Origin of the sequence: Pseudomonas putida (assembly GCF_003228315.1) — a bacterium.
Taxonomy (GTDB): Bacteria; Pseudomonadota; Gammaproteobacteria; order Pseudomonadales; family Pseudomonadaceae; genus Aquipseudomonas; species Aquipseudomonas putida_S.
In genome coordinates, this window is the sequence record NZ_CP029693.1 from 4,333,993 (window position 1) to 4,391,663 (window position 57,671).

Below are 57,671 nucleotides of genomic sequence, written 5' to 3' on the forward strand. Positions count from 1 at the left end.
GCTGGCGGCGGTGCCATCCGTGAGGCTGGCCAGCAGTTTGCGGTTCAGATCGAGTTCCGACACCAGCGACGCCTGCCCGTAGGCATTGACGGGCATGTTATCGGTCCAGCCGACGTCGATGCGCCGGTCGAGCCGTTCGATGAAGCTGGGCGGCAACGCTTGCATGGCTTCATCGAGCAGCGCTTGGCTGGCTTGCTGTTGGGCGGGAGTCAGGCCGTCAGTCTTGAGATGCAGCTCAAGGCCGGCGTGGGCGCTGCTGCCGATCAGCAACAGCGTCCCGGCCAGCAGCCAGGCGAGTACAGGCCTCACAGTGCGAGGATGGCTTCGGCGAGATCCTGATCACTGGCGTCGCGGGCTTCCGGTACGCGGGTGCGCAACATATCGAGGGCCGCTTCCAGGTGAGCGCCACGGATATCGCCTTGGGTTGCGACAAAGCTGGCAGCGTCGTCCTGGGCGTCACGGACGATCTTCGAGTCGCGGATCGAGGTGGTGGTATCGGAGGTGAAATCGAGCGTGCGTTGGGTGGCACGAATGAGCATGTTACTGGTGGCAACCAAGGTATGGGCCTGGGCCGTACCGGCCAACAACAGCAGGCCGAGGGTGGCGGCAATCAGCGGGCTACGCATGGAAAAACTCCGGAAAAAACAGGGATAACTATTGGACGAGAATTGCTTGTGCCAGTTCAAGGTCGCTGGCATGAAGTTTCGGCTGGGTCTGACGCAGATAACGCAGGGCAGACTCCAGTTGAGCGCCTCTCAGTTGACCGTCGCTGGCGATGTACGCGGCAGCGTCATCACGGGCGGCGAGCAGCATTTTATGGTCGAAGGGCGCGGCGGTCACCATGCTGGTGGCATATCCGCTGACCACAATGCCTTGAGTCGACAGATTGAAGGCGTCATAGGCAAAGGCCGACCCCGAACAGCTGGCTGCAAGCAAGCATGAAGTGATGAGCAGATTTGAAAGAAAACGCATGAGACTCGACGGTTGAACGTGAGTCCCAAGGCTAGCGCAACGCCCGATCCAGAGCCAGCGCCGATGCGGGACACGTGTAGCGTGCCCCGGTTCGGTTCGGTCGCTTAGATCGTCAGGATGGCTTGTGCCAGTTGTGCATCGGTTGCGTTGAGTTGTGGCGCCTGGTGACGGATGTGGTCCAGTGCGCTTTCCAGTTTCACACCACGAATGGCGCCCTCAGTGGCGACGAAGCTGGCGGCATCGTCACGGGCTGCGAGCACGATCTTGTCATCCTTGAACGATGACGAAACCACGTTGGTAGTTGCATCGGATGTGGCCTTGAGCGCATTGACGACGGCGTCGGTGGTCACGATGAAGCTGGTTGCGCTGGCATTGGCTGCCACGGCAAACAGGGCTGCAGCGCTGAGCAGGCGAAGGCTGGACATGGGGTAACTCCTTTGGATCAATCAGTTGAAAATTGACGTGGTGTCTGGAGAGTTGAGCGTTAGACACTCCGTGTTCGCCAAGTTCTGGATGGATAGTAGGCCTGTGGGTGAGGCTCCGCCAATCTGTTCCTTATAGGTACCCAGACAAGCTAGCGCTATTAGTTAAACTGTACAGGTAGATCATGTTTATTCCTTAACTGTACTTGTTTTACTTTTTAAGCTCTTGAAACGACAAAGCCCGTCGTGGTTTCCCACGACGGGCTTTGTTTTTTCAATTCGTTTGCTGGCGGTGGACCTTGAGGTCAGGGCCAGCGACGCTCACTTAGCGCCAGAACGGCTTGCTCAGCTCTTCGTAGCGTTGTGCTTCGCTGATACCGGCATCAGCCAGCAGACGCGAGTCCAGACGAGCCAGTTGGTGGCGGCTGGAGATGCGGCGTTGCCACAGCATCAGGTTGGCGATAACGCGCAGAGGCATGGAAGCCTGGGTTTTTGCAGCAGTGTCTTGAAAGAACAGATCGGAACTGAGTGTACGTTCCATGGTGGTCATCCTTCCGCTTGTGGCGGGATTAGGTAGTGGTTTAACTGGTGCCCATCTTCCTCTTGTTTGCCTAGCCTCTGTAGATACAGTTCATCTGTATTGTGAGGGCTCAGTTAACTGTTTATAGGGGGTGTACTGGTCTAAATTGAGGCAACTGTACTTGTCTGCCTCATAATGGTGCGTTTTAGCATGAATGGTCGACGCAGGTAGGCGTTTTCTGTAGGAAAAGACCGGTACAGCAGTACAGTTTTTTACGGATTGCGAGGATGTGTGAGCCAGCTGGCGCAACTGTGTTTGCGCCAGCTGTTTTTGAGGTGATTACTTCTTCAGCATTTTCCCGGTTTCTTCCAGGTTGATGTGCCAGCTAAGGGCGTCACGCAGGATGTGTGGGGTGTGTCCGCCGACGGCGCAAGCGGCGGTGAAGTAATCGTTCAGCGCCTGGCGGTAATCCGGGTGCACGCATTTGTCGATAATGACTCGGGCCCGCTCCCGGGGTGCAAGGCCTCGCAAGTCGGCCAGGCCCACTTCGGTCACGAGGATGTCGACATCATGTTCGGTATGGTCAACATGACTGACCATCGGCACCACGCTGGAGATCGCGCCGCCCTTGGCAATCGACTTGGTCACAAATACCGACAGGTGCGCGTTGCGCGCAAAGTCGCCCGAGCCGCCGATGCCGTTCATCATCCGCGTGCCGCAGACGTGGGTGGAGTTGACGTTGCCGTAGATATCAAACTCCAGTGCCGTGTTGATGCCGATGATGCCGAGGCGTCGCACGACTTCCGGGTGGTTGGAGATCTCTTGTGGGCGCAGGACCAGTTTGTCCTTGTAGCGCTCCAGATTGCCGAACACGTCGGCATTGCGCCGGCTCGACAGGGTGATCGAGCTGCCCGAAGCAAAGCTCAGCTTTCCTGCGTCGATCAGGTCGAAGGTCGAATCCTGCAGCACCTCGGAATACATCGTCAGATCTTCGAACGGCGAGTCGATCAGGCCGCACATCACCGAGTTGGCGATGGTGCCGATGCCGGCCTGCAGCGGGCCGAGTTTATTGGTCATGCGACCCGCCGCCACTTCCTGTTTGAAAAAGTCGATCAGGTGGTCGGCAATGGCTTGGGTCTCGGCGTCCGGTGCCAGAACGGTGGATGGTGAGTCAGCCTGGTTGGTAACCACGATGGCGACGATTTTTTCCGCTGGAATCGGGATGGCGGTACTGCCAATGCGGTCGTCGACCTTGACCAGCGGAATCGGCGTGCGGGTCGGGCGGTAGGTCGGGATATAGATGTCGTGCAGACCTTCCAGGTTCGGGTTGTGCGCCATGTTGATCTCGACGATCACGTGCTTGGCGAAAATCGCGAAGCTGGCCGAGTTGCCCACGGAAGTGGTTGGCACGATATGACCTTGCTCGGTGATGGCCACGGCTTCGATGACCGCGATGTCCGGCAGCTTCAATTGCTGGTTGCGCAGTTGCTCGACGGTTTCCGAGAGGTGTTGATCGATGAACATCACTTCGCCGGCGTTGATCGCCTTGCGCAATGTGCTGTCGACCTGGAACGGCATGCGTCGCGACAGCACGCCGGCTTCGGTCAACTGCTTGTCGAGGTCATTGCCCAGGCTTGCGCCTGTCATCAGGCTGATCTTCAGTGGCGTGACCTTGGCGCGCTCGGCCAGCGCCTGAGGGACGGCCTTGGCTTCGCCGGCGCGGGTAAAGCCACTCATGCCGACGGTCATGCCGTCCTCAATCAGAGCGGCAGCGTCGGCAGCACTCATCACTTTGTCCAACAACGAAGGCAGGCGAATACGGTCACGGTACATGGATTGTTATCTCGGGTAACGGGTAGCAGGACGTGCAGTCTAGTGAATTGCGCCGACTTCTGTCCCGCTACCAAGGTCGCAATCGAGGCGTCTATTCCGGGCCTTTGCAGCAAAACACCGTTACCGGATCGGTAATAAAAGAATAGATTGTCCGACGATTTGCGCAAACAAAAACGCCCCGACGAGTCGGGGCGTTCGGTGTGCCATGCGAGGGTTACTCGACGGCTTTAACCATGTCTTCGATGACCTTTTTAGCGTCGCCGAACACCATCATGGTCTTGTCCAGGTAGAACAGTTCGTTGTCCAGGCCGGCATAGCCGCTGGCCATCGAGCGCTTGTTGACGATGATGGTCTTGGCCTTGAACGCTTCGAGAATCGGCATGCCGGCAATCGGCGATTTCGGATCGTTCTTGGCGGCTGGGTTGACCACGTCGTTGGCGCCGAGCACCAGCACCACGTCGGCCTGGCCGAACTCGGAGTTGATGTCGTCCATCTCGAACACCTGGTCGTAAGGCACTTCGGCCTCGGCCAGCAGGACGTTCATGTGGCCAGGCATACGACCGGCAACCGGGTGGATCGCGTACTTCACGGTCACGCCGTGATGGGTCAGCTTCTCGGTCAGTTCCTTCAGCGCATGCTGTGCCCGTGCTACCGCCAGGCCATAGCCCGGAACGATGATCACGGTGTCGGCGTTGGTCAGCAGGAAGGTCGCGTCGTCAGCCGAACCGGATTTCACCGGACGGGCTTCTTTCGCGCCTGCAGGGCCACCCGCGTCGGCCGTATTGCCGAAACCGCCGAGCAGTACATTAAAGAAGGAACGGTTCATCGCCTTGCACATGATGTACGAGAGGATCGCACCGGACGAACCCACCAGCGAACCGGCAATGATCAGCATCGAGTTGTTCAGCGAGAAGCCGATACCCGCTGCTGCCCAGCCGGAATAGCTGTTGAGCATCGATACCACGACCGGCATGTCGGCGCCGCCAATCGGGATGATGATCAGCACGCCGAGCACGAAGGCCAGCGCCAGCATCAGGCCGAAAGCAACGTAGTCGCCGGTGAGCATGAAGGTCACGCCCAGTGCCAGCGTGGCCAGGCCCAGCAGCAGGTTCAGCTTGTGCTGGCCGCCGAACTGTACCGGTGCGCCCTGGAACAGGCGGAACTTGTACTTGCCAGCCAGTTTGCCGAAGGCGATGACCGAGCCGGAGAAGGTGATTGCACCGATGGCGGCGCCGAGGAACAGTTCCAGGCGGTTACCGGCCGGGATGGCGTCACCCAATTGCTGGACGATGCCCAGCGATTGCGGCTCGACCACGGCAGCCACGGCAATGAACACTGCCGCCAGGCCGATCATGCTGTGCATGAAGGCGACCAGTTCGGGCATCTTGGTCATTTCAACGCGCTTGGCCATGATCGAACCGGCGGTACCGCCGATCAGCAGGCCGACGATCACGTAGACGATGCCGTCGTGAGCCAGTTCGGCGCCGAGCTTGTAGATCAGGCCGACCGTGGTGAGGATCGCCAGGCCCATGCCGAGCATGCCGAACAGGTTGCCGCGACGCGATGTGGTGGGGTGCGAGAGGCCCTTGAGCGCCTGGATGAAGCAGACCGAGGCGATCAAATACAGGGAAGTAACAAGGTTCATGCTCATGCTTGCTGCACCTCAGCCTTGACTGCTTCGGCCTTGGCTGCAGGATCCTTTGCTGGAGCTGCTTTCTTCTTGAACATTTCCAGCATGCGCCGGGTAACCAGGAAGCCACCGAACACGTTGACCGCGGCCAGTGCCACGGCCAGGGTGCCCATGGTTTTGCCCAGTGGGGTCACGGTGAGCGCGGCGGCGAGCATGGCGCCGACGATCACGATGGCGGAGATGGCGTTGGTGACCGCCATCAGTGGGGTGTGCAGCGCAGGGGTCACGTTCCAGACCACGTGGTAGCCGACATAGATAGCCAGCACGAAGATGATCAGGTTGTAGATACCGTGAGAGATCAGCATGTCTTCCATTGTTTTTATCCTCAGCCGTTCTTGCGCACGATCTGGCCGTCGCGGCACATCAGGCACGCGGCGACGATATCGTCTTCAAGGTTGATCACCAGTTGTCCATCTTTATCGAACAACAGTTTCATGAAGTCCAGCAGGTTGCGGGCATACAGCGCCGAGGCGTCGGCGCCGACAGAGGCCGCGAGATTGGTCGGGCCGACAATGGTCACGCCATTCTCGACGACCACCTGGTCCGCCACGGTCAGCGGGCAGTTGCCGCCCTGGGCTGCGGCCAGGTCGATGACCACCGAACCCGGTTTCATCTGCGCCACGGTTTCGGCGCTCAATAGCGTCGGCGCCTTGCGGCCCGGAATCAGGGCGGTGGTAATGACGATGTCGGCCTGCTTGGCGCGCTCATGGACGGCCACGGCCTGGCGCTGCATCCAGCTCGCCGGCATCGGTCGTGCGTAACCGCCGACACCGACGGCGCATTCACGCTCTTCGTCGGTTTCGTAAGGCACGTCGACGAACTTGGCGCCGAGGGATTCGATTTGCTCCTTGACCGCAGGACGTACGTCGGACGCCTCGATCACTGCACCCAGGCGTTTCGCCGTAGCAATCGCCTGCAAGCCAGCCACGCCCGCGCCGAGGATCAGCACGCGCGCCGCTTTCACGGTGCCCGCGGCAGTCATCAGCATCGGCATGAAGCGAGGGTAGTAGTGAGCGGCCAGCAACACAGCTTTATAGCCGGCGATGTTGGCTTGGGAAGACAGTACGTCCAGGCTTTGGGCGCGGGAGGTACGTGGCGCCGCTTCCAGGGCAAACGCGGTAATGCCGCATTCGGCCATTTTGGCGATGGTTTCATTGCTGAACGGGTTGAGCATGCCCACTACAACGGTGCCGCTTTTGATCAGCGCCAGTTCGTTGTCGCTGGGTGCGACCACTTTGAGTATCAGCTCGGCGCCAAACGCATCGTTGGCGTTGCCAATTTTTGCACCTGCCGCTTCATAGGCACTGTCGACAACGCTGGCATTGATGCCGGCGCCGCTTTGTACAGTGACCTTATGGCCCTGGCTGATCAGCTTCTTAATGGTTTCCGGGGTAGCAGCAACCCGTGTTTCACCCGTCTGGGTCTCGAGAGGAACACCAATGTGCACGTCAAATCTCCTGCGTGATCTTATTGAGTAAACCCATGCACTACGGATGGTGCGGCTGGGGCGGCCGATCAGCACGATCCCGCCGAATTTGGGCGGGGCGCGGCATTTTGCAGGCGAACTTTGCGCCCTTTCAAGGGATTATGACGTGTGACGCAAAATTAACTACAAGTCATCCCGTGACCGAATGTCGCAGCATTTCGGTTGAAGCCCATGTATATCGGGACCTGTAGCCATTTTTATCGAAAATAAAGAATTTTCGCATCGGCCATATGAATGATGCTGCATTGTTTGGAAATAGCAGCGCAAAGCCATGTATTCAGGCGCTTGTGGGACGTTTGTACTGCTTTGAAGTGCAGTCTTCGAATATGCGACAAATACTTATATCTGTAGGTTTTTTATTTTGCTGACTACGAGGTCAGTTAATCGCTGTAGCCCTTTATTCTTCTGTGCTGTAGCTGTGCGCCTGATGGACCAGCCAATCCCGAAAAGCCCGCAAAGAGGCCGATTCGACCTTTCGCTCGGGAATCATCAGGTAATACGCCTTGATGCTGGACAGTGCCTGGGGGTTGGCGATCACCAGGCGTTTGTCGGCCAATTCACGCTGAATCAGAAACGGTGGAATCAGGGCGATACCCATGTCGTGCATGGCCGCCTGAGCCAGCATGGAGAATAGCTCGTAGCGTGGTCCTGTCATGTCTCGCGGGACATTCAGTCGCTGAGAGTTAAACCAGTGTCGCCAGGCATAGGGGCGAGTGGTCTGTTGCAGGAGGGGCAGTTCAGCGATTTCCTCGGCAGTCAGTTGGTTGTTTTTTCCCAGCAGATTGGGACTGCAAACGGGAAGTGGATGTTCGCCCATCAGGCGATGGGATTCCGTACCTGACCAGTCAGCATCGCCGAAATAAATCGCTGCGTCGAAGTCAGTATCGGCGAACAGGAAGGGGCGTGTGCGGTTGGTCAGGTTGACCGTTACCTCCGGGTGTTTTTGCTGGAAGTCCTTAAGTCGGGGCAATAGCCATTGGGTGCCGAAGGTTGGAACCACAGCCAGTTCGATCACATTGGTGCCTTGTTGGCCCATCACCGACAGGGTGTCTCGTTCGACCGCATCGAGCTGGGTTGCCACCCGGCGGCTGTAGGAGAGGCCGGCCTCCGTCAGTTTCACTCCGCGCCGTGAGCGTCGGAACAACTCAACACTGAGAAATTCCTCAAGGCTGGCGATCTGTCGGCAAATCGCGCCCTGGGTGAGTGAGAGTTCCTGCGCTGCCTTGGTAAAGCTCTCGTGGCGTGCGGCGGCCTCAAAGCTGATCAGGGCGGTTGTGCTGGGAATCTTTCTGCGCATGTACGTCAACCTCACTAATACATCGCACTATTTGCGGTTTGCGACGTTTCGGAGTGAGAAATTAGCACAACAGTATGCGAAATCCTCGTTTGCCCGGATGGCGAACCCGGCCTAGGATCATTCCCACGTTATTTGACCCGTTTCGAGAGGATGTACTCATGGCCGGTAAAGCAAGCTTCAACTGGATCGATCCCCTGCTGCTGGATCAACAGCTCACCGAAGAAGAGCGCATGATCCGCGACACCGCCGCTCAGTTCGCTCAGCAGAGCCTCGCGCCACGCATTCTCGAAGCGTTCCGTCATGAAAAGACCGACCCGGCGATCTTCCGCGAAATGGGCGAAGTGGGTCTGTTGGGCGCGACCATTCCGGAGCAGTACGGCGGCAGCGGCCTGAACTATGTCAGCTACGGCCTGATCGCCCGTGAAGTCGAGCGTATCGACTCCGGCTACCGTTCGATGATGAGCGTACAGTCCTCGCTGGTGATGGTGCCGATCAATGAGTTCGGTACCGAAGCGCAGAAGCAGAAATACCTGCCAAAACTGGCCTCGGGTGAGTGGATTGGCTGCTTCGGTCTGACCGAGCCTAACCACGGTTCCGACCCGGGCGCGATGATTACTCGTGCACGCAAGGTAGAAGGCGGCTACAGCCTGACCGGCAGCAAGATGTGGATTACCAACAGCCCGATCGCCGATGTGTTCGTGGTCTGGGGCAAGGACGATGCAGGCGATATTCGTGGCTTCGTTCTGGAGAAAGGCTGGAAAGGCCTGAGCGCTCCTGCGATTCACGGCAAGGTCGGCCTGCGTGCATCGATCACCGGCGAGATCGTCATGGACAACGTGTTTGTTCCGGAAGAGAACATCTTCCCGGATGTCCGTGGCTTGAAAGGTCCATTCACTTGCCTCAACTCCGCACGCTACGGTATTTCCTGGGGTGCCCTGGGAGCTGCCGAGTTCTGCTGGCACACCGCTCGCCAATACACCCTGGATCGTCAGCAGTTCGGTCGCCCATTGGCTGCGACTCAGCTGATCCAGAAGAAGCTGGCCGATATGCAGACCGAAATCACCATGGCACTGCAAGGCTGCCTGCGTCTGGGTCGTATGAAGGATGAAGGTACCGCGGCGGTCGAAATCACTTCGATGATGAAGCGCAACTCCTGCGGCAAGTCGCTGGATATCGCGCGCATGGCTCGCGACATGCTGGGCGGCAACGGTATTTCGGACGAGTTCGGCGTTGCTCGCCATCTGGTCAACCTGGAAGTTGTGAACACCTATGAAGGTACGCATGACGTCCACGCGCTGATCCTCGGTCGCGCGCAGACTGGCATCCAGGCGTTCTATTAATAGGAGAACGTCCATGGGCGCGCTTTCGCATCTACGGGTACTGGATTTATCGCGGGTGCTGGCCGGGCCTTGGTCTGGGCAGATTCTCGCGGACCTTGGCGCTGAGGTGATCAAGGTCGAGCGTCCGGGCAATGGCGATGACACGCGCGCCTGGGGGCCGCCTTTCCTTAAGGACGCCTATGGCGAGAACACCAGCGAGGCCGCCTATTACCTGTCGGCCAATCGCAACAAGCAATCGGTGACCATCGACTTCACGCGTCCGGAAGGGCAGAAGCTGGTGCGCGACCTGGCGGCCAAGTCGGACATTCTGATCGAGAACTTCAAGGTCGGTGGGCTGGCGGCTTATGGGCTGGATTACGAATCGCTGAAGGCGATCAATCCGGATCTGATCTATTGCTCGATCACCGGGTTTGGTCAAACCGGTCCTTACGCCAAGCGTGCGGGTTATGACTTCATGATCCAGGGGCTGGGCGGCCTCATGAGCCTGACGGGGCGACCTGAAGGGGATGAGGGGGCGGGGCCGGTGAAGGTCGGCGTGGCGCTGACCGACATTTTGACGGGGCTCTACTCGACCGTGGCGATCCTGGCAGCGCTTGCGCATCGTAATCAGGTCGGCGGAGGGCAGCACATTGATATGGCATTGCTGGATGTGCAGGTGGCATGTCTGGCTAACCAGGCGATGAACTACCTGACAACGGGCAACCCTCCCAAGCGTTTGGGCAATGCTCATCCGAATATCGTGCCTTACCAGGATTTTCCTACGGCGGATGGCGACTTCATCCTTACCGTGGGTAATGACGGGCAGTTCCGCAAGTTCGCGGAAGTCGCCGGGCAGCCTCAGTGGGCGGATGATCCACGGTTTGCGACCAACAAGCTGCGGGTGGCGAATCGGGCGGTGCTTATTCCGCTGATCCGTCAGGCGACGGTATTCAAGACCACTGCCGAGTGGGTGGCGCAGCTGGAGCAGGCGGGTGTGCCTTGCGGTCCTATCAATGACCTGGCGCAGATGTTTGCGGATCCTCAGGTCAAGGCGCGTGGTTTGGCAATCGAGTTGCCACATGCCTTGGCGGGGGCGGTACCTCAGGTGGCGAGTCCGATTCGGTTGTCCGAGACGCCGGTGGAGTATCGTCGCGCGCCTCCTTTGCTGGGTGAGCATACGCTGGAGGTTCTGCAGCGAGTGCTGGGGCTAGAGGCTGGTGTCGTGGCTGCGTTTAAAGAGTCCGGCGTTCTCTGACCTCTCCTTCTATATAGAAAGGCGGTGTTTGCTCCTCTCGGTTGCGGGGAGCAGGCCGTTTTCTTGCCGTCTGTAACTTATTGAAAGAAAACTGAAATTAACGGTTGACGGCGAATTTCAGTTCTCTATAATTCGCCCCACTTCCGGCGCAGTCGAAACGGAAAACTCCTTTATAAACAATGAGTTACGCAGTTTCGATGGTCAGGTGCTTCAGTTCATCGAAGCCCGCAGGCAGTTGAAAAAGAGGTGTTGACAGCAGCGAGTAACGCTGTAGAATTCGCCTCCCGCTGACGAGAGATCGGCAGCGCAAGTGGTTGAAGTTGTTAAGGATTCCTTGAAAACTTCTGAAAATAATCACTTGACAGCAAATGAGGCTGCTGTAGAATGCGCGCCTCGGTTGAGCAAAGCGCTTAACCAACCGCTCTTTAACAACTGAATCAAGCAATTCGTGTGGGTGCTTGTGGAGTCAGACTGCTAGTCAACAGATTATCAGCATCACAAGTTACTCCGCGAGAAATCAAAGATGTAACCAACGATTGCTGAGCCAAGTTTAGGGTTTTCTCAAAACCCAAAGATGTTTGAACTGAAGAGTTTGATCATGGCTCAGATTGAACGCTGGCGGCAGGCCTAACACATGCAAGTCGAGCGGATGAAGAGAGCTTGCTCTCTGATTCAGCGGCGGACGGGTGAGTAATGCCTAGGAATCTGCCTGGTAGTGGGGGACAACGTTTCGAAAGGAACGCTAATACCGCATACGTCCTACGGGAGAAAGCAGGGGACCTTCGGGCCTTGCGCTATCAGATGAGCCTAGGTCGGATTAGCTAGTTGGTGAGGTAATGGCTCACCAAGGCGACGATCCGTAACTGGTCTGAGAGGATGATCAGTCACACTGGAACTGAGACACGGTCCAGACTCCTACGGGAGGCAGCAGTGGGGAATATTGGACAATGGGCGAAAGCCTGATCCAGCCATGCCGCGTGTGTGAAGAAGGTCTTCGGATTGTAAAGCACTTTAAGTTGGGAGGAAGGGCATTAACCTAATACGTTAGTGTTTTGACGTTACCGACAGAATAAGCACCGGCTAACTCTGTGCCAGCAGCCGCGGTAATACAGAGGGTGCAAGCGTTAATCGGAATTACTGGGCGTAAAGCGCGCGTAGGTGGTTTGTTAAGTTGGATGTGAAAGCCCCGGGCTCAACCTGGGAACTGCATTCAAAACTGACAAGCTAGAGTATGGTAGAGGGTGGTGGAATTTCCTGTGTAGCGGTGAAATGCGTAGATATAGGAAGGAACACCAGTGGCGAAGGCGACCACCTGGACTGATACTGACACTGAGGTGCGAAAGCGTGGGGAGCAAACAGGATTAGATACCCTGGTAGTCCACGCCGTAAACGATGTCAACTAGCCGTTGGGGACCTTGAGTCTTTAGTGGCGCAGCTAACGCATTAAGTTGACCGCCTGGGGAGTACGGCCGCAAGGTTAAAACTCAAATGAATTGACGGGGGCCCGCACAAGCGGTGGAGCATGTGGTTTAATTCGAAGCAACGCGAAGAACCTTACCAGGCCTTGACATCCAATGAACTTTCCAGAGATGGATTGGTGCCTTCGGGAACATTGAGACAGGTGCTGCATGGCTGTCGTCAGCTCGTGTCGTGAGATGTTGGGTTAAGTCCCGTAACGAGCGCAACCCTTGTCCTTAGTTACCAGCACGTAATGGTGGGCACTCTAAGGAGACTGCCGGTGACAAACCGGAGGAAGGTGGGGATGACGTCAAGTCATCATGGCCCTTACGGCCTGGGCTACACACGTGCTACAATGGTCGGTACAGAGGGTTGCCAAGCCGCGAGGTGGAGCTAATCCCACAAAACCGATCGTAGTCCGGATCGCAGTCTGCAACTCGACTGCGTGAAGTCGGAATCGCTAGTAATCGCGAATCAGAATGTCGCGGTGAATACGTTCCCGGGCCTTGTACACACCGCCCGTCACACCATGGGAGTGGGTTGCACCAGAAGTAGCTAGTCTAACCTTCGGGAGGACGGTTACCACGGTGTGATTCATGACTGGGGTGAAGTCGTAACAAGGTAGCCGTAGGGGAACCTGCGGCTGGATCACCTCCTTAATCGACGACTCAGCTGCTCCATGAGCTCCCACACGAATTGCTTGATTCATTGAAGAAGACGAAAGAAGCAGCCCGAAATTGGGTCTGTAGCTCAGTTGGTTAGAGCGCACCCCTGATAAGGGTGAGGTCGGCAGTTCGAATCTGCCCAGACCCACCAATTTTGTGTGGGAAACGCCTGTAGAAATACGGGGCCATAGCTCAGCTGGGAGAGCGCCTGCCTTGCACGCAGGAGGTCAGCGGTTCGATCCCGCTTGGCTCCACCACTACTGCTTCTGAAGTAAGAGCTTAGAAATGAGCATTCCATCGAGTGATGGTGAATGTTGATTTCTAGTCTTTGACTAGTTCGTTCTTTAAAAATTTGGGTATGTGATAGAAAGATAGACTGAGATCCACTTTCACTGGTGGTGATCAGGCTAAGGTAAAATTTGTGAGTGACTCTTAAGAGTTTTGCGAATTTTCGGCGAATGTCGTCTTCACAGTATAACCAGATTGCTTGGGGTTATATGGTCAAGTGAAGAAGCGCATACGGTGGATGCCTTGGCAGTCAGAGGCGATGAAAGACGTGGTAGCCTGCGAAAAGCTTCGGGGAGTCGGCAAACAGACTTTGATCCGGAGATGTCTGAATGGGGGAACCCAGCCATCATAAGATGGTTATCTTGTACTGAATACATAGGTGCAAGAGGCGAACCAGGGGAACTGAAACATCTAAGTACCCTGAGGAAAAGAAATCAACCGAGATTCCCTTAGTAGTGGCGAGCGAACGGGGACTAGCCCTTAAGTGGCTTTGAGATTAGCGGAACGCTCTGGAAAGTGCGGCCATAGTGGGTGATAGCCCTGTACGCGAAAATCTCTTAGTCATGAAATCGAGTAGGACGGAGCACGAGAAACTTTGTCTGAATATGGGGGGACCATCCTCCAAGGCTAAATACTACTGACTGACCGATAGTGAACTAGTACCGTGAGGGAAAGGCGAAAAGAACCCCGGAGAGGGGAGTGAAATAGATCCTGAAACCGTATGCGTACAAGCAGTGGGAGCAGACTTTGTTCTGTGACTGCGTACCTTTTGTATAATGGGTCAGCGACTTATATTCAGTGGCGAGCTTAACCGAATAGGGGAGGCGTAGCGAAAGCGAGTCTTAATAGGGCGTTTAGTCGCTGGGTATAGACCCGAAACCGGGCGATCTATCCATGGGCAGGTTGAAGGTTAGGTAACACTGACTGGAGGACCGAACCGACTACCGTTGAAAAGTTAGCGGATGACCTGTGGATCGGAGTGAAAGGCTAATCAAGCTCGGAGATAGCTGGTTCTCCTCGAAAGCTATTTAGGTAGCGCCTCATGTATCACTGTAGGGGGTAGAGCACTGTTTCGGCTAGGGGGTCATCCCGACTTACCAAACCGATGCAAACTCCGAATACCTACAAGTGCCGAGCATGGGAGACACACGGCGGGTGCTAACGTCCGTCGTGAAAAGGGAAACAACCCAGACCGTCAGCTAAGGTCCCAAAGTTATGGTTAAGTGGGAAACGATGTGGGAAGGCTTAGACAGCTAGGAGGTTGGCTTAGAAGCAGCCACCCTTTAAAGAAAGCGTAATAGCTCACTAGTCGAGTCGGCCTGCGCGGAAGATGTAACGGGGCTCAAACCATACACCGAAGCTACGGGTATCACTTAGGTGATGCGGTAGAGGAGCGTTCTGTAAGCCTGTGAAGGTGAGTTGAGAAGCTTGCTGGAGGTATCAGAAGTGCGAATGCTGACATGAGTAACGACAATGGGTGTGAAAAACACCCACGCCGAAAGACCAAGGTTTCCTGCGCAACGTTAATCGACGCAGGGTTAGTCGGTCCCTAAGGCGAGGCTGAAAAGCGTAGTCGATGGAAAACAGGTTAATATTCCTGTACTTCTGGTTATTGCGATGGAGGGACGGAGAAGGCTAGGCCAGCTTGGCGTTGGTTGTCCAAGTTTAAGGTGGTAGGCTGGAATCTTAGGTAAATCCGGGATTCTAAGGCCGAGAGCTGATGACGAGTTACCCTTTGGGTGACGAAGTGGTTGATGCCATGCTTCCAAGAAAAGCTTCTAAGCTTCAGATAACCAGGAACCGTACCCCAAACCGACACAGGTGGTTGGGTAGAGAATACCAAGGCGCTTGAGAGAACTCGGGTGAAGGAACTAGGCAAAATGGCACCGTAACTTCGGGAGAAGGTGCGCCGGTGAGGGTGAAGCACTTGCTGCGTAAGCCCACGCCGGTCGAAGATACCAGGCCGCTGCGACTGTTTATTAAAAACACAGCACTCTGCAAACACGAAAGTGGACGTATAGGGTGTGACGCCTGCCCGGTGCCGGAAGGTTAATTGATGGGGTTAGCTAACGCGAAGCTCTTGATCGAAGCCCCGGTAAACGGCGGCCGTAACTATAACGGTCCTAAGGTAGCGAAATTCCTTGTCGGGTAAGTTCCGACCTGCACGAATGGCGTAACGATGGCGGCGCTGTCTCCACCCGAGACTCAGTGAAATTGAAATCGCTGTGAAGATGCAGTGTATCCGCGGCTAGACGGAAAGACCCCGTGAACCTTTACTATAGCTTTGCACTGGACTTTGAATTTGCTTGTGTAGGATAGGTGGGAGGCTTTGAAGCGTGGACGCCAGTTCGCGTGGAGCCATCCTTGAAATACCACCCTGGCAACTTTGAGGTTCTAACTCAGGTCCGTTATCCGGATCGAGGACAGTGTATGGTGGGTAGTTTGACTGGGGCGGTCTCCTCCTAAAGAGTAACGGAGGAGTACGAAGGTGCGCTCAGACCGGTCGGAAATCGGTCGTAGAGTATAAAGGCAAAAGCGCGCTTGACTGCGAGACAGACACGTCGAGCAGGTACGAAAGTAGGTCTTAGTGATCCGGTGGTTCTGTATGGAAGGGCCATCGCTCAACGGATAAAAGGTACTCCGGGGATAACAGGCTGATACCGCCCAAGAGTTCATATCGACGGCGGTGTTTGGCACCTCGATGTCGGCTCATCACATCCTGGGGCTGAAGCCGGTCCCAAGGGTATGGCTGTTCGCCATTTAAAGTGGTACGCGAGCTGGGTTTAGAACGTCGTGAGACAGTTCGGTCCCTATCTGCCGTGGACGTTTGAGATTTGAGAGGGGCTGCTCCTAGTACGAGAGGACCGGAGTGGACGAACCTCTGGTGTTCCGGTTGTCACGCCAGTGGCATTGCCGGGTAGCTATGTTCGGAAAAGATAACCGCTGAAAGCATCTAAGCGGGAAACTTGCCTCAAGATGAGATCTCACTGGAACCTTGAGTTCCCTGAAGGGCCGTCGAAGACTACGACGTTGATAGGTTGGGTGTGTAAGCGCTGTGAGGCGTTGAGCTAACCAATACTAATTGCCCGTGAGGCTTGACCATATAACACCCAAGCAATTTGCGTCGAAAGGCCAGATTGCGGTGTGTGAAGACGCAATGAACCGAAAGTTCGCGCAACTCGCAAACACCGAAAGCTGTCACATACCCGATTCGCTGGAACGTTGAAAGACGCGTCAGCTCAAGAATTTCTTGACGACCATAGAGCATTGGAACCACCTGATCCCATCCCGAACTCAGAAGTGAAACGATGCATCGCCGATGGTAGTGTGGGGTTTCCCCATGTGAGAGTAGGTCATCGTCAAGATTAAATTCCGAAACCCCAATTGCGAAAGCAGTTGGGGTTTTGTTTTAGTAGAAGTCACCAATTTTCACCGGAACGTTACGCTCGTAACGGGCTGGTCACAGAATTTCTTGACGACCATAGAGCATTGGAACCACCTGATCCCATCCCGAACTCAGAAGTGAAACGATGCATCGCCGATGGTAGTGTGGGGTTTCCCCATGTGAGAGTAGGTCATCGTCAAGATTGAATTCCGAAACCCCAATTGCGAAAGCAGTTGGGGTTTTGTCTTTTCTGGCTAACCAAAAGCGTCAGGCAAACAGCCTCAACACATTCCCCATCGCATCATCGGCAAACCCCTGAACGAATGCCTTGAAACCGGCTTCAGCGTCACCCTGCACAGGTTCGGCAACAATGCTCCAGGTCGCGATGGATCGGCCCGGACCCACAGCCTCAACCTGCATCGCCGCCCACAAATTGAGCACACCCAAAGTGTTGTAGATCGTGGTCCAAGTCATATTCATGACCCGATCATCGCGGGAATTGAGTTGCTCAACCACCACATTGCCATCCTTGAAGAACTTCTTGCGCAAGGACGACACACCTCCCCCTGTCATCTCGATATGCGACAGCGCCGGAATGAACTGGTCAAATCCGGCAAAGTTGCCGACCACCGCCCAGACCTTCACGGCATCGGCGGGAACCTCCACTGAAGAAACAACATGACAGCCATTCGGATTCTTGATCAGGGTATCGGGTTTCAGATTGATCATGGTCTTGCTCCTGGTTGTGATGAATCAAATGAAATTGATTTCCTTGAGGTAGTCGCATCCACGCCGCAGCAACGCCGCTGATTTTTCCGGATAACGCGCACCCATCTGCCGAACCCCGGCCCGGGCGTTGTCGTGACCAATCATCGAGATGTCACCGATGTCTTCCTCGAAGCCGTTGAGATAGAACCCCAGCACACCGAACAACGCGTTATCGCTATCGACCCGGCCCAGTTGCCGCTGCCAGTCGGCGACGCTGACCAGAGAGAATTCCCGGCCTGATTCACGAAAGGACGCCACATAGCTGTCCCAGCTCAGAGGCTCGGGGTTGTGCAGGTTGAACACCGCCTTTTCCGGCTGATAGCGGCTGGCATGGAATGCGATGAAGCGAGCGAGAAAGTCCACCGGCATCAAATCGAAATTGAGTTCCAACTCCGGCACCTGACCGAGTTGAATCGAACCCTTGAGCATCAGCATCAAACGGTTCTTGTGCGGCTGGCACACGCCCGAGAGGCTGTTAAAGCTGATGTTGCCCGGGCGATAGAGGTTGACCCACACACCGCGCTCGCGGGCGCGCTCGAGAATCCGCTCACCCACCCACTTCGACAGGTTGTAGCCATTCTTGATGTAGATCGGCGGAGTCTGTGCCGCGGGCACTTCAAGCACCCTGCCGTCGCTGGCCATCGTGCTGGAAGCCGAGAGCGTCGAAACGAAGTTGAAGATCTTTTTGCTGCGCCCCTCACACAATCGCAGACACTCGAAAATCGGCTCGACGTTATCCCGTGCCAGCGACTCGTAATCGAGCACGTGATTGACGTTGGCGGCGTTGTGCACCAGTGCGCCGAACTCCCGATCCAGCCGTTCGTAAACCTCCTGTGAGAGCCCCAGGAATGGCTGAGTGATGTCCGCCGCATAAACCCGTACCCGACTCAGGTCCAGATGCTCCAGTCGGTTCTCTCGCAGTGCCTGGGTAAAACGCTCGGCAGCCGATTGCCCATGACTGTCGCGGACCAGACACGCCACTTCGCTCGCACCCCACGCCAGCAGCGCCTCGACGATATGCACCCCGACAAAGCTGTTGGCACCGGTAACAATCACCTTGTGCACATCGCCCAGACACCCCATAGGCAGCGGCTGCACCTGAAGCTCTCGCGAGGCATCAGCCAAGGCCTGTTCGCTCAACACTTCTTCAGTTCCACAACCACGGACCAGCGTCGCCAGCTTCGTGATAGTGGGCAGTTCGATGAAACGGTTGATCGAGATGCTACGACCGAACGCCTCACGTAAGCGCAGCAACATGCGCGACAACAGGATCGAATGACCGCCGAGATTGAAAAAGCTTTCGTCCGTTGAAATATCGCTCGCCGGCAAGTCCAGCAACTCGGCCCATATCTCCCGCAACAACGCTTCATCGGCATTGACCGGCAGACATCGCTCGCTGCTCCCGCTAAAGCTGACCGGCAACGACAGCAACGCCTTGCGATCCACCTTGCCGTTACTCCCATACGGCATGTTCGCCAGCTCAGTCCACGCAACAGGCTGCATATAGTCCGGCAGACGCTGCGTCGCATGGGACCGCAGCACCTCACGCGCGTCGCCAGCCCCGCCTTCTCGAGGCTGGGCGAGGAAGGCCAGAATCCGCCGCTGGCTGTCGATCACTACCGCCACCTGGCGGTACAACTGGCTGTCGCGCAGGCAGCGCTCGATCTCCTCCGGCTCGACCCGAAAACCGCGGATCTTCACCTGATTGTCACGCCGACCACACAACTCGATCCCGTCTGCCGTCCACTTCGCCATATCACCCGTGCGATAGGCCCTCAGGCTCCCACCCTCCGGCAGGTCCAGATGCAAATAGCGCTCCGCGGTCTGTTGTGGATCGTTCAAGTAACCCAGGCACACCCCCGGCCCGATGATGTACAACTCGCCAACCGTTTGCTCGATCACCGGCTGTAAATTCTCATCAAGAATCAACACCTGACTGTTGGCGATCGGCCCGCCCAGGGAACGATTGTGGTCGCCAGCCCGCATCTGACGCGCGGTGACCAGCACCGTGGCTTCAGTCGGCCCATAGAGGTTGTAGAGCTTGCCCTGGCGGGTCAGTTGCTCGATGACCCACGGCTCGCAAACATCGCCCCCGGTCATCACATGGTCGAGATCGCGCAGTTGCTCCAGCGGTAAAATGCTCAGCAGCGCCGGCGGCAAAAACGCATGGCTCAGCCGATGCTGACGGATCAGCTCCACCAGTTGCAGCGGATCGCGACGCTGCCCCTCATCAGGCACGATCAACTCGGCGCCCTGCAACAAGGTCGGAAAAATGTCGATCAGCGATGAGTCAAAACTCAGCGAGGAAAACTGCAGCACCCGACTCTGTTCGGTCAGTTGTACATAGTCGGCGTACCAGGCTGTGAAATGGGCAAGATTGGCCTGACTGAGCAGTACGCCCTTGGGTTGGCCGGTAGTGCCCGAGGTGTACAGCGCCATGCACGGCGCAACGGAATGAGGCCGATAACGCATCAGAGGCTGGTCGAGACTCACCCCCTCCGTGTCGATGGTGGTGATGTCCAGTCCTGGCAGGAGAGCCGCCAGCGGATGCTGCCCGTCATGCAGCAGCACCGCCGCACCCGCGTTCGACAGGATGTACTGCTGACGCTGCAGCGGATGGCTCGGCTCCAACGGCAGGTACACCGCGCCGCAGCCCAGGATCGCCAGAATCCCCGCGTACAATGCGCTGCATTTGGGCAGGCAAATGCCCACCACCAACGGCCCTTCCTGTTGATCGAGCAAGGGTTGCAAGCGCTGCTGGATAGCGAGGCTGAGGGTATGCAATTGGCGATAGTCCATCGTGCTGCCGGCAACCGTCAGCGCTGGTCGCCGGGCGCACTCGATGAAGCGCTGTTCAAGGCGCTCGATCATCGGCACTTGAGCCAGGGTCAGCAATCGAGAGTCGGCCGTCGCGTTGCGCTGATGAACGAACGCGAGACTGTCGAGAAACAGCAGGCTTTCAATCCTTTCGAAATGAACGCAGGCATTCGGTTCGGCGAACCTGAAATACTCGGCATCCCGTGAATAGCGACTGACCAGCAAGGCCACTTGATCAACCATCTCCGCGACGGCGTGTAGACGCAATGCCTGGCCATTACCCGAAGCGTCATCGGCGATCGCCACGCAGTGCAACCTCCTGGAATCGACTGTGAGCAACAGGCCAAGTGAAGGCAGGCCCGACGCGCCGGGCAGATCGATACCCAATTGCAGCGTCAGGCGCGGTGCGTCACTGAGCAGCGGCCAATCGAGGCTTGCATCATCGATCAGCAGGTCCGCACTGACCGGCGCAGGATCATCAAGCGTCGTCACCCGGACTGGTGTATGTCCATGTTGTTCCAGTTCCTGCTGCAGGTCGGTCAGTGCCTGGCTTCGTCCAATGAGCAGAATGTCGAGACGTCTCATGATGTCCTCCTCGTCAAATCAGGTAGTCGCCCAATGCGCTTTGCACGCACGGCGAATCGAGCAGCGAACTGCTGTGGAAGAACCGCATGATGTTGGCCACCAGCGGGTGGTGCCGATTGATCGGGAAGGCCAGCCCTGACACTTCGTTGCGCAACGCATGGCGCGCCGCGTCGCTGATCGGCAAGGCGTTGATCAGGCGCAAGTCGAAGGACTTCTGAATATCGTTGGTCAGGTAATGGCCGATGAACGCCGGCAGGACCTGCGCGATGCACTGGCGGTCGTCTTCACTCGCGGTGTGCCAGTAGATGCGCACCATCCGCGACCAGAAGCCGGAGTGCCGGCCTTCGTCGAGCAAGTGGTCGGCCATCAGCCCCTTGATCGATTGCTTGACCGTGTCGTCCTTGGCGAACGCGGCGACGTCACCGGTGACGGTGTTCTCCGCGATGGCCACGCAAATCAGTTCCACGGCACTGCGCAGATGGGGTGGTGCGAGCTCAATGGCTGCCGGAATCGCCCGGTTCAGTTCGATCTCGTCCGGCAGCTCGATGGGCTCGATGCCCGTCATGGCCACGGTCTGCTGCATGAAATCCATGGCCACCAGCGCGTGGTAATCCTCGTCGACGACCACGGTCATGGCGTCGTAGCGACAGGCAAACGGGAAGATCACGTCGAAGCGATTCTTGGCGATGCTGCGCGCGGTCTTGTCGACGATCTCGGTTTCGAAAATCACCACGTCGTTGATGAATTTGTACAGCGTCTGCACCAGCGCAAAATCACGCTGCTCAGGGCATTCGCGCAGGAATGTTTCGCTAAGCACCAGCGGCTGACGACTCAAGGGGTAGATCAGTTTGTCGTCGTTCTCGAGCAGACGACGGGGGCGAGTGCGGATGGTGGCGCGACTCTCCCAGGCATCGGCGAACGACAGGTAGTCGGCGGCGTTCATGCGTTCACCTCCACCAGCAGATCACTCATGCTCAGGCGCAGGCCGTCCCACAGGGCGATGCGGCTTTCCACGGCGGCGAGGGAGCTGGCGTACATCTCTTCTTCACGCTGCGGATCGGACCCGATCAGCCGTGCCAGGAGTTTTTCCGCGGCGGGGCCGTGGTCCTCCGAGTCGACTTCAATGTGCCGCTCGAGGTAGTAGCGAAAGGTCGGGGCCTGCTCAATGCCGATACCCCAGTCATCGAGAATGCGCTGGAACATCTGCGGGATCACGCTCTCGCGACCGTGCAGGAACGCCGCCGCGACACTGTGCACCGGCGCATGCAGCGCAATGTGCAGGGTATGGCGAACGAAGCGCGCCGTCGCCGGGTCGACTTCCACGCTTTGCAGCGCAACGTCATGGCTCACGCCTTCACGTTGCAGCGCCACGAAGCGCTCCACGGCGGCGGTACTGGCGCCGACTTCGCGCATGGCATCCAGGTACAACTCGAAATGGCTGTAGTGACCCCGGGCCGGACGGTCGTCGGACTCTTCACCCAGCACGATTTCATTGATCAACCGTGCGGCCTGTGGATCGCGTGGCGGCAGCCAGGGCAGGTGCGTGCAGGTCAGTTCCTGTTGCAGGCGTTTGGTCAGCGACATGAAATCCCAAACGGCAAACACATGGCTTTCCATGAAGCGCTGCAATACCGACAGCGAATTGATTTCGGAGAAAATGGGATGCGCGCCAAGTTCGGATTTTCTTTGTTCCAGCCGTTCTTTAGTTGCGTTCATGGATACATCCTTTAGTGATCGGAAGTTGTGTTTGGGCACGGGTTGATCGCAATTGAAAGTTTTCTTTTGGCGAGCAGGTGCCTCAAAAGGATTGATGTGTATTGATAACTACAAATGCTGGTTTTGCGCCCGTAGGCCTTATGCGGCGATGGCGAAGGAAAAGTTAGTACACGAATTTAGTGTGGGGCAAGTTATTTTATAAGTATTTAGAAGTTCAACTTTTTCTAGTGCGATAACTTCCAATAAGACTTTTGATTAAAGTTTTATTTGTGCGTAGTTACTTCTTCCGGTTTATATAAGTCAGAATTTTTTATAAAGAGTGAATGCCTCACTCGAAGCAACTTTCCATGGCGTTCGTTGAGGTGATTTAAGGGGGATGTCAGAGAGCCGAGAGTGGCGTCGACACTCTCCAATCCCGTGGCAAGACTCCTTCCGCTGGTTCCTGGTGTGGGGTCTGCGTCACTGCTGCAGGTACCGCCCGTTCATGGCTCGTTGTCGACCCAGGATTTAGCGTAATTCAAGGCAGCGGCGATCACCGTGGAGCGGGGATCGGGGAGGGACATAAAGAAGGGGGTTTTGTAAGTGAATTGTGCAACGAACCGCTTTTCGTAGGAGCATGGCTTGCCCGCGATGGCGTCATCGAGAGCGCCATCGCGGGCAAGCCATGTTCCTACGAAAAACCGATTTTATTTTGGAATGTTTCTTTTCTGGGCTTCAGGGCTGTTGAGGTAGCGGGTAATGACCTCGACGCCGCGATTGAGGTGATGTGTCAGCAACTCTACCGAGGCATCAACGTCGCGGCTTTCTGCGGCTCGCAACAATGCGCGGTGGTCTTCCTGGGACAGTTTGCCCAGCCCCATGGCCTCCAGGTTGAAACGCAGGAAGCGTTCCTCCTCGTTCAACCCGTCCTCTACCAGGTTCAACAGGCGTTTATTGCCTGCCTTGCAGTACAGCGACATGTGGAATAGACGATTGAGGCGACCGATTTCGGTGTAGTCGTGTTCCGTTTCCAACTCATCGATGTAACGGGATGCCTGTTCCAGGTCCGCGCTTTCCAAATGCGGGATCGAAAGGCGCAGGGCCTCGGACTCCAGCAGAATGCGCAGCGCATAGGTTTCCACGGCATCGCCCTGGACCAGGGGCGCAACCACCGCCCCTTTATGGGCAATCACGTTGAGCAGCGACTGGGCTTCGAGTTGGCGCAAGGCTTCACGCACGGGCATGCGGCTGACCCCGAACAGATCGGCCAGATCCTGTTGGCGCAGGGCAATGCCGCAAGGCAGGCGACCATCCAGAATCGCCGCACGCAAGGTCTCTTCAATGATTGAGCGAGCCAGATGCGCCGGAATCGGCCCGTCGACCTTGATGCTGCTGAGAGGGTTGGGCTTTTGTGTCACTACAACGCACCCTGATTGACTGAGATATTTTTGGATCCAACTGACACTAGTACCACCTGACGGCTTGTCAAACCTGCAGCATCCGGGCTCTTCCTAAGTTTAGCCCGCCGCGGGTGATCTCACCGTGCCATTGTTTTTTCGAGGGCTAAGCTACACCATCAGCCGACTTCCACCTGCCTGTTCACGGTGCCTTGCATTGGCTCTACCTTTCCCGATCACCCGGTTGTTACGCGGGCTGTGCGGCGTGTTGCTGCTCGCTGGCGTGCTGCTGGGCGATGTGTTGGGCGATGCGCAGCCTGATTGGGATTTTTCCCTCATCAGCCGTCGGGCGCAGGCATTGTACGGACCTTTGGGTGAAGGTCAGAAGCGTATTGATGATTGGCAACAGATGTTGACCAGCCAGCAGTCAATCGGCGAGCTGCAACAGCTCAACCGGGTCAATCGATTCTTCAATCAGCACATGCGCTACGTCGAAGACATTGACCTGTGGCATCAGGTCGATTACTGGGAAACGCCAATCGAAGCCTTGTGGAAAGGCGCAGGTGATTGCGAAGACTACGCTATTGCCAAGTATTTCAGCTTGCGCCATCTCGGGGTGGCCAGTGACAAATTGCGCATCACCTATGTAAAGGCTCTGCGCCTGAATCGTGCGCACATGGTGCTGACGTATTACGCAAGCCCGAACGCCATGCCGCTGGTGCTCGACAGCCTCACGGACAGTATCCAGCCGGCCAGCGAGCGTACGGACTTGCTGCCGGTCTACGCTTTCAATGCAGAAGGCTTGTGGTTGCCGGGCGCCAAGGGCAACCAGAAGGTCGGTGATACCAAGCGCCTGTCACGTTGGCAGGATCTGCTGAAGAAAATGCAGGCCGAAGGATTTCCGGTCGAGACCACTCACTAGGAGCATGCCCACAGATGTCCTTGTTCAAACAGCTATTGATCGCAATCTGTCTGTTCCTGGTCGTCGCCTTCACCGGCAGCTTCATGGTCAGCCTGGAAAGCTCGCGCACCCAATACGTCAACCAACTGCGCTCCCACGCCCAGGACGCCGCGACGGCCTTGGCGTTGTCACTGACGCCGAACATCGACGACCCGGCGATGACCGAGCTGCTGGTCAGCTCGATTTTCGACAGCGGTTACTACGCGAGCATCCGCGTGATCGATCTATCCACTGGCAAGCCGCTGGTCGAGCGCAGTGGCATCCCCGCCGATACCCATGTGCCGGACTGGTTCGTCAGGCTGATTGGCCTGGAGGCTGCCGGCGGCGACGCAATTGTCAGCCGTGGTTGGGAGCAGGCGGCGCGAGTCGAGGTGGTCAGCCACCCGATGTTCGCCCTGGCCAAGCTGTGGCAAAGCGCGCTGGGCAGCCTGGCCTGGCTGTTGATCTGCGGCGTGGTCAGCGCGGTGCTGGGAGCGCTGCTGCTGCGCCGGCAACTCAAGCCGCTCGACTACATGGTGCAACAATCCCACGCTATCGCCCGTCGCGAGTTTCTCAGTCTGCCGCAACTGCCGCGCACGCCTGAGCTGCGACGTGTGGTGCAGGCCATGAACCAGATGGTCGAGAAGCTCAAGGCGCTGTTCCAGGAACAGGCCGAGCGCAGCGAAAAACTTCGGACCGAGTCCTATCAGGACAACCTGACGGGGCTCGCCAACCGGCGCTATTTCGAGATGCAACTGAATGCGCGAGTGAGCAACCCGGAACAGGCCAGCTCCGGTTACCTGTTGTTGCTGCGGGTACAGGATCTGGCAGGCCTCAACCAGCGCCTGGGCGGTCAGCGTACCGACGCCTTGCTGCAGGCGGTGGGCGAGCAATTATCCCGTGAATGCGCCCGCTATCCGGCCACGCAAAACCTCGTCACGCGTATCCGTGGCGGCGAGTTCGCGGTGCTGGCACCAGGGTTGATGCGCGAAGAAGCGCTGCAACTGGCGCAACACCTCGACACGGCACTGTCCAGCCTGCATGCGACCGGCGCCACCGACGTGGCCTCGGTCGCCGCCATCGGTCTGGCACCCTTTGTTCACGGCGACACACCGCAAGCGGTGCTCAGCCTCGCGGACCAGGCATTGGCGCAGGCCGAAGGCCAGGTGGATTCACGTTGGGTCTGCCTGGATCACAGCGCTTCGGTCGATGTCGGCGATGATCACCATGCCTGGCACAACCTGTTGGATCAGGCCCTGAACCAACGGCGCTTTCGCCTGTACTTCCAGCCGGTGGTCGCCAGTCAGGACACGCAACTGGTGCTGCATTACAAAGTGCTGTCACGACTGATCGATGACCAGGGCCAGAGCGTTGCGGCGGGGCGCTTCCTGCCGTGGCTGCAGCGCTTCGGCTGGGCCGCGCGGCTCGATCGCCTGATGCTGGAATTGGTGTTGGAGCAGATGGACTATCACGAAGCGTCGCTGGCGCTGAACCTGTCGTCGGCCACCCTCAATGATCCGCAGGCGTTGAATGCGCTGCTCGACCTGCTGCGTTCGCACTCCAACCTGGGGCCGCGCCTGACCCTGGAAATCGGCGAAGAACAATTGCCGGAGCAAGCCCAGTTGGAAGACCTGACCCGGCGTTTGCGCAGCCTCGGGTTCTCCTTGAGCCTGCAGCACTTTGGCGGTCGCTTCAGCATGATCGGCAATCTGGCGCGGCTCGGCCTGGCGTATCTGAAGATCGACGGCAGCTACATCCGCGCCATCGACCGGGAGAGCGACAAGCGCCTGTTCATCGAAGCCATCCAGCGCGCGGCCCACAGCATCGATTTGCCGCTAATTGCCGAGCAAGTTGAAACCGAGGGCGAGCTGGCGGTGATTCGGGAGATGGGGGTGTATGGGGCTCAGGGGCGGTTGGTGGGTGAGCCGAGGCCTTGGCAGTAAGACTTGGGATTTGAGTTGAATGTCATGCCGTCATCGCGAGCAGGCTCGCTCCCACAATGGATCTGCGTTGTACACAAATGTTGTGGTCACCACAGATCAACTGTAGGAGCGAGCCTGCTCGCGATGGCGGCAGTACCGACGCTGAAGAGCCCGAGGTTTAGATAAACCCTTCCTCATCATCATCCACCAAATGACTCAACCCCCCCAACGCTTCCCGGGCCTGGGTCCGGTCCATCAATTTGGCCTGTGCGGCAGCCGGCAAATCGGTGACCAGAATCACACCCTTGCTGATCAACACCTCGATCAAGTCATCAAGTACCCGGATCATCTCCAGGTCGCTCTGCTTGAGTTGCTTGAGCTGTTTTATCTGCTTGAGCTGCTTGAGGCTGGTGGCCATGACTTCGTTGGCGAACCAGGCCTGCAGGTCAGGGTGGTCGGCCGGCAGCGTTTCCGTGGACTCGGCATAGGCTTCGGCTTCGACGCGCATCAGTTGCCCTTCTGTATTGCGTTGCACGTAGAACATGGAGCATCCCTCGGAAGTGAACAGCGTCATGCTGTCAGCAGCATAGGCGAAATACGCCATATGGTTATTCACTAACGGTATTTAAAATCACGTTCTTATATCTATAAAGTCACAACCCTGCGTACCTGCCGACCAATCGGCGCGCCGCACGACACGAACCAACACGGGACCTCCGTGAGTTTCTGATCGACGCGCGCGCCCTTGAGCGTGCCGTGCGTGGGAGTGATTTATGTCAGCCGTTTCAGCATCGCCCGTCATCGCGCCACAACACTTTGAAATCCGCCCGTTCAGCGGTGCGGTGGGGGCCGAAATCATCGGCCTCGACTTGTCTCGTCCGATCAACGATCAGGACTTTGCGCGCATTCACCGCGCGCACCTGGACCATCACGTCGTGGTGTTCCGCGACCAGCGCATCACCCCCGAACAACAGATCGCCTTCAGTCGCCGTTTTGGCGTGTTGCAGATTCACGTGCTCAAGCAGTTTTTGCTGGCCGGGCACCCGGAAATCCTCATCGTTTCCAACATCGTCGAGAACGGCCAGAACATTGGCCTGGGTGATGCCGGCAAGTTCTGGCACTCCGATCTCTCCTACAAGGAACTGCCGAGTCTGGGCTCGATGCTGCACGCCCAGGAGCTGCCATCGGAAGGCGGCGACACCCTGTTCGCCGACATGCACAAAGCCTGGGACAGCCTGCCCGAGGCACTGCGCAAGGCGGTCGAAGGCCGCTCGGCGGCGCACTCCTATACGGCTCGTTACAGCGAGACCAAATTCGAAGGCAACTGGCGCCCGACCCTGACCCCGGAACAGCTCGCCCAAGTCGCCGAAGTCATTCATCCGGTGGTACGCACGCACCCGGAAAACGGCCGCAAGGCGCTGTTCGTCAGCGAGGGTTTCACCACCCGCATCGTCGGCCTGCCCGATGACGAAAGCCAGCAACTGTTGGCCGAGCTCTACGCCCATAGCGTGTTGCCGCAAAACATCTACCGCCACCAATGGCAGCCCCACGACTTGGTGTTCTGGGACAACCGTTCGCTGATCCACCTTGCCGCCGGCTGCCCCAGCCATCTGCGCCGCAAGCTGTATCGCACCACCATCCAGGGCGACGCGCCTTTCTGATTTGCCGGAGATCCGAACATGTCCAAACGTCTTCCATTCGCACCGCTGGCCGCGGCCATCGGCCTGGGTTTCAGCCTGATCGCCGGCAGCCTGGTGGCGCCGACCGTGGCCCACGCCGAAGGTGAGATCCGCATCGCCGAACAGTTCGGCATCGTCTATCTGCTGCTCAACGTCGTGCGCGATCAAAACCTGATCGAGAAGTACGGTAAGCAGGAAGGCATCGACATCAAGGTTGACTGGACCCAGCTCTCCGGCGGCGCGGCGGTCAACGATGCGTTGCTCTCCGGTTCCATCGACATTGCCGGTGCCGGCGTCGGCCCGCTGCTGACCATCTGGGACCGCACCCACGGCAAACAGAACGTCAAGGCCGTGGCCTCCCTGGGCAACTTCCCGTACTACCTGGTGAGCAACAATCCGAACGTCAAAACCATTGCCGATTTCACCGAGAAGGACCGCATCGCGGTGCCGGCGGTGGGCGTTTCCGTGCAGTCGCGCTTCCTGCAATACGCCGCTGCCAAGCAGTGGGGTGACAAGGAGTTCAACCGCCTCGACAAGTACACCATCGCCGTTCCGCACCCGGATGCCACGGCGGCGCTGATCGCTGGCGGTACCGAACTGACCGGGCATTTCTCCAACCCGCCGTTCCAGGATCAGGCGCTGGAAAACAAGAACGTGCACGTGGTGCTCAACACCTATGACCTGCTCGGCCCGAACTCGCCAACGGTGCTGTTCGCCACCGAGAAATTCCGCAACGAAAACCCGAAAACCTACAAAGCCTTCATCGACGCCCTGACCGAAGCGGCCACGTTTGCTCAGAATGACAAAGGCGCGGTGGCAGACACGTACATCCGCGTCACCAAGGCGAAAATCGACCGTGCCGAGTTGCTGAAAATCATCGACAACCCGCAGTTCGAATTCAGTGTCACGCCGAAAAACACCTACCCGCTGGCCGAATTCCTCTACCGCGTCGGCGCGATCAAAAACAAACCGGATTCGTGGAAGGATTACTTCTTCCAGGACGCCAAACCGTTGCAAGGGAGCTGACCCCCATGAACGCCCCCTTGCAAGGCCACACGGTCAGCAAACCGGCCACGGCAGCCCAAGCGCTGCTGTCGGTCGATAACGTCAGCCTGGAATACCGCACGCCGCAGCGCGTCGTGCGGGCGACCCATCAAGTCAGTTTCGAGATCGACCCGGCGGACCGCTTTGTCCTGCTCGGTCCCTCCGGTTGCGGCAAGTCGACCTTGCTCAAGGCCGCCGCCGGATTCATCCAGCCGGTCGAAGGCGAGATCCGCCTGCAAGGCCAGCGCGTGAATGCGCCGGGGCCTGACCGGATCGTGGTGTTCCAGGAATTCGATCAGCTGCCACCGTGGAAAACCGTCAAACAGAACGTGATGTTTCCGCTGCTGGCGTCGAAAACCCTCAAACGCAAAGAGGCCGAAGAACGCGCGCTGCACTACCTGGAAAAAGTGGGGCTGGCAGCGTTCGCCGATGCCTATCCGCATACCCTGTCCGGCGGCATGAAAGCGCGGGTCGCGATTGCCCGGGCCTTGGCCATGCAGCCAAAAATCCTCCTGATGGACGAACCCTTCGCCGCCCTCGATGCGCTCACCCGCCGCAAGATGCAGGAAGAATTGCTGCTGCTCTGGGAAGAGGTGCGCTTCACGCTGCTGTTCGTCACCCACTCCATCGAAGAAGCGCTGGTGGTGGGCAATCGCATCCTGTTGCTGTCGCCACATCCGGGGCGGGTGAGGGCGGAAGTGCACAGCCATCAATACGATTTGCACAGCCTCGGCGGAGTGGCGTTTCAGGAGTCGGCGCGGCGTATTCACCGGTTGTTGTTCGTTGAAGGCCATTCAGCGCAAACCGAGCGCGAACTGGATTTCGCCGACATCCGCATCGCTTATTGAGCCATTTGAGAGGAGGGCCCGATGAGCCATTTATCATCCCCGCGTGAAGCGTTCGAAACCGTATTGCAGCCACTGACCAGCGTGCCGCTGGAGCGTGAATTGCCCCTCGGCCAACGCCTGTGGCAACAGGGCTGGCTGCGCAAAAGCCTGATCCTGATTTTGCTTGCCGTGCTGTGGGAAGCGGTCGCCCGTTATCAGAACAACGACCTGCTGCTGCCGAGCTTCCTGCAAACCGCCCATGCGCTGTACGACGGCCTGCTCAGCGGCGAGTTGCTCGGCAAGGTTTGGATTTCCCTGGTGGTACTGCTCAAGGGCTACCTGATCGGCATCGTCCTGGCGTTCGGCCTGACCACCCTGGCCGTCTCGACCCAGTTTGGCCGTGACCTGCTCAGCACCCTGACCTCGATGTTCAACCCGCTGCCGGCCATCGCTCTGCTGCCGCTGGCGCTACTGTGGTTCGGCCTGGGGCAGAACAGCCTGATATTCGTGCTGGTGCACTCGGTACTTTGGGCGCTGGCGCTGAACACCTATGCCGGCTTCCTCGGCGTCTCCGAAACCCTGCGTATGGCCGGGCGTAATTATGGCTTGAAAGGCATGCGCTTCGTGCTGTTCATCCTCATCCCGGCGGCGCTGCCATCGATCCTCGCCGGCCTGAAAATTGGCTGGGCGTTTGCCTGGCGTACGTTGATTGCGGCGGAGCTGGTGTTTGGCGCGACCAGCGGGAAAGGTGGGTTGGGGTGGTATATCTTCCAGAACCGCAACGAGCTGTACACCGACAAGGTGTTTGCCGGGTTGGCCGTGGTGATTCTGATTGGGTTGCTGGTGGAGAATTTGGTGTTCGATTCGCTGGAGCGGGTGACGGTAAAGCGGTGGGGGATGCAGCGATAGTTGCATCAATGTGTGCTGTCTGGTCTGGCCTCATCGCGGGCAAGCCCGTTCCCACAGGGTTTGGTGTTGAACACAAAATCTGCGTCCACCGCAGATCCACTGTAGGAGCGAGCCTGCTCGCGAAGAGGCCGGACCTGCCAACGCATCACTCGAAGGATGTTTGCTAGCATTGCGTCTGAATCAGCTCTGATCAATCAAGAGTGCTCGTCATGCAACTCCCCGACATGAACCTCCTCATCGCCCTCGACGCCCTGCTCGACGAGGGCAGCGTCGTCGGCGCCGCGCGGCGGATGAACCTCAGCCCGGCCGCCATGAGCCGCACCCTGACGCGTATCCGCGAAGCCATTGGTGATCCAATTCTGGTGCGTGCCGGCCGTGGTCTGGTGCCCACGCCCAAGGCACTGGAGTTGCGCGATCAGGTTCGGGATCTGGTCGAGCAGGCCGAGCAATTGTTTCACGCGGCCCGGGTCGTGGACCTGAGCAGTTTGCGTCGGCGATTCAGCATTCGGGCCAATGATTTCTTCGTCGGCATCTACGGCGGCAAGCTGTTCGACACCCTGCAGCGTCAGGCGCCGCATTGCGAATTGCGTTTTGCGCCTGAGGGCGATGGTGATGATGATTCCCTGCGCGAGGGGCGCATCGATTTGAGCGTCAGCAATAACCGCCCGCTAATGCCGGAAGTGAAGGTGCAGAACCTGTTTTCCACGCAGTTTGTCGGCCTGGTGCGCGAGGATCATCCGCTGCTCGATGAAGAGATCACCGCCGAGCGATTTGCCCGTTACCCCCATATCAGCATGTCCCGTCGCGGCATCGCGCGCGGGCCGATCGATACGGCACTCAATGAACTGGGTTTGGAGCGGCATGTGGCGCTGATCGCGCCAAGCTTCCATGCCGCGATGTTCGCCCTGCCCGATACCGATCTGATCCTGCCTGTGCCCAGGGAAACGCTGTTGAGCGTGCGCCGGCTGGGCATGAAATTGCGTTCGTTCACCTTGCCGATCCCGTTGCCGACGGTCGTGCTGAGCCAGGCCTGGCATCCGCGATTCGACAACGACCCCGCTCACCGTTGGTTGCGTGAAACCCTCAAGCGCTGCTGCGAAGAGACTTGGCTGGCCGCGCAAACCAATTGAAAGTCAAAAGATCGCAGCCTTCGGCAGCTCCTACAGGTGTACGCATTCCCCTGTAGGAGCTGCCGAAGGCTGCGATCTTTGTTGTTAAGGGTTAGTGTCCTAACACCTATGGATGGTGGTCCCTCCGACACGGCGGTGTTAATTTTTCCCCATCATTTCTTCTCGAGCCAGCGTTCTGTTTTCGCTGAATCTCATCATTCAATTGCTGCGCCAGGCGCACTTATACATTGCCAATAAGTCAGTTTTCGTCAGCGATTCGCCTTCGTAGACTGCCACCTCAATCAATTCGGAGTTGTGAACCGATGACCTCTTTAACGGGCTCGGTGCCTTTGGCTGCGCCCGCGCCGGCCGCCGCACCCACGGTGTTTGGTCTGCGGATCATTGTGGGTCTGGTGGGCGTGCTGCTGGCGGTGCTGGTGGCGGGCCTGAATGAAATGGTGACCAAGGTTGCGCTGGCCGACATTCGTGGCGGCCTGGGCATTGGCTATGACGAAGGCACCTGGCTGGTCGCCAGCTATGCCGCGACCTCGGTAGCGGCCGCAGCCTTCGCGCCATGGTGTGCGGTGACATTCTCGTTGCGCCGTTTCACCCTCTGCGCCATCAGTGCCTTCACCCTGTTGGGCGTGCTGTGCCCGCTGGCGCCGAACTACGAAAGCCTGCTGGTGTTGCGCACCTTGCAAGGCCTGGCCGGCGGCGCGCTGCCACCAATGCTGATGACCGTCGCCCTGCGTTTTCTGCCGGCCAATGTGAAGGTCTTCGGCCTGGCCGGCTACACCCTGACCGCCACCTTCGGCCCCGGCTTGGGCACGCCGCTGGCGGGGTTGTGGAGCGAATACGTCGGCTGGCAATGGACCTTCTGGCAAATCGTCATTCCCTGCCTGATTGCCATGGTTGCCGTGGGCTACGGCATCCCCCAGGACCCGCTGCGGCTGGAGCGATTCAAGCAGTTCAACTGGCGCGGGTTGCTGTTGGGTTTTCCGGCGATCTGCATGCTGGTGATCGGCATCCTGCAGGGCAATCGGCTGGACTGGTTTGAATCGAACCTGATCAGCGCCTTGCTGATAGGTGGTGCGTTGCTGATGGTGGCGTTCCTGATCAACGAGTGGTCGCAACCGGTGCCGTTTTTCAAGATGCAGATGCTGGGTATCCGTAACCTGACGTTCGCTTTGCTGACCCTGGCCGGGGTGTTGGTGGTGTTGACGGCGGTGATCATCATCCCGTCCAGCTACCTGTCACAGGTCCAGGGTTATCGCCCGGTGCAGACCGCGCCGATCACGCTGCTGGCGGCGCTGCCACAGTTGATCGCGCTGCCGTTGGTGGCGGCGCTGTGCAACCTGCGATGGGTCGATTGTCGCTGGGTGCTGGGGATTGGCCTGAGCATGCTGGTGTTGTCCTGCCTCGGCGGATCGCAGCTGACGTCGGAGTGGATTCGCGATGATTTCTATGTACTGCAGCTGCTGCAGATCTTCGGCCAGCCGATGGCGGTGCTGCCGCTGCTGATGCTCTCGACCGGCAGCATCAACCCCATGGACGGGCCGTTCGCGTCGTCCTGGTTCAACACCGTGAAAGGCCTGGCGGCCGTGATAGCCACCGGCGTGCTGGAGACCCTGACCACCGCCCGGCTGCATTTTCACTCGACGATGCTGGTGGATCGCCTCGGCAACTCGCCCCTGATCGACTCAGACAGCGCCGGCCTCGCCCATCGCCTGCACGAGCAGGCGGTGGTGCTGACCTCTGCGGATCTCTACCTGTGCATGGCCGGTATCGCCGTCGCGCTGATCCTGCTGATTTTCTGGATGCCGACGCGGATCTATCCGCCGCGCGCACCGACTTGAATGCTCCACTGAAACCGAGGTTTTTATGACGACTCAATCCAGGCAAAAAGTGGCGGTGGGCGTTGCCGTCGTGATCGCGGTGGGCGCGCTGGTTTATCTGCTGGTGCCCGGCCTGTTCGGCCAGCGCACGCAACAGACCACTAACGACGCCTATGTCTCGGCGGATTACACGCTGGTGGTGCCGCGCGTTGCCGGGTTCATCAAGCAAGTGCTGGTGGAGGACAACCAACAGGTCAAGGCCGGACAGTTGCTGGCGCTGATCGATGATCGCGATCTGCGCGCTGCTGCCGATGCCGCCGCTGCTGAAGCGTTGGTGGCCCAGGCGCAGTTGCAAAACGCCAGGGCCACCCTCGAACGCCAGACGTCAGTGATCGCCCAGGCGCAAGCGACGGTGGTGTCCGCCAAGGCGGAAATGGCCTTCGCCGAGCAGGAACTCAATCGCTACAGCCATCTGGCCGGAGTGGGCGCAGGCACCGTGCAGAACGCGCAGCAGGCGCGTACCCGTATCGATCAGGCCAGTGCTCGCTTGGCCAATGCCACAGCGGTACTGGCCGCCGAGCGCAAGCAGGTGGACATCCTCACTGCGCAGCGCGACGGGGCTGAAGGTGGATTGAAGCGGGCGCAGGCGAAACTGGAAATCGCCAGTTTCGATCTGTCCTACACCCGTATCGTCGCGCCGCAGGATGGCATGGTCGGCGAACGTGCCGTGCGTGTCGGCGCCTATGTCACCCCGGGCAGCAAGCTGCTGGCGGTGGTGCCCCTGGCCCAGGCCTATGTGGTGGCCAACTTCCAGGAAACCCAGTTGACCCATGTGCAGCCGGGGCAGGTTGTGCAAGTGCGCGTCGATACCTTTGGTGGCGAGGCATTGAAGGGACGCGTGGAAAGCATCGCCCCCGCAACTGGCGTGACCTTCGCCGCGGTCAAGCCGGACAACGCGACGGGTAACTTCACCAAGGTCGTGCAGCGGATTCCGGTGAAGATCGTGCTGGAACCGGGGCAGCCGTTGGCTGAGAGGCTGCGGGTGGGGATGTCGGTGGAGGCAAGGATTGATACGGCCAGTGTGAAGGTGAATGAGGTTGTTCAGCGATGAGGATTTTTGCTGCCCGGGCCGGCGCCATCGCGAGCAGGCTCGCTCCCACATTGGGTCTGTGTCGTACACGCAATCTCCCTGCAGAAGCCAATCCCCTGTGGGAGCGAGCCTGCTCGCGAAGAGGCCATCAGCCCCGACTCACCCTTTGTGCCTTGCTTGTGATGAGCCTTTCCGCCTGCACAGTAGGCCCGGACTTCCAGAAACCCGAGGCCCGACAACCTGCCGAATGGACCAAGCCATCCAAAGCCGCCCCCAGCCAGGCCATCACCCAAGCCCTGAACGAACGCTGGTGGGAAGTCTTCAACGATCCAAAACTCGCGGCCCTGAGCCAGCGCGCCCTGACCGATAACCTCGACCTGAAGCTCGCCAGCAGCCGCCTGGAGCAAAGCCGCGCTGTGCGCCAGGTGGTCACGGCCGACCGCTACCCGACCACCGCTGCTACCGGCAGCTACAGCCGCAAGCGCAACAGCGGCGAAGGCCTGATGGACCCCTCGGGGAACAACGGCAACTCCGCATTCAACCTGTGGGATGCCGGCTTCTCGGCCTCCTGGGAGCTGGATTTGTGGGGCCGGGTGCGCCGCGAAACCGAAGCCGCTGACGCCACGCTGGAAGTCGCGGAAAACGACCGCCGAGGCGTGTTGCTGTCAGTGCTCGCCGAGACCGCCCAGGACTACATTCAACTGCGCGGCGTGCAAAACACCCGGGCCGTCACCGAGCAGAACCTTGAAGTGGCTCGCCACAGCTTGAAGCTGTCGCAATTGCGCTTGAACGACGGTGTCGCTACCGATCTGGACGTCGCCGAAGCCGCCGCGCAAGTGGCCGCCATCGAATCGCGCCTGCCCGCGCTGGAGCAGCGCCAGGCACAGTTGATCAACGCCTTGAGCCTGTTGATGGGCGAACCGCCGCAAGCGCTGGCAAGCGAATTGTCCACCGACGCGCCGGTACCGCAGACGCCGCGCCAGGTCGCCATCGGCCTGCCCTCGCAACTGGCCAAGCGTCGCCCGGACATTCGCCAGGCCGAAGCCCGCCTGCATGCCGCCACCGCGAGCATCGGCGTGGCCAAGGGCGATTTCTATCCACGCATTACCCTGTCGGGCAACATCGGTTCACAAGCCATGCAATTGAGCGATTTCGGCTCCTGGGACTCGCGCGCATTTGGGATTGGTCCGCAATTCACCCTGCCATTGTTCGACGGCGGACGTCTGCGCGGTGTGCTGAATCTGCGCGAAGCCCAGCAACAGGAAGCCGCCATCGCCTACCAGCAAACCGTGCTGCGCGCCTGGCATGAAATCGACGACCAGTTGAGCGCCTACAACGCCAGTCAGTTGCGTCGCGACAGCCTGGCCGAAGCGGTACGGCAGAACCAGGTCGCCTTGCAAACTGCACAGCGGCAGTACACCGAAGGCGTGGTGGATTTCGTCAACGTCCTCACCGTACAAGGCGCGTTGCTGGCGACTCAGGAGCAATGGGTCGAGAGTTCCACCGGCGTATCGCTGGCCGCCGTCGGCTTGTACAAGGCGCTGGGTGGCGGATGGGAGTCGGTGTATCCGCTGGCGGCGCAGCGCTGAGGCCGACGCTCACTTCATCGGTTCGCCGGTATAGACCGCGACATTGCAGGGGGCAGTGGCCTAGAGTGAGCAAAATGATTTGGCCGCGCGGATGGAAAACGGATGGTGGAAGTGGAAAGCAAAGAGCCTCTGGTCAAGTCTTTGCGAACGGGCGTGAACCGGCGGTTGCCTGACAACCCGAAGTGGTCGCCCGTCTTGCTCGGTGGTCTGGTTGTACTGGTGCTGGCCGTCGTAGTGCGCTTTTACGGCCTGACCGCATCGGCCATCTGGGGCGATGAGGGATCCAGCCTGATGATGAGCCGGTACTCCCTGGGCGGTATCTGGGTTCACGCCGCTCACGACGTGCACCCGCCGCTGTATTTCATGTTGCTCCATGGCTGGATCCAGCTGTTTGGCGACGGCATCTTCTCGATCCGCTGCCTGAGCGCGCTGCCGGGTATTGCCGCGGTGATGCTGGGCATGTGGCTGGTCCGATTGATCGCCAATCCCCGGGCGGCATTGCTGGCCGGGCTGATGCTGGCGCTGTTGCCGACCGCCGTGCGCTACAGCCAGGAAGTGCGGATGTATTCGTTGCTGGGCGTGTGGTTGCTCGGCGCGACGATTGCGCTGGTGTATTGGGTCAAGCAACCGCGCCACACCCGGCCGCTGGTGATTTACGCGCTGCTGATGACCGCCGGCTTCTACACCCATTACTTCACCGCGTTGTGCGTCATTGTCCATTGGGCTTATCTGCTGGTGCTGCGCCTGCAGCCGCATCCCCTGAAACTCATCAATCGCCCGGCCTGGTGGCTGGCCAATGTCGCCATCGTGGTGCTGTTTGCCCCGTGGATTCCTGAATTCATGGACCTGATCCAGCACATGGACCAGCTCAAGGCCAATGGTGACGTGGGCTGGGAATTGCCGGTCACGCTCAGCTCCCTGCCATCGATGGTGTGGACCTTTCTGATTCAGGACGATGGGGCAAGCCTGCCCTGGCTGCTGTTCGGCGCGCTGCCGGCGCTGTTGCTGGCCGTGATCGTGATAACGGGTTGGCGTGATCGCAACCGCTATCGCTGGAGTGCCTTGCTGGCGCTCTACACACTGCTGCCGCTGATGCTGGTCTACGGTGTGTCCTTCATTTCACCGGTGTTCATCGAGCGTTATCTGAACGCCTATGCACTGGGCCTGCCGCTGATCATGGCGCTGGCCATCGATCGCTTGCTCGAGGGTTTTCGCGTCGTCGCGTTCGGGTTGCTGGCGCTGTTCATCGGCACCGAACTGGTCGGGCTGAAAACCAACGCCACGGTGGATGTGAATGACCAGACCAGCGTGATGGTCGAGTTCATCAACCAGCGCTACGTCGAGGGCGACCGGATCGTCATCAGCGACATGCTCTGGTACATGCCCTATGTCTATTACAACCGCACCGATGCGAGGCCGATGCTTTACACGCCGCCCTTGGCCAATGGCAATTCCAGTCGCCCGAATGATTACGGCTTCGGCACGCTGGTCAATGGTGATGCGCAGAGGATCTATCTCGATCACCTCGAGCAATTGCCAAGAGGGACGGGACGTGTGTGGTTGATCAGCACGGCCGATCAGCCCGACGAATTCGCGCCGCTGCCCAAGGGTTGGCAGAAAGTCAGTGAGACCGAGGCGGGTAACAATCGGGCACGGTTGTTCGTGATGGGCGCAGAGCCTTCCCCACTGTAGGAGCGAGCCTGCTCGCGATGGACGACAAGACACCGCGGGGTATCAGGCTCCCAGCGTCATCGTTAACGCCCATCGCGAGCAGGCTCGCTCCTACAGGTGCAGTGGCGTTCAGGATTTCTGCGACAGATCCGCCATCCCCTTGAGCAATTCGATCGGCAACGGAAAGACGATGGTCGAGCTCTTGTCGCCGGCAATCGAGCTTAGCGTCTGCATGTAGCGCAACTGCATGGCGCCGGGCTGACGACCGAGCATTTCGGCGGCTTGCATGAGTTTTTCCGAGGCCTGCAATTCGCCTTCGGCGTGGATCACCTTGGCCCGGCGTTCACGCTCGGCTTCGGCCTGGCGGGCGATGGCGCGGATCATCGATTCGTTGAGGTCGACGTGCTTGATTTCGACGTTGGCCACCTTGATGCCCCAGGCGTCGGTCTGGGCGTCGAGCACTTGCTGGATATCGATGTTCATCCGCTCGCGCTCGGCAAGCAGCTCATCGAGTTCGTGCTTGCCGAGAACCGCGCGCAGGGTGGTTTGCGCCAGTTGGCTGGTGGCCATGAGGAAGTCTTCGACCTGGATGATCGCCTTCTGCGGATCAAGGACGCGGAAATACAGCACGGCGTTGACCTTGACCGACACGTTGTCGCGGGTAATCACGTCCTGCGCCGGAACGTCCAGCACCACGGTGCGCAAATCGACGCGGACCATTTGCTGGATGACCGGAATCAGCAGGATCAGGCCCGGGCCCTTGACCTGCCAGAAGCGCCCGAGCTGGAACACCACCCCACGCTCGTACTCGCGCAGGATGCGGAAGGTCGCGCTGGCCAATGCGATCAGCAACAACAGGAGCGCGACAAAACCCAGCTGCAAGCCCATGACTATTCTCCAACCGATACCGCGTCAGTCGCGGCCACTTCCAGCATTAATCCCTTGCGTGCCACCACCCGCACCCGTTGCCCGATCTGCAATGGCTTGGCGCTCGAAACCTGCCAGCGTTCGCCTTGCAAATGCACCCAGCCGTGACAGGCGTCGCCCGCTTGCAACGCCAACACCGGCGCCACACTGCCCAGCAGCCCGGCATCACCGCTGACGGCATGGCGCGGTCGGGTTTTCAGGGCGCGGATCAGCAGGGCGATCAACAGCAGCGCACTGAGCAGGCCCAGGCCGATCATCAAGGGCACGGGCAACTGGGCATTGGTCAGGATCAATGCGCCGATCACGAACATCACGATCCCGCCCAGGCCGAACACGCCGTAGTTGGGCAGGGCGGCCTCGGCGATCAAAAACGCGATACCGAAGGTGATCAGCCACATGCCGATCGGGTCGGGGGGCGGTGCTGCGGCGGAGTCCGCGGCGAGGGCGGAGGCACTCAACAGCAACAACCAGGCGATGGCACAACAGCGCGTATTCACGTGACCCTCCAGGAGAGCCGCTGGTGGTTCTGTATACAGTTTAGTTGACGCGCCGGTTGTATGAATTTTGACCGGATGTCGACCTGCCCGGTGGGCGGATTTCCCGCCGGATCGCCCTTGCAGGCCTAGACTTTGAGTACGAAGAAAAGCGTCAACCATCGTCCGCCGAGCGTCCTGGCGGGCACGGAGGTGAATCATGCGAATGGCAAAAACCGTGCAGCGCAGCCTCGACAGGGCTCAATGTGCATATGACATCGTCACCCATCCCCACTCGGCCAGCAGCCTCGAAACGGCGCGGGTCGCCGGCATTCCTGCCGAGCGGGTCGCTAAATCGGTCATCCTCGACGACCACCATGGCCACTACCTGATGGCCGTGCTCCCCGCCAGCCGTCACCTGGACCTGAGCAAGGTGCGCAGCAGCGGCGAGTGGCAGGTTTCCCGCGAAAGCAATCTGCCGCACCTGTTCGAAGACTGCGAACGCGGCGCCGTGCCCGCCCTGGGCGAAGCCTATGGGCTGGACGTGGTCATCGACCCGCTGTTGACCCGGCAAAAGGATATCTATCTGGAAGCGGGCAACCACATCAACCTGCTGCACATGGACATGCCCGAGTTCCTGAAAATGGTGCCCCATGCTCAGGTGCGGGAGTTGAGCAGTTAGATTGGCGGTGCTTTTTACCAGCGTCATCGCGAGCAAGCTTTGCTCCTACAGGGGCACGCATTACCTGTAGGAGCAAAGCCTGCTCGCGATTGACCGCGCAGCGGTCACCCAAACCACAAAAAGGAGCCCGACATGGAAAACCCAACCCACAGCCTCCCATCCCTGTTCAAACAACTCGGCCTGCCCGACGACGCCGAAAACATCGACAAATTCATCGCCACCCACTCACCGCTAAAACCGGACCTGCACCTGGCCGACGCCTTTTTCTGGAGCCCGTGCCAGGCAGACCTGCTGCGCAATGAAATTCTGGATGATGCCGACTGGGCGGAAGTGGTGGATCAGTTGGATGTGTTGTTGAGGAAGGGGCGGGGGGTGTAATCGCGTAAGCCGTTCGATTAAACGAAGGCGATCTTCTGTAGGAGCGAGCCTGCTCGCGATGGACGCAAGAGCGCCGCGTTCAACCAGTCAGCACGCGTCATCGTTAACAACCATCGCGAGCATGCTCGCTCCTACAGGTAGAAGATGTGTTTCAAAACTTGACGAAAAATCCCCTTCAATGCCATATTGATAGTTAGCAAACTAACAGTGTGTGTTTCCCCGTGCCGAATGACCTCGACGCTCTCCAGATGAACATCAGCAGCTCCATGGTGGTGGCCGCCCGGCATTGGCGGAAGATCTGCCAGACCACGCTGGTCAACTATGGAATTTCCGAAGCCTGTGCCGTCCCGTTGTTGATGATCGGGCGTCTGGGTGATGGTGTGCGCCAGGTCGCGGTGGCGCAGGCGTCCGGGATGGAGAGCCCGTCGCTGGTGCGCCTGCTGGACCAGCTGTGTCACGCCGGTCACGTCTGCCGCACCGGCGATGCCCAGGACCGTCGCGCCAAATGCCTGAGCCTGACCGACACGGGGAGGGCGCTGGTGCAACATGTCGAAGTCGAGCTGGTGCGTCTGCGCAATGAAACCCTGGAAGGGATCGACCGGAAGGATCTGGAAGCGGCGCTGCGTGTTTTGCGGGCTTTCGAATCCGCCAGCCTTTCTCAGGTGGTCGAGTCTTGAGCGGTTTCTTCAGCGGTATGCCCCCGGCGCGAGACTGGTTCTACGGCGTACGTACCTTCGCCGCCTCGATGATCGCGCTGTACATCGCGTTGCTCATGCAAATGCCGCGTCCGTACTGGGCGATGGCGACGGTGTACATCGTGTCCAATCCGTTCCTCGGCCCGACCACGTCCAAGGCGCTGTATCGCGCGATCGGCACCTTTGTTGGCGCCGCCGCGGCGGTGCTGTTCGTGCCGATGTTCGTCCAGAGTCCCTACGTGCTGGTGCTGGTGATTGCCCTGTGGACCGGCACCCTGCTGTTCCTGTCGCTGCACCTGCGCACCGCCAACAACTACGCCCTGATGCTCGCCGGCTACACCTTGCCGCTGATCGCCCTGCCGGTGGTGGATAACCCGCTGGCGGTGTGGGACGTGGCCGAAGCACGCACGGAAGAAATCTTCCTCGGCATCGCTGTCGCGGCCGTCATGGGGGCGATCTTCTGGCCCCGCCGGCTGGCGCCGGTGTTCAACGACTCGGTGGGCAAATGGTTTGCCGACGCCTCGACCTACAGCCAGCGCTTCCTCAGCCGCAACGTGCAGCCCGAAGAAGTCAGTGCGCTGCGCGCCTCGATGGTGGCGACCTTCAACAGCCTGGAACTGATGATCGGCCAACTGCCCCACGAAGGCTCGCGGCCGCAGACCGTGCGCAACACCAAGGAATTGCGCGGGCGCATGATTCACCTGATGCCGGTCATCGACGCCCTCGACGACGCGCTTTATGCCCTCGAACGGCGTACGCCGGAGCTGGTGGACAAGTTCGCGCCCCTGCTCGCCGCCGCCGATGAATGGCTGCAGCACAAGGACGCCGACATCGAGCGCTGGCAAGCCTTGAAAGACCAGCTCGAAGCCCTGCAACCCAGTGCCGAGGCGCTGGAGGATCGCAAGCAACTGCTGTTTTCCAATGCCATCTACCGACTCGGCGAATGGATCGATCTGTGGCAGGACTGCCGCAGCCTGCAAATCGCCATCCAGTGCGAAAACCAGGACAGCTGGCGCGCGGTGTACCGGCACTGGCGCCTGGGGCGGCTGACGCCCTTTCTCGATCGTGGCCTGATGCTGTATTCGGCGGCGTCCACCGTCTGCGCGATCATCGTCGCTTGTGTGTTGTGGATTCTGCTCGGCTGGACCGACGGCGGCGCGGCGGTGATTCTGGCGGCGGTGTCGTGCAGCTTCTTTGCCTCGATGGACGATCCGGCGCCACAGATTTACCGGTTCTTTTTTTGGACGGCGATGTCGGTGTTGCTCGCCAGTCTTTACCTGTTCCTGGTGCTGCCGAACCTGCACGATTTCCCGATGCTGGTGCTGGCGTTTTCCGTTCCGTTCATCGTGATCGGCACCCTGACGGTCAAGCCGCAGTTCTACCTGGGCATGTTGCTGACGCTGGTTAACACCTCGTCCTTCATCAGCATTCAGGGGGCGTACGACGCCGACTTCCTCAGCTTCGTCAATTCCAACCTGGCCGGCCCCATGGGCTTGCTGTTCGCCTTCCTCTGGACCCTGATCGCCCGGCCTTTCGGTGCCGAACTGGCGGCCAAGCGCCTGACCCGTTTCAGCTGGCGCGACATTGTCAGCCTGACCGAACCTGCGACCCTGGCCGAGCATCGGCAATTGGGCGTGCAGGTGCTCGATCGCCTGATGCAGCACTTGCCGCGTCTGGCCATGACCGGCCAGGACACCGGCATCGCCCTGCGGGAAGTGCGCGTGGCCCTGAACATGCTCGACCTGCTCGCCTACACGCCGCGCATGCAGGGCACCTCCCAGGCGTTACTGCGCCAGGTGGTGGCCGAGGTCGGCGATTATTTCAGGGCTTGCCTGAAAGCCGGTGAGCGTTTGCCGGCGCCGAGTCCATTGTTGATGACGATGGACCGCACGCGCCGCGCCCTCAGTGGCGAAGGCGATGATGAAACTCGTCTACACCTGTTACACGCCTTGAGCGGTTTGCGTCTGGCCTTGTTGCCGGGCGTCGAATTTGTCGGTTCCACCGAGATCGAAGAACCGCTTCCCCATGGCATCGATGGAGCACCCCTATGATCGGAGATCTGGATATCAGCGGCGTGTTCCTGCCGACGCTGCTGGTGCTGATGGGCATTACCTATCTGCTTTACCTGCTGGTGCACGGGTTGCTCACGCGTCTGCACTTCTACCGCCTGGTCTGGCACCGGGCATTGTTTAACGTGGCCCTCTACGCCTTGCTGCTGGGCGTGGTCGATTCACTCAGTCGATACCTGATGACATGAAAAAACCGTTTTTGACCTTCGGCCGTGTACTGCTGACCCTGTTGATCGTGAGCTTCGCCGTGGTCGTGGTCTGGCGCATGGTGATGTATTACATGTTCGCCCCCTGGACCCGCGACGGTCACATCCGTGCCGACATCGTGCAGATCGCCCCGGACGTGTCCGGCCTGATCCAGCAGGTGGAAGTGCGTGACAACCAACCGGTCAAGCGTGGCCAGGTGCTGTTCAGTATCGATCAGGATCGCTTCAAGCTGGCCCTGCGCCAGGCGAAGGCGGCGGTGGCCGATCGCGAGGAAACCCTCGCCCAGGCCCAGCGTGAAGCCAAGCGCAACAAAGGCCTGGGCAATCTGGTGCCCGCCGAACAACTGGAAGAAAGCCAGTCCCGCGTGGCCCGCGCGCAAGTGGCGCTGATGGAAGCCCAGGTGGCGGTCGACAGCGCGCAACTGAACCTCGATCGCTCGGTGATCCGCAGCCCCGTGGACGGTTACGTCAACGACCGCGCGCCGCGCACCCAGGAGTTCGTCAGTGCCGGCAAGCCGGTGCTGTCGGTGGTCGACAGCAACTCCTTCCACATCGACGGTTATTTCGAAGAAACCAAGCTGGACGGCATTCATGTCGGCCAGAGCGTCGACATCCGGGTGATCGGCGACCGCGCGCGGCTGCGCGGGCATGTGGAAAGCATCGTCGCCGGTATCGAGGACCGTGACCGCACCAGCGGCAACAACCTGCTGCCCAACGTCAACCCGGCGTTCAGTTGGGTGCGCCTGGCCCAGCGGATTCCCGTGCGCATTGTGTTTGACGATGTACCGGCGGACTTCCGCATGATTGCCGGGCGTACCGCCACCGTGTCGATCATCGACGACAAGGACCGGGAGCCCGCGCAATGAACAAAGCTTCTGGTTTGGCGGTTGCCGGTTTAGGCCTGTTGCTGTCGGCGTGCCAAATGGTCGGGCCGGATTATCACTTGCCGGAAGAGGCGGCCATCCACCGCGAAGATTTGCAGGGCCAACTGGACGTGAACGGCAAGCCGGTGGTTTCGGCACCGGTGCCCGGCGATTGGTGGCGTTTGTATCGGGACCCGCGTCTCGACCAATTGGTCCAGCAGGCGTTGGCGTCCAACACTGATTTGCGGGTCGCGGCGGCCAGCCTGCTGCGGGCTCGCGCGCAGGTGGATGAAGCGGAAGCCGCCGGTGGCTGGAGCGGTGGGGTGAAGATGGGCGCCCAGCGTTTGCAGGAATCCGGTGAAGCCTTCCTCTTACCGGAAAAAGTGCCGGTGGCCAACATCGGTGACATCGGCATCAGCGCGTCATACCAGTTCGATCTGTTCGGTACGCTCAAGCGTGGCATCGAAGCGGCCAAGGCCAATGCCGATGCGACCCAGGCCGCCGCCGATACCGCACGTATCACCCTGGTGGCCGACGTGGTGCGCGCCTACACCCAGGTGTGCGCGGCCAATGAAGAGCGGGAAATTGCCCAGCATTCCCTCGACCTGCAATCGCAAAGCACTTCGCTGATTCAGCGCCTGCGCGATGCCGGTCGCGGCGACGAGACCCAGGTCACCCGATCGCAAACCCAATTCAAATCCTTGCGCGCCGACATGCCGCGCTATGAAGCCGCGCGCCAGGCCGGGTTATTCCGTCTGTCGATGCTGCTGGCCAAGCCGGTCGATCAACTGCCGGCCGGCACCGCGAGCTGTGCGGAACTGCCGAAAATCGCGCAATTGGTGCCGGTGGGCGATGGCGCCTCGTTGCTCAAACGCCGCCCCGACATTCGTCAGGCCGAACGCCGTCTGGCGGCCGCCACCGCTGGCATCGGCGTCGCCACGGGCGAGCTGTACCCGGACATCCGTTTCGGCGCGACCATCGGCACCGTGGGTATCCTGGAAAACCTCGGTGAACCGTCCACCAATCGCTGGGGCTTCGGTCCCTCGTTGACCTGGAATGTGCCGACCAACGGCGCCCGGGCGCGCATCCGTGAAGCCGAAGCCGTGACCCAGGCAACCCTGGCGCACTTCGATGGCGTGGTGCTCAACGCCATTCGCGAAACCCAGACCAGCCTGGCCCAGTACTCGGCACTGTTGCAGCGCCGGGATGCCCTGGCGGACGCCGAGCAATCGGCGAAGCTGGCGGCCGACCAGACGCACCGTTTCTTCCAGGCAGGCCGCGAGTCGTTCCTGGCCGACCTGCAAGCCACGCGCACCTACACCGACGTGACGGCGCAACTGGCCGCGGCCAACACTCAGGTTGCGTTGAGCCAGATCGATTTGTTCCTGGACCTGGGCGGCGGGTGGGAAAGCGGACGAACGCAAGCGTCGAACACCGGCAAACCCTGAGGCCGTTGCTATGCTTTGAAGTGTTGAGGGGGCGCTTGTAAACAGGCGCCCTTGCAGCGCTCAAAGCTTGCGCAGGTCAGGGGGAAACCAATAATGAAAAACCCTTATGCTCTCGGCTTCTGGTGTGCCGTCGTGGCCCTCGTGCTGCTCACGGCGACGTACTTCTACGGCATCATGCTGGCCTATCAGATCGACAAGGCCCTGGCATTTCTCGACAGTGCCGTAGCGCTGATTGCTGTGATGTCTGTCACGGTGGTGGCCTGGGCGTCCGTCCAGACCCGACGAATCAAGAAAAAACAACTCGAACAAGGCAAGACCCTGGTGCTGATCTGGGACACCAAGGTGGCGCTGCGCCGTGTCGAAACGGTGTTCGATCGCTATTTCTGGGGCAGCTACTGGCAACCGGGGCGCACCTTCCAGGAAGTCATGGGCGAACTGACCGGCACGCCGTTGGAAAAGAGCCTCGAGACCCTGAAGAAACAGTGCCTGGCGCTGGACAAGCAGGTGGCGGACGACGGCCGGCACTGGCTCAACAACGCCCGGGAACTGGCGGACGTTGCCACGGCCATGGCCCGCGAGCGCTATCAACTGGATTTCTGCGACCCCCGTGGGGAAGTGACGGGCGGGGCGGTGATCAACCGGGATTTCGAAGTGCTGGTGTACACCTGGAGCGCAAGGCTCAAGACCTTTGATCATCAGCTGGATGAGATCGAAGTGCAGTACTCCTGATCTGTGTTGGCAGGACTGACGCCATCGCGAGCAAGCTTTGCTCCTACAGAAGAATGCATTCCTCCTGTAGGAGCAAAGCTTGCTCGCGATGGCGATCTAATGAACACCAAGACTCCACACTCTTTCACCTCCATTCGTTGGTCCACTCCACACGCCTGATGCTAATCTGCACCCCACTTGTCGAGCCACGACCCGCACAGGGATCAGGGAAGACGACCACACCCTCAACTACGGGCATTGATCGGGTCATTCATGAATAAATCAGCAGGCGTGTTTCTGGGAATCGTTGTGGCCATCGGTGCAATCAGCGCCGGCGGTGCCTGGTACACCGGCACCAAGATCGAAAGTGTGCTCAACACTTCCCTGGCCGACGCCAACCAGCAATTGCAGGCTGCATTGGTCGGGCATAAAGGCACCGCAAAAGTCGAACTGGTTTCCCTGGAACGTCACGTATTCAGCAGCACCGCCCACTACCGCCTGACCGCCGAAGGTGAAATGTTCGGCGAGGCGCCGGTCGAATTGCTGTTCGTCGATAAACTCGAACACGGTCCGCTGCCATTCTCGCGCCTGGTATCGCTGAAGTGGCTGCCAGTCATGGCCTCCAGTCACTACGAGCTGGAAAAGACGCCGCTGACGGAAAAATGGTTCGCCGCCACCAAGGATGCTTCGCCGCTCAAAGGCGTGGTCAACATCGGCTACGACAATTCCACCAACGGCTCGCTGGAATTGCTGCCGCTGGAAACCGCGCTGGATGACAAGTCCAGCCTGAAATTCTCCGGTCTCAAAATCGACGTCTCCGCCAGCGCCCAGGCACAGAAGGTCAAGGCGGACGGCTACATGGACAGCCTGAAGCTGGTCACCGTCGCTGAAGATCAGGCGCCGGTGCAGGTGGATTTGAACGGCCTGACCCTGGCCAGCAACCTGAGCAAAAGCACCTACGGCTATTACACCGGCGAGAACACCCTCACTCTGAGCAACAGCAAGGCTACCTTCAGCCCGAAACAGACGGTGATGGGTTTCAAGAACTTCGAAATGAAGAACCAGACCCAGGAATCGGGCACCAGCGCTTCGGGGCGTGCCGATTACAAGATCGACGAAGTGTCGGTCAACGACAAGAAGGTCGGTTCCGCGCAGATGGCCCTGAGCCTGAAGAATCTCGACATCCCGTCGACCCTGGCGTTGATGGAGATTTACCAGACCCGGCTGCAACCCTACGAACAGGCTGTCGCCGAGGCGACCGAGGCCAATCTGCCGGCCCCGGAGCTGAAGCTGACCGAAGCCGAAGAGGCGGTGATCAAGACCAATCTGGAGACGCTGCTCGCCGCCGGCCCACAGGTCGCGCTGGAGAACCTGTCGCTCAAGACCACCAATGGCGAGACCCGCGCCAACCTGAAGCTCGACCTGACCAAGCCACCGTCGGTGGAGGTGCCCGCCGATCAACTGGTCCGTCAGTTGATTGCCTTGCTGGATATCAACATTCAAGTGTCCAAGCCGATGCTCATCGACGTGCTCAGCCTGCAATCGCAGCTGGACGGCCAGACCGACGCCAAACTGATCGCCGATCAGGCCAGCGCCTCGGCCGACATGTTCAGCAGCATGGCAGTGGGTTCACAACTGGCGAAACTGGATGGCAACAATGTCGTCAGCAAACTGCACTACGCCAACAACGAGGTGGATTTCAACGGGCAGAAAATGACCGTTGAACAGTTTGTCGGCTTCCTGATGAGCAAGTTTGGCGGGACTGTCGAAGTCCAATAACGACTCCAGGAAACAAACCTGTGGCGAGGGGATTTATCCCCTCACCACATGCAACACACGGCGTCATAGTTCACCCCCTGATCAAACGCCACGCCTCATCCACCGACAACGGCTGCTTCATCCGCTCGGCGAGCATCGCCATCGTCCGGTCTTCTTCGCAGGCCACCGCCGCCACCACCACACCGTTCTTGCCAAACAGCCCGACAAAGGGCGGGTTGAACGGGTCGCCCTTGAACTCCACTTCGTCCCAGGCCTCGGCGTGACCGAGGTAGTCGTAGCTTTTGCCGAAGTGCCAGGTCCAGAAGTAAGGTACGTCCAGATAATGCTCATCGCCCCCGAGCATGTTCGCCGCGGCAATCCGCGCCTGTTGTTGCGCCAGGCGCCAGTGCTCGATGCGCCGTGGCTGGCCGTTGAGCGGGAAGGTCGCGATGTCGCCCGCCGCCCAGAGTCCATCCGCCAAGCGCATGCCGCCATCGACGCGCAGCGACTGATCCTTTTCCCTGGGCAGGTCGGCAAAAGGCCCGGTCGCCGGGCTTACCCCGATACCGACCAGCACCAGATCCGCCGGCACGCGTTCGCCATTGTTCAGGCGCACAGCTTCGACTTTGTCCGTGCCTTCGATCTGCGCGGCTTCGCCCTCGGTGCGGAACACCACGCCGTGGGCCTGATGCAGGGCCAGGATCGCCTTGCCCACGGTTTCACCGAACTGTTTGGCGAAAGGCACCGGGTGACGGGCCAGCACAGTCACCTCGAACCCATGCTCGCGCAGCGCGGAAGCGGACTCCATGGCGATAAAGCTGTCGCCAATGATCACCACCCGCTCGCCGGGTTTGGCACTGTGCAGAATCTGCTGCGCATGGGACTTGGAGCGCAGGACGAACACCTGAGGCAAGTCGGCGCCGGGCAACTCCAGCGATTTCGGCGTGCCGCCGGTTGCCAGCAGGGCGGCGTTATACGTCACGGATTGATCGTTGGCCAGGTGCAGGGTTTTGCCGGTGGCGTCCAGGCTTGCAACCTCGGCCTGCATACGCTCGATGCGTTGTTCACGGTAAAACGCCTCGTCGCGCAACGGCGGGACATCCTCCGGTGGCGTTTCTCCGGCGAGCACGAATTTGCTCAACACCGTACGGTCATAACCGGCCTCGGCTTCGCGGTCGATCAGCATTACCCGACCGCCGAAACCCTTCTCTCGCAGCGCTGCGGCTGCTGCCGTACCAGCGGCACCGGCACCGACAATCACAAAGGTGCGCTCGTCATCGGCGGGCGGTGTGTGCGCATCCGACAACGGTTGATCATCCACCCAGATTTCGTCCCCCCGCACTTCCAGCGGGTAGCGCTTGAGGCTGTCGAGGGCCGGTGGTTCGCACAAGCCACCGTCCTCGATGCGGAACTGAGCCTTGTGCCAAGGGCAGGTGAGGCGGCCATTGCACAGCGCGCCTTCAGCCAGCGGCGCGCCGGCGTGGGGACACTCGCCTTGATAGGCGCGCCATTGATCAGCGACGTTGAGCAGAAGAATTTTCGCGTCCCCGGCCTGCACTTCAAGGCCACGGTTTTCGGGGACGTCTTTGACATGGGCGACGCGATGCAAGGTCATGATCGCTCTCCAGACAGGCATTTCATTTAAGAGTCTGGCGCCAATTCAGAGGTTCAGCCAATTCCCACTGCCAAGGCGCGAAGGGTCCAGCTATAGTTTGCACGCCGACGACGGCCCAACCTCGCACCAGGTGCTCCGGTATGACCCGATTGACCTCATTGAACCCTTGGCTCGCTGCTCTGGCAGTCGCCCTTTGCGTGCAGTTGCCGGTACAGGCTGCGACCCAGGAGCGCTTTACCCTGAACATCCCGGGTGTGTCGGATGACCGCCTGTTCACCTCGGCCGCGGCCAGCGACGCGGCCGGTTGCGGCGGGAAAAATATTTCCCCGGCATTGGCCTGGAACGCAGGCCCGACGGGCACCCTCAGCTACGCCATCGTCATGCACGACCCGGACGGCCAGAAAGGGCAGGGCTCCGATCATTGGTTGCACTACGGCATCAAGGCCAGCACCCGTCAGATCCCGGCCGGTGTCGGCGCCAAATCCGCGTTTGAAGGCGTGAGCGGCACCAACAGCAAAGGCACCACTGGCTACGTCGGCCCGTGCCCGCCTGTGGGCGACAGCGTGCATCACTACATCATCCAGATCTACGCCCTGGACCTGGCGCCGGAAGCCTTGCCGGCCGGCCTGACCCGCGCGCAGTTGCTGGAAAAGATCAAAGGCCACGTGCTGCGCAACAGCAGTGTGGTGCGGCGTTATCACCGCTGAAAATTTTTTTAAGCGGTTTAACCCGAATCGAAAGGGCTGCCCGTCTCACAGGATGAATGGATCAAATTCATCCTGAGGTCAGCCCCCATGTTTTCCCCTCTGCCGTCCCTTCCCCTGCATTACCTGCGCCCGGCCGCCCAGGGTTTCGCCGCCGGCTTGCTGCTGGCTGTTGCCGGTTGTGGTGTTTCATCCAAACCCGAGTCTGCGGCGGTGCCGGCGCAGTCCGAGTTGAAAGCCGAAGCCTTGGTGCGACACGAAGCACTCATGGCCGATTCGGTGGCGGGCGCTGGCGCGGTGACCAAGCGCAGCGCGCCGATGGCAACTTTCGCGCCGATGCCTGCCGGCGAAGCTTATCCACAGGGCTATCGCGATGAGCAGCGGGAGAAGTATCAAACGCTTGTGGATAACCCTATCCACAGCGTCGCCGAAGCCCCCGTTTCGACCTTCAGCGCCGATGTCGATACCGGCGCCTACGCCAACGTCCGCCGCTTGCTCAACCAGGGGCGCCTGCCACCGGAGGGGGCGGTGCGGCTGGAGGAGATGGTCAATTACTTCCCCTACGACTACGCCTTGCCCACCGATGGCTCGCCTTTCGGTGTAACCACCGAGCTGGCGGCCTCGCCGTGGAACCCGCACACCCGCTTGCTGCGCATCGGCATCAAGGCGTCGGACCGTGCAGTGGCGCAGCTGGCACCGGCGAACCTGGTGTTTCTGGTGGACGTGTCCGGCTCGATGGACCGCCGAGAAGGCTTGCCGCTGGTCAAAAGCACGCTGAAATTGCTGGTCGATCAACTGCGTGAACAGGACCGGGTGTCGCTGGTGGTCTACGCCGGCGAATCCCGCGTGGTACTGGAGCCAACTTCCGGGCGCGAAAAAGCGAAAATCCGTACCGCCATCGACCAATTGACCGCAGGTGGCTCCACCGCCGGCGCCTCGGGCATCGAACTGGCTTATCAACAGGCGCAACGGGCGTTTATCCCCAAGGGGATCAACCGCGTGCTGCTGGCGACTGACGGTGACTTCAACGTCGGCATCAGCGACTTCGACAGCCTCAAGCAAATGGCTGTGGATAAACGCAAGACCGGCGTTTCCCTGACCACCCTGGGTTTTGGTGTGGATAACTACAATGAGCAGTTGATGGAGCAATTGGCCGATGCCGGCGATGGCAACTACGCCTACATCGACAACCTGCGCGAGGCCCGCAAAGTGCTGGTGGATCAACTCGGCTCGACCCTCGCCACCGTGGCCAAAAACGTCAAGCTGCAGGTGGAGTTCAATCCGGCGCAGGTCAGTGAATACCGGCTGCTGGGCTATGAAAACCGCGCACTCAAGCGTGAGGATTTCAGTAACGACAAGGTCGATGCCGGTGAAATCGGTGCAGGACACACGGTGACGGCCTTGTACGAAATTGTTCCCGCGGGCGAGAAGGGTTGGCTGGAACCGCTGCGTTATGGGAAGCGGTCTGATTCAGTTGCCGGTAAGAATGGGGAAATGGCGATGCTGCGTGTGCGTTACCAACTGCCGGAGGGCGGGAACAGTCGCCTGATCGAGCGGCCCATCACCGATAGCGTGAAACCGGCCAGTGACGATCTGCGCTTTGCCGCCGCCGTGGCCGCGTTTTCCCAGCAGCTCAAGGACGGCCGCTACACCGGCGAATTCAGCCTCAAGGACACCGAAGCGCTGGCCCGTGGCGCACGGGGAGAAGACCGATTCGGCCTGCGCGGCGAGTTCGTGCAATTGGTGGAACTGGCGCAGAGCCTGCGCACCACCACGGCGTCGAATCCGACAGACACTGCACGACGGATTGAATAGTGAGCCGACTCAAAGGGTTCATCAGCCAGCTGTTCGCACCTGCCAACAGCGCCCAGGCCAGTAGCGACGAAGCGCTGCTGGCCCGTTATCGCGAGGGCGACGGCGCGGCGTTCGAGATTCTGTACACGCGCCATCGCCAAGGCCTGTACCGCTTTTTACTGGGGCTCAGCGGCAGCGCGGAACGGGCCGAGGAGGTGTACCAGGACACTTGGTTGAGCCTCATCCGCAGCGAAAGTCAGCCACAGGGCAGGGCGACATTTCGTACGTGGCTGTACCAGATTGCCCGCAACCGTCTGATCGATCACTGGCGCAAGCACGGAGTCCATCAACCGCTGCACGACAGCTACGACGAACAGGCCCACGCCCTGACCGACGAATCCACCGATCCCGAACAACTGCTGAGCCTGAGCCGCGACAGTCAGCGCCTCGACGCCGCCCTGCAAAACCTGCCCGCCGACCAGCGCGAAGTGTTCCTGCTGCGCGCCTACAGTGATCTGGACCTGCCGCAGATCGCCACCCTCACCGAAACACCGCTGGAAACGGTCAAGAGCCGCCTGCGTTACGCCCAGCAAAAACTGCGTCGGCTGCTGGCCGAGGAGGTACTGACATGACTGACGCCAAGCGAACAGCGCAAGACCAAGTGCTGGAGCACTACCGCGAACATGGCAGCGGAGAACCGCCGGCCCATCTAGATGTATTCATCTTGGCCGCCGCGCAGCGAGAAGTGCCGACGCCGAAGCCGGGTCTGTGGCAACGCTGGATTCGCGCCTGCCAGCAACCACGCTGGCAAGTGGCATTCGCCAGCCTTGTCGGCGTCGGTCTGATGCTGGCGTTGGTGCAACGCGCGCCCGAATCAGTGCCGAGCTACGACTTTGCACCTGCGTCGAAAGCCTCCGCCCCGATGGCCAAGAAAGAAGCCGAACCCGCAACGGCCCGATCACTGGCCGCCCCGGCCGGCGCCATGTCAGCACCCGCAGCACCCATGGCGGAAATGGCCGCCCCGGCACAGCGCGAATCCTTCAATGCCGACATGGCTGGTGAAGCCAAAGCCAGCAAGCCCGCAGCAGCCCCGGCGAAATCCTTGGACGAACAACTGCGCGAAGTCATACACCTGCAAAAAACCGGAAAAACCCAAGCCGCCGACAAGCTCCTGGCCGACCTGCAAAAACGCTTCCCCAAAGAAAACCTCAGTAACCGGCTCAAGGACATGCAGAAAAACTGATCGGCAAATCACACGAGCATTTGGCAACCAGCCCCGAAAGCGCGCACTATCGGGCCATAGTCGATGCGTTGGAGCATGCCGTGACAAAAAAAATCGACCGCATCGCCCAAATGCTCAACTGCCCGGAAAAGGGCGAAGAACTTCGGCGAGCGATTACCGAGAGTCGTAAGGATTTTCTGCTGAACCAGCCGGAAGAGGCTGAGGCTGACGACCTTGAAGAGGAATTCTTCGAGGACGACGAAGACGACGAGGATGATGAGTACGACGAGTTCGATTGGACGACAGAATGACAAAAACCGCTTCGGCGGTTTTTTTGTGCGCCAAATTTGGCCCTTTTGAGTGCTGGCGTTCGGAAAGGATGGTAGGACCGTTTATTCCCTAGATAGGGAATTGGTTTATTCTATTTTTCGCGATAATTCAGGATATTTTTAGTTTTAGTGAATAAAAATTGCTCAAACTCATGATTTTTATAAAAACACACCGAAATGAACCAAATGGATAATTAGTTGAAATTCCTTTTTAAGGGAAATAATCTAGCTGCGGTGGTGAGTGCTGCCACGAATGGACACCTGTTCAAGCGATTTTCAGGACAGGTTTCCATGATTAATTCCCCTAAACAGGAAATAACATGAAAAAAATCCCGATCGGCGTCATTGGTGCAGGGTTAATCGGCAGGACGCACATCGAGCGCGCCATGGCGGCCGACAATGTGGAATTGGTGGGCATCGCCGACCCATCGCCCGAGGCACAGGCATTGGCTGCCACCCTGGGCGTCCCGTGGTTCGAGCACTACGGCACGATGCTGCAAGTGGCGAAACCGCGTGGTGTGGTGGTCGCGACGCCCAACGTCACTCATGCCGATGTGGCCGTCGATTGCCTTGCGCATAAGGTGGCCGTGCTGGTGGAAAAGCCGATCGCCGATACCCTGGAAAACGCCCGGCGAATCTGTGCCGCTGCTGCCGCTCACGGTGTTCCGGCACTGGTCGGTCACCAGCGTCGTTACAACCCGATCATGCGACAGGCCAAGTCGATCGTGGAGGCTGGTCTGCTCGGGCGTCCGGTCAGCGCCACCGCGCTCTGCACCTGGCTCAAGCCGGATGAGTATTTTGAAACTTCGTGGCGTCGACAGGCCGGTGGCGGACCGGTGCTGATCAACCTGATTCACGACATCGACCTGCTGCGTTTTCTCTTTGGTGAGATCGAAAGCCTGCAAGCGATCACATCGAACAGCGTTCGCCGCTTCGAAGTAGAAGACACGGCCGCCGTGATGCTGCGATTCCGCAACGGCGCGCTCGGCACCGTGTCGGTCTCTGATACCACCGCAGCGCCGTGGAACTGGGATTTGTCGGCGGGCGAGGCTGAACGTTTCCCGCGACAGGACGACGTCAACTCGCACTTTTTCTCCGGCACTGAAGGTTCCCTCACGCTGCCGCGCCTGGAGCTTTGGCGTTATCGCGACCATCCGGGTTGGCATGACGCGATCACGGTCGAGCGTGCCGTGCCGCATATCGGTTGCCCGTACGCCGAGCAGATTCGCCACTTCTGTGCAGTGATTGAAGGGACGGAACAACCGGTGTGCTCCGCCGAGGACGGCTTGCGCACTCTGGAAGCAACCTTGGCGGTGCATGAGGCCGCTCGTTCCGGCGGCACCGTGCAATTGGACGGTGACACATCATGGGGCGCCTGATTGGCCTGGCACCGCTCTCGCACCTGGAGCTGACGCCAGTGGCGATGATCGAATGTGCGGCGCTCACCGGCTTCGACTGCGTCGGCCTGCGTTTGATTCCGGCGACGCCGGATGAGCCCCGGCACGACAGCGTCGGTGATACCCCGTTGATTCGGGAGGTCGCCCGGCGCCTGCGCGATACCGGTGTGCAGGTTTCGGACATCGAGTTGTTTCGCCTGCAATCCACCACGCAACTGGACGGCTTTCGCGCCGCGCTGGAAACCGGTGCGCTGCTCGGCGCGCGCAACGCCGTGGTGTCGGGGCAAGTGGATGATTTCTCGCAGATGGTCGACTTGTTCGCCGGTTTCTGCGAACTGGCAGCAGAGTTCGATATCAGTGCCAATCTGGAGCCCACGCCTTGGGCTGCAGTCGACAACCTGGCTTCTTCGGTGCGCCTGATCGAAGCGACGGGGCGTGTGAATGCCGGCATTCTGGTCGATCCGATTCACTTTGACCGGGCCGGCGATAGCGTCGATGCGCTGGCCGGACTGCCGTCGCAGTACTTCCGCCTGATGCAGTTGTGTGATGCTCCCGCGGAGCGCCCGGGTCGCCTCGAAACACTGCTGTATCAGGCGCGCAACGAACGACTGATGCCGGGTGACGGTGGCCTGGATCTATCGGGCCTGTTGAGGGCGATGCCCGCCGGTATCCCCCTGAGCCTGGAAGTGCCGATGCGTCATCTCGCAAAGGAAATGCCAGCGGTAGAGCGCGCCAGGCGCATGCTGGAGAAAACCCGTGCATTGCTTGCCAGCCTGGAATCAGACACCACTGTCGCGGTTCCCGGGAGGTCGTCTGTTTGTCACTGAATGACGGGCTCGCGATCAGGTGTTCGGCTGGCCTGACGCAATAACAAAAACAATAAGGCATCCAGGCTGCGCAGCGATCTTCGCTGCCCCTGGATAGCCGTAAAGTGGTACCGGAGGTAAGTATGAGCACCCAGGCAACAGAACATAAGAAAACGCCGGGCAAAGCCGCGTTCGCCGGCTGGATCGGCAGTGCGATGGAGTATTACGACTTCTTCATTTATGGCACGGCGGCAGCGCTGGTCTTTGGCAAGGTTTTCTTCCCGGCCTCTGCTCCGGCAACCGGCATCTTGCTGGCGTTGGCCACCTTTGGCGTGGGCTATATCGCCCGGCCCATTGGCGCGTTATTTCTCGGGCACCTTGGTGACAAGTTCGGGCGCAAGCGGGTGCTGGTGCTGACCTTGCTACTGATGGGGGTGTCGACGTTTCTGGTCGGATGCCTGCCGAGTTACGACAGTATTGGCGTCGCCGCGCCGATCATGTTGGTGATATTGCGCTTGTGCCAGGGCTTTTCCGCTTCTGGCGAACAGGCCGGCGCGAACTCGATGACGCTTGAGCACGCGCCGTCCAGGCAACGTGCCTTCTTCACCAGTTTCACCTTGAGCGGCACACAGGCCGGTCTGATCCTGGCCACTCTGGTATTCCTGCCCATCTCCAGTCTGCCAGAGGAACAACTGTTGTCCTGGGGCTGGCGCGTTCCGTTCTGGCTGAGTGTCGTGGTGCTGATTGTCGGTTACTTGATTCGACGCAACATCGAAGAGACACCGGTTTTCCAGGAAGAGCGTGAGCGCAATCAGACCGCACGGATGCCGCTGGCGACGCTGTTCACCGACTACAAGAGTGATGTCGTGCGCGTTGCGCTGGCCGCGCTGGTGTCCACGGTCAGCACGGTGTTCGGCATCTTCTCGCTTTCCTATGCGGTCAACATCGCCGGCATCGAGCGCAGCACCATGCTGTGGTTGACGATCATGACCAACGTTGTCGCGCTGTTCGTCATTCCCCTGTGGGCCAAGCTGGCCGACCGTGTCGGGCGCAGGCCGGTGTACTTGTTCGGTGTGCTGGCAAGCGGCGTGATGATGTTCCCGTACCTGTGGTCGATCGAGCAGCACAAC

General features: G+C 59.5%; 49 protein-coding genes, 2 tRNA genes and 4 rRNA genes (2 of these 55 only partly in view). 36 read left to right on the forward strand and 19 right to left on the reverse strand.

Annotated elements, in window-relative coordinates; all coding sequences use genetic code 11:
• From DKY63_RS20320 to DKY63_RS20365, 10 genes are all read right to left on the reverse strand, one after another.
• On the reverse strand, nt 1–309 hold the 5' end (the start) of the coding sequence (locus tag DKY63_RS20320; RefSeq protein WP_110965720.1) for a DUF4105 domain-containing protein. Its footprint begins 1,653 nt before the window's first position; only the first 309 of its 1,962 coding nucleotides appear in the window; it begins with the start codon at nt 307–309; its stop codon lies beyond the left edge, outside the window.
• Complete coding sequence (locus DKY63_RS20325; protein WP_110965721.1) at nt 306–626, reverse strand: DUF2388 domain-containing protein; 321 nt, start codon at nt 624–626, stop codon at nt 306–308. Before DKY63_RS20325 ends, DKY63_RS20320 begins: the two co-directional genes overlap by 4 nt.
• A 28-nt stretch (nt 627–654) precedes the next feature.
• Complete coding sequence (locus DKY63_RS20330; RefSeq protein ID WP_110965722.1) at nt 655–972, reverse strand: DUF2388 domain-containing protein; 318 nt, start codon at nt 970–972, stop codon at nt 655–657.
• 104 nt (nt 973–1,076) lie between these two features.
• Nucleotides 1,077–1,397, reverse strand: a complete 321-nt coding sequence (locus DKY63_RS20335; RefSeq protein WP_110965723.1) for a DUF2388 domain-containing protein — start codon at nt 1,395–1,397, stop codon at nt 1,077–1,079.
• A gap of 322 nt (nt 1,398–1,719) precedes the next feature.
• On the reverse strand, nt 1,720–1,935 hold the full coding sequence (locus DKY63_RS20340; protein WP_077047090.1) for a DUF1127 domain-containing protein: 216 nt from the start codon (nt 1,933–1,935) through the stop codon (nt 1,720–1,722).
• Nucleotides 1,936–2,253: 318 nt separating this feature from the next.
• On the reverse strand, nt 2,254–3,747 hold the full coding sequence (locus DKY63_RS20345; protein ID WP_110965724.1) for an acetyl-CoA hydrolase/transferase family protein: 1,494 nt from the start codon (nt 3,745–3,747) through the stop codon (nt 2,254–2,256).
• A 214-nt stretch (nt 3,748–3,961) separates the two neighbouring features.
• Nucleotides 3,962–5,398 carry an NAD(P)(+) transhydrogenase (Re/Si-specific) subunit beta gene (locus DKY63_RS20350; protein ID WP_110965725.1) on the reverse strand — a complete coding sequence of 479 codons (1,437 nt, stop codon included), beginning with the start codon at nt 5,396–5,398 and terminating at the stop codon, nt 3,962–3,964.
• Nucleotides 5,395–5,751, reverse strand: coding sequence for an NAD(P) transhydrogenase subunit alpha (locus DKY63_RS20355; protein ID WP_110965726.1), 357 nt, complete (start codon nt 5,749–5,751; stop codon nt 5,395–5,397). The genes DKY63_RS20350 and DKY63_RS20355 overlap by 4 nt, the downstream gene beginning before the upstream one ends.
• 11 nt (nt 5,752–5,762) lie before the next feature.
• Entirely contained in the window at nt 5,763–6,884 is a 1,122-nt protein-coding gene (locus tag DKY63_RS20360; protein WP_110965727.1) for a Re/Si-specific NAD(P)(+) transhydrogenase subunit alpha, read from the reverse strand.
• Nucleotides 6,885–7,320: 436 nt separating this feature from the next.
• Entirely contained in the window at nt 7,321–8,220 is a 900-nt protein-coding gene (locus DKY63_RS20365; RefSeq protein WP_110965728.1) for a LysR family transcriptional regulator, read from the reverse strand.
• 158 nt (nt 8,221–8,378) lie between these two features.
• Between DKY63_RS20365 and DKY63_RS20370 the strand changes: the two genes are divergently transcribed.
• The 8 genes from DKY63_RS20370 to rrf (DKY63_RS20410) all read left to right on the forward strand — a co-directional run bounded on the left by DKY63_RS20370 (nt 8,379) and on the right by rrf (DKY63_RS20410) (nt 16,792).
• Entirely contained in the window at nt 8,379–9,560 is a 1,182-nt protein-coding gene (locus DKY63_RS20370; protein WP_077047085.1) for an acyl-CoA dehydrogenase, read from the forward strand.
• Between the two features lie 13 nt (nt 9,561–9,573).
• On the forward strand, nt 9,574–10,794 hold the full coding sequence (locus DKY63_RS20375) for a CaiB/BaiF CoA transferase family protein (RefSeq protein ID WP_110965729.1): 1,221 nt from the start codon (nt 9,574–9,576) through the stop codon (nt 10,792–10,794).
• Nucleotides 10,795–11,374: 580 nt separating this feature from the next.
• Nucleotides 11,375–12,911, forward strand: a 16S ribosomal RNA gene (locus DKY63_RS20385).
• Between the two features lie 80 nt (nt 12,912–12,991).
• Nucleotides 12,992–13,068, forward strand: a tRNA-Ile gene (locus tag DKY63_RS20390).
• Nucleotides 13,069–13,098: 30 nt separating this feature from the next.
• Nucleotides 13,099–13,174, forward strand: a tRNA-Ala gene (locus tag DKY63_RS20395).
• A 242-nt stretch (nt 13,175–13,416) separates the two neighbouring features.
• Nucleotides 13,417–16,308: ribosomal RNA gene (locus DKY63_RS20400) — 23S ribosomal RNA — on the forward strand.
• A gap of 146 nt (nt 16,309–16,454) precedes the next feature.
• A 5S ribosomal RNA gene (gene rrf, locus DKY63_RS20405) occupies nt 16,455–16,570 on the forward strand.
• A 106-nt stretch (nt 16,571–16,676) separates the two neighbouring features.
• A 5S ribosomal RNA gene (gene rrf / locus DKY63_RS20410) occupies nt 16,677–16,792 on the forward strand.
• The 16S, 23S and 5S rRNA genes sit together here with 2 tRNA genes alongside, the layout of an rRNA operon.
• 65 nt (nt 16,793–16,857) lie before the next feature.
• On the opposite strand, the gene DKY63_RS20415 is transcribed toward rrf (DKY63_RS20410), so the two are convergent.
• The 5 genes from DKY63_RS20415 to DKY63_RS20435 all read right to left on the reverse strand — a co-directional run bounded on the left by DKY63_RS20415 (nt 16,858) and on the right by DKY63_RS20435 (nt 23,873).
• Complete coding sequence (locus tag DKY63_RS20415; protein ID WP_110965730.1) at nt 16,858–17,319, reverse strand: SRPBCC family protein; 462 nt, start codon at nt 17,317–17,319, stop codon at nt 16,858–16,860.
• Between the two features lie 24 nt (nt 17,320–17,343).
• Complete coding sequence (locus DKY63_RS20420) at nt 17,344–20,760, reverse strand: non-ribosomal peptide synthetase (protein ID WP_110965731.1); 3,417 nt, start codon at nt 20,758–20,760, stop codon at nt 17,344–17,346.
• 13 nt (nt 20,761–20,773) lie between these two features.
• A complete protein-coding gene (locus tag DKY63_RS20425; RefSeq protein WP_110965732.1) occupies nt 20,774–21,703 on the reverse strand; it encodes a diiron oxygenase in 930 nt (309 codons plus the stop codon).
• Nucleotides 21,700–22,476: a DUF3050 domain-containing protein gene (locus DKY63_RS20430; protein WP_110965733.1), complete on the reverse strand. Its 777-nt coding sequence runs from the start codon at nt 22,474–22,476 to the stop codon at nt 21,700–21,702. Before DKY63_RS20430 ends, DKY63_RS20425 begins: the two co-directional genes overlap by 4 nt.
• Nucleotides 22,477–23,162: 686 nt before the next feature.
• The gene (locus tag DKY63_RS20435) at nt 23,163–23,873 is read right to left on the reverse strand and encodes a GntR family transcriptional regulator (protein WP_110965734.1); all 711 of its coding nucleotides are present in this window, start codon (nt 23,871–23,873) and stop codon (nt 23,163–23,165) included.
• Nucleotides 23,874–24,069: 196 nt separating this feature from the next.
• Here DKY63_RS20435 and lapG point away from each other — a divergent pair, with 196 nt between their 5' ends.
• On the forward strand, nt 24,070–24,774 hold the full coding sequence (gene lapG, locus DKY63_RS20440) for a cysteine protease LapG (protein ID WP_110965735.1): 705 nt from the start codon (nt 24,070–24,072) through the stop codon (nt 24,772–24,774).
• 14 nt (nt 24,775–24,788) lie between these two features.
• On the forward strand, nt 24,789–26,735 hold the full coding sequence (gene lapD / locus DKY63_RS20445; protein ID WP_110965736.1) for a cyclic di-GMP receptor LapD: 1,947 nt from the start codon (nt 24,789–24,791) through the stop codon (nt 26,733–26,735).
• A 157-nt stretch (nt 26,736–26,892) separates the two neighbouring features.
• Here lapD and DKY63_RS20450 read toward each other — a convergent pair whose 3' ends face one another.
• The gene (locus DKY63_RS20450) at nt 26,893–27,258 is read right to left on the reverse strand and encodes a tryptophan synthase subunit beta (protein WP_110967954.1); all 366 of its coding nucleotides are present in this window, start codon (nt 27,256–27,258) and stop codon (nt 26,893–26,895) included.
• A 229-nt stretch (nt 27,259–27,487) separates the two neighbouring features.
• On the opposite strand from DKY63_RS20450, the gene DKY63_RS20455 reads away from it, so the two are divergent.
• The 9 genes from DKY63_RS20455 to DKY63_RS20495 all read left to right on the forward strand — a co-directional run bounded on the left by DKY63_RS20455 (nt 27,488) and on the right by DKY63_RS20495 (nt 38,488).
• On the forward strand, nt 27,488–28,375 hold the full coding sequence (locus DKY63_RS20455) for a TauD/TfdA dioxygenase family protein (RefSeq protein WP_110965737.1): 888 nt from the start codon (nt 27,488–27,490) through the stop codon (nt 28,373–28,375).
• An 18-nt stretch (nt 28,376–28,393) separates the two neighbouring features.
• Nucleotides 28,394–29,419: an ABC transporter substrate-binding protein gene (locus DKY63_RS20460; RefSeq protein ID WP_110965738.1), complete on the forward strand. Its 1,026-nt coding sequence runs from the start codon at nt 28,394–28,396 to the stop codon at nt 29,417–29,419.
• A 5-nt stretch (nt 29,420–29,424) separates the two neighbouring features.
• A complete protein-coding gene (locus tag DKY63_RS20465; RefSeq protein ID WP_110965739.1) occupies nt 29,425–30,285 on the forward strand; it encodes an ABC transporter ATP-binding protein in 861 nt (286 codons plus the stop codon).
• Between the two features lie 21 nt (nt 30,286–30,306).
• On the forward strand, nt 30,307–31,173 hold the full coding sequence (locus tag DKY63_RS20470) for an ABC transporter permease (RefSeq protein WP_110965740.1): 867 nt from the start codon (nt 30,307–30,309) through the stop codon (nt 31,171–31,173).
• A gap of 209 nt (nt 31,174–31,382) precedes the next feature.
• Complete coding sequence (locus DKY63_RS20475) at nt 31,383–32,303, forward strand: LysR family transcriptional regulator (protein WP_110965741.1); 921 nt, start codon at nt 31,383–31,385, stop codon at nt 32,301–32,303.
• 302 nt (nt 32,304–32,605) lie between these two features.
• A complete protein-coding gene (locus DKY63_RS20480) occupies nt 32,606–34,138 on the forward strand; it encodes an MFS transporter (RefSeq protein ID WP_110965742.1) in 1,533 nt (510 codons plus the stop codon).
• Nucleotides 34,139–34,163: 25 nt separating this feature from the next.
• Nucleotides 34,164–35,228, forward strand: coding sequence for an HlyD family secretion protein (locus DKY63_RS20485; protein WP_110965743.1), 1,065 nt, complete (start codon nt 34,164–34,166; stop codon nt 35,226–35,228).
• On the forward strand, nt 35,225–36,796 hold the full coding sequence (locus DKY63_RS20490; RefSeq protein WP_110965744.1) for an efflux transporter outer membrane subunit: 1,572 nt from the start codon (nt 35,225–35,227) through the stop codon (nt 36,794–36,796). Before DKY63_RS20485 ends, DKY63_RS20490 begins: the two co-directional genes overlap by 4 nt.
• 102 nt (nt 36,797–36,898) lie before the next feature.
• Entirely contained in the window at nt 36,899–38,488 is a 1,590-nt protein-coding gene (locus tag DKY63_RS20495) for a glycosyltransferase family 39 protein (protein WP_110965745.1), read from the forward strand.
• A 108-nt stretch (nt 38,489–38,596) separates the two neighbouring features.
• On the opposite strand, the gene DKY63_RS20500 is transcribed toward DKY63_RS20495, so the two are convergent.
• Both DKY63_RS20500 and DKY63_RS20505 read right to left on the reverse strand, forming a co-directional pair.
• Nucleotides 38,597–39,355 (reverse strand): slipin family protein, encoded by a 759-nt coding sequence (locus DKY63_RS20500; protein ID WP_110965746.1) that lies wholly within the window; start codon nt 39,353–39,355, stop codon nt 38,597–38,599.
• A gap of 2 nt (nt 39,356–39,357) precedes the next feature.
• The gene (locus tag DKY63_RS20505) at nt 39,358–39,891 is read right to left on the reverse strand and encodes an NfeD family protein (protein ID WP_204354250.1); all 534 of its coding nucleotides are present in this window, start codon (nt 39,889–39,891) and stop codon (nt 39,358–39,360) included.
• Nucleotides 39,892–40,087: 196 nt separating this feature from the next.
• On the opposite strand from DKY63_RS20505, the gene DKY63_RS20510 reads away from it, so the two are divergent.
• The 9 genes from DKY63_RS20510 to DKY63_RS20550 all read left to right on the forward strand — a co-directional run bounded on the left by DKY63_RS20510 (nt 40,088) and on the right by DKY63_RS20550 (nt 48,695).
• A complete protein-coding gene (locus tag DKY63_RS20510) occupies nt 40,088–40,549 on the forward strand; it encodes an aminoacyl-tRNA deacylase (RefSeq protein ID WP_110965748.1) in 462 nt (153 codons plus the stop codon).
• Between the two features lie 132 nt (nt 40,550–40,681).
• Nucleotides 40,682–40,927: a DUF2789 domain-containing protein gene (locus DKY63_RS20515; protein ID WP_110965749.1), complete on the forward strand. Its 246-nt coding sequence runs from the start codon at nt 40,682–40,684 to the stop codon at nt 40,925–40,927.
• A 248-nt stretch (nt 40,928–41,175) separates the two neighbouring features.
• Nucleotides 41,176–41,604 (forward strand): MarR family winged helix-turn-helix transcriptional regulator, encoded by a 429-nt coding sequence (locus DKY63_RS20520; protein ID WP_110965750.1) that lies wholly within the window; start codon nt 41,176–41,178, stop codon nt 41,602–41,604.
• Nucleotides 41,601–43,673 carry an FUSC family protein gene (locus DKY63_RS20525; protein ID WP_110965751.1) on the forward strand — a complete coding sequence of 691 codons (2,073 nt, stop codon included), beginning with the start codon at nt 41,601–41,603 and terminating at the stop codon, nt 43,671–43,673. Before DKY63_RS20520 ends, DKY63_RS20525 begins: the two co-directional genes overlap by 4 nt.
• Nucleotides 43,670–43,879 (forward strand): DUF1656 domain-containing protein, encoded by a 210-nt coding sequence (locus tag DKY63_RS20530; RefSeq protein ID WP_110965752.1) that lies wholly within the window; start codon nt 43,670–43,672, stop codon nt 43,877–43,879. Before DKY63_RS20525 ends, DKY63_RS20530 begins: the two co-directional genes overlap by 4 nt.
• Nucleotides 43,876–44,763: an efflux RND transporter periplasmic adaptor subunit gene (locus DKY63_RS20535; RefSeq protein ID WP_110965753.1), complete on the forward strand. Its 888-nt coding sequence runs from the start codon at nt 43,876–43,878 to the stop codon at nt 44,761–44,763. The genes DKY63_RS20530 and DKY63_RS20535 overlap by 4 nt, the downstream gene beginning before the upstream one ends.
• On the forward strand, nt 44,760–46,208 hold the full coding sequence (locus DKY63_RS20540; RefSeq protein ID WP_110965754.1) for an efflux transporter outer membrane subunit: 1,449 nt from the start codon (nt 44,760–44,762) through the stop codon (nt 46,206–46,208). Before DKY63_RS20535 ends, DKY63_RS20540 begins: the two co-directional genes overlap by 4 nt.
• 93 nt (nt 46,209–46,301) lie before the next feature.
• On the forward strand, nt 46,302–46,937 hold the full coding sequence (locus tag DKY63_RS20545) for an NADH:ubiquinone oxidoreductase subunit N (protein ID WP_110965755.1): 636 nt from the start codon (nt 46,302–46,304) through the stop codon (nt 46,935–46,937).
• A 252-nt stretch (nt 46,938–47,189) separates the two neighbouring features.
• Complete coding sequence (locus DKY63_RS20550; RefSeq protein WP_110965756.1) at nt 47,190–48,695, forward strand: YdgA family protein; 1,506 nt, start codon at nt 47,190–47,192, stop codon at nt 48,693–48,695.
• Nucleotides 48,696–48,765: 70 nt separating this feature from the next.
• Here the strand turns inward: DKY63_RS20550 and DKY63_RS20555 are convergent, their stop codons facing one another.
• Nucleotides 48,766–50,289 (reverse strand): FAD-dependent oxidoreductase, encoded by a 1,524-nt coding sequence (locus tag DKY63_RS20555; RefSeq protein ID WP_110965757.1) that lies wholly within the window; start codon nt 50,287–50,289, stop codon nt 48,766–48,768.
• 140 nt (nt 50,290–50,429) lie between these two features.
• Between DKY63_RS20555 and DKY63_RS20560 the strand changes: the two genes are divergently transcribed.
• From DKY63_RS20560 to DKY63_RS20595, 8 genes are all read left to right on the forward strand, one after another.
• A complete protein-coding gene (locus DKY63_RS20560; protein ID WP_110965758.1) occupies nt 50,430–50,996 on the forward strand; it encodes a YbhB/YbcL family Raf kinase inhibitor-like protein in 567 nt (188 codons plus the stop codon).
• An 87-nt stretch (nt 50,997–51,083) separates the two neighbouring features.
• Entirely contained in the window at nt 51,084–52,808 is a 1,725-nt protein-coding gene (locus DKY63_RS20565; protein ID WP_110965759.1) for a vWA domain-containing protein, read from the forward strand.
• 29 nt (nt 52,809–52,837) lie between these two features.
• Nucleotides 52,838–53,419, forward strand: a complete 582-nt coding sequence (locus DKY63_RS20570; RefSeq protein ID WP_239499416.1) for an RNA polymerase sigma factor — start codon at nt 52,838–52,840, stop codon at nt 53,417–53,419.
• Complete coding sequence (locus DKY63_RS20575; RefSeq protein WP_110965761.1) at nt 53,416–54,030, forward strand: hypothetical protein; 615 nt, start codon at nt 53,416–53,418, stop codon at nt 54,028–54,030. The genes DKY63_RS20570 and DKY63_RS20575 overlap by 4 nt, the downstream gene beginning before the upstream one ends.
• 20 nt (nt 54,031–54,050) lie before the next feature.
• Nucleotides 54,051–54,320, forward strand: a complete 270-nt coding sequence (locus DKY63_RS32405; RefSeq protein WP_239499317.1) for a hypothetical protein — start codon at nt 54,051–54,053, stop codon at nt 54,318–54,320.
• Nucleotides 54,321–54,658: 338 nt separating this feature from the next.
• The gene (locus DKY63_RS20585; RefSeq protein ID WP_110965762.1) at nt 54,659–55,717 is read left to right on the forward strand and encodes a Gfo/Idh/MocA family protein; all 1,059 of its coding nucleotides are present in this window, start codon (nt 54,659–54,661) and stop codon (nt 55,715–55,717) included.
• Entirely contained in the window at nt 55,705–56,562 is an 858-nt protein-coding gene (locus DKY63_RS20590) for a sugar phosphate isomerase/epimerase family protein (RefSeq protein ID WP_110965763.1), read from the forward strand. The genes DKY63_RS20585 and DKY63_RS20590 overlap by 13 nt, the downstream gene beginning before the upstream one ends.
• A 122-nt stretch (nt 56,563–56,684) precedes the next feature.
• Nucleotides 56,685–57,671, forward strand: the 5' portion of a protein-coding gene (locus tag DKY63_RS20595) for an MFS transporter (RefSeq protein ID WP_110965764.1). The gene runs 372 nt beyond the window's last position; 987 of the gene's 1,359 nt are visible here — the first part of the coding sequence; its start codon is at nt 56,685–56,687; the stop codon falls past the right edge of the window.

What these genes read in the sequence shown, in the direction of transcription:
- DKY63_RS20325 (WP_110965721.1), bottom strand. Translation starts at nt 626, where the DNA reads ATGCGTAGCCCGCTGATTGCCGCCACCCTCGGCCTGCTGTTGTTGGCC.
- DKY63_RS20330 (WP_110965722.1), bottom strand. Translation starts at nt 972, where the DNA reads ATGCGTTTTCTTTCAAATCTGCTCATCACTTCATGCTTGCTTGCAGCC.
- DKY63_RS20335 (WP_110965723.1), bottom strand. Translation starts at nt 1,397, where the DNA reads ATGTCCAGCCTTCGCCTGCTCAGCGCTGCAGCCCTGTTTGCCGTGGCA.
- DKY63_RS20340 (WP_077047090.1), bottom strand. Translation starts at nt 1,935, where the DNA reads ATGGAACGTACACTCAGTTCCGATCTGTTCTTTCAAGACACTGCTGCA.
- DKY63_RS20345 (WP_110965724.1), bottom strand. Translation starts at nt 3,747, where the DNA reads ATGTACCGTGACCGTATTCGCCTGCCTTCGTTGTTGGACAAAGTGATG.
- DKY63_RS20350 (WP_110965725.1), bottom strand. Translation starts at nt 5,398, where the DNA reads ATGAGCATGAACCTTGTTACTTCCCTGTATTTGATCGCCTCGGTCTGC.
- DKY63_RS20355 (WP_110965726.1), bottom strand. Translation starts at nt 5,751, where the DNA reads ATGGAAGACATGCTGATCTCTCACGGTATCTACAACCTGATCATCTTC.
- DKY63_RS20365 (WP_110965728.1), bottom strand. Translation starts at nt 8,220, where the DNA reads ATGCGCAGAAAGATTCCCAGCACAACCGCCCTGATCAGCTTTGAGGCC.
- DKY63_RS20370 (WP_077047085.1), top strand. Translation starts at nt 8,379, where the DNA reads ATGGCCGGTAAAGCAAGCTTCAACTGGATCGATCCCCTGCTGCTGGAT.
- DKY63_RS20375 (WP_110965729.1), top strand. Translation starts at nt 9,574, where the DNA reads ATGGGCGCGCTTTCGCATCTACGGGTACTGGATTTATCGCGGGTGCTG.
- DKY63_RS20415 (WP_110965730.1), bottom strand. Translation starts at nt 17,319, where the DNA reads ATGATCAATCTGAAACCCGATACCCTGATCAAGAATCCGAATGGCTGT.
- DKY63_RS20420 (WP_110965731.1), bottom strand. Translation starts at nt 20,760, where the DNA reads ATGAGACGTCTCGACATTCTGCTCATTGGACGAAGCCAGGCACTGACC.
- DKY63_RS20425 (WP_110965732.1), bottom strand. Translation starts at nt 21,703, where the DNA reads ATGAACGCCGCCGACTACCTGTCGTTCGCCGATGCCTGGGAGAGTCGC.
- DKY63_RS20430 (WP_110965733.1), bottom strand. Translation starts at nt 22,476, where the DNA reads ATGAACGCAACTAAAGAACGGCTGGAACAAAGAAAATCCGAACTTGGC.
- lapD (WP_110965736.1), top strand. Translation starts at nt 24,789, where the DNA reads ATGTCCTTGTTCAAACAGCTATTGATCGCAATCTGTCTGTTCCTGGTC.
- DKY63_RS20450 (WP_110967954.1), bottom strand. Translation starts at nt 27,258, where the DNA reads ATGTTCTACGTGCAACGCAATACAGAAGGGCAACTGATGCGCGTCGAA.
- DKY63_RS20455 (WP_110965737.1), top strand. Translation starts at nt 27,488, where the DNA reads ATGTCAGCCGTTTCAGCATCGCCCGTCATCGCGCCACAACACTTTGAA.
- DKY63_RS20460 (WP_110965738.1), top strand. Translation starts at nt 28,394, where the DNA reads ATGTCCAAACGTCTTCCATTCGCACCGCTGGCCGCGGCCATCGGCCTG.
- DKY63_RS20465 (WP_110965739.1), top strand. Translation starts at nt 29,425, where the DNA reads ATGAACGCCCCCTTGCAAGGCCACACGGTCAGCAAACCGGCCACGGCA.
- DKY63_RS20470 (WP_110965740.1), top strand. Translation starts at nt 30,307, where the DNA reads ATGAGCCATTTATCATCCCCGCGTGAAGCGTTCGAAACCGTATTGCAG.
- DKY63_RS20475 (WP_110965741.1), top strand. Translation starts at nt 31,383, where the DNA reads ATGCAACTCCCCGACATGAACCTCCTCATCGCCCTCGACGCCCTGCTC.
- DKY63_RS20480 (WP_110965742.1), top strand. Translation starts at nt 32,606, where the DNA reads ATGACCTCTTTAACGGGCTCGGTGCCTTTGGCTGCGCCCGCGCCGGCC.
- DKY63_RS20485 (WP_110965743.1), top strand. Translation starts at nt 34,164, where the DNA reads ATGACGACTCAATCCAGGCAAAAAGTGGCGGTGGGCGTTGCCGTCGTG.
- DKY63_RS20490 (WP_110965744.1), top strand. Translation starts at nt 35,225, where the DNA reads ATGAGGATTTTTGCTGCCCGGGCCGGCGCCATCGCGAGCAGGCTCGCT.
- DKY63_RS20495 (WP_110965745.1), top strand. Translation starts at nt 36,899, where the DNA reads ATGGTGGAAGTGGAAAGCAAAGAGCCTCTGGTCAAGTCTTTGCGAACG.
- DKY63_RS20500 (WP_110965746.1), bottom strand. Translation starts at nt 39,355, where the DNA reads ATGGGCTTGCAGCTGGGTTTTGTCGCGCTCCTGTTGTTGCTGATCGCA.
- DKY63_RS20510 (WP_110965748.1), top strand. Translation starts at nt 40,088, where the DNA reads ATGCGAATGGCAAAAACCGTGCAGCGCAGCCTCGACAGGGCTCAATGT.
- DKY63_RS20515 (WP_110965749.1), top strand. Translation starts at nt 40,682, where the DNA reads ATGGAAAACCCAACCCACAGCCTCCCATCCCTGTTCAAACAACTCGGC.
- DKY63_RS20520 (WP_110965750.1), top strand. Translation starts at nt 41,176, where the DNA reads ATGAACATCAGCAGCTCCATGGTGGTGGCCGCCCGGCATTGGCGGAAG.
- DKY63_RS20530 (WP_110965752.1), top strand. Translation starts at nt 43,670, where the DNA reads ATGATCGGAGATCTGGATATCAGCGGCGTGTTCCTGCCGACGCTGCTG.
- DKY63_RS20535 (WP_110965753.1), top strand. Translation starts at nt 43,876, where the DNA reads ATGAAAAAACCGTTTTTGACCTTCGGCCGTGTACTGCTGACCCTGTTG.
- DKY63_RS20540 (WP_110965754.1), top strand. Translation starts at nt 44,760, where the DNA reads ATGAACAAAGCTTCTGGTTTGGCGGTTGCCGGTTTAGGCCTGTTGCTG.
- DKY63_RS20545 (WP_110965755.1), top strand. Translation starts at nt 46,302, where the DNA reads ATGAAAAACCCTTATGCTCTCGGCTTCTGGTGTGCCGTCGTGGCCCTC.
- DKY63_RS20550 (WP_110965756.1), top strand. Translation starts at nt 47,190, where the DNA reads ATGAATAAATCAGCAGGCGTGTTTCTGGGAATCGTTGTGGCCATCGGT.
- DKY63_RS20555 (WP_110965757.1), bottom strand. Translation starts at nt 50,289, where the DNA reads ATGACCTTGCATCGCGTCGCCCATGTCAAAGACGTCCCCGAAAACCGT.
- DKY63_RS20560 (WP_110965758.1), top strand. Translation starts at nt 50,430, where the DNA reads ATGACCCGATTGACCTCATTGAACCCTTGGCTCGCTGCTCTGGCAGTC.
- DKY63_RS20565 (WP_110965759.1), top strand. Translation starts at nt 51,084, where the DNA reads ATGTTTTCCCCTCTGCCGTCCCTTCCCCTGCATTACCTGCGCCCGGCC.
- DKY63_RS20575 (WP_110965761.1), top strand. Translation starts at nt 53,416, where the DNA reads ATGACTGACGCCAAGCGAACAGCGCAAGACCAAGTGCTGGAGCACTAC.
- DKY63_RS20585 (WP_110965762.1), top strand. Translation starts at nt 54,659, where the DNA reads ATGAAAAAAATCCCGATCGGCGTCATTGGTGCAGGGTTAATCGGCAGG.
- DKY63_RS20590 (WP_110965763.1), top strand. Translation starts at nt 55,705, where the DNA reads ATGGGGCGCCTGATTGGCCTGGCACCGCTCTCGCACCTGGAGCTGACG.